The sequence below is a fragment of the Amycolatopsis sp. NPDC114484 genome (genome assembly GCF_055633755.1).
In genome coordinates this window covers 20664-78334 of sequence record NZ_JBVKDQ010000020.1, presented here as the reverse complement: position 1 = coordinate 78334, position 57671 = coordinate 20664, and the positions used below count along the sequence as shown (strand labels likewise).

Sequence of the window (57671 nt, the reverse complement as noted above, 5' to 3'; positions counted from 1 at the left end):
CGCACGGATCTCTTCGGTGCGTCCGGACACGACCACATTGTCCGGCCCGTTGACGGCGGCGATACTGGCATCCAGCCCCAGTTCCGCGAGAGCTTGGCGGATCTCCGCCTCAGTGGCGTCAAGGGCCGCCATCGCGCCTTCGGCCCGGACCGATTCCATGAGCCGGGCTCGCGCGGACACCACGCGTACCGCATCCGGCAAGCTGAAGACTCCAGCGACGTGAGCCGCGACAAGCTCGCCGAGCGAGTGACCGAGCACCACGTGGGCGCGTACGCCCCAGGATTCGAGCAGGCGGAACAACGCGAGCTCAATGGCGAACAGGCCCGGTTGCGCCCACCTAGTGCGGGCGAGCAGCTGTTCGTCTCCGAAGACTACATCGCGCAGACTGCCCCCGGCATCGGCGTCGAACAGCGCGCATATCTCGTTGAAAACGCGGGCGAACTCGGGGAACTCGGCGTACAGCCCCTTGCCCATTCCGGGGTACTGGCTGCCTTGTCCGGAGAACAGCACCGCCAGCGGGGCGTCAACGGCCCGCCCGGCCCACACGCTTATCGCAGACGCCCCGCTGGCGACCGCGAACAGGCCGTCCGCCAGCGCTGACGCCGAATCGCCGACAGCGACGGCGCGCCAGGGAAAACTCGCCCGCCGTCCCATCTGGCGGCACACTTGCCGGAGTGCGGGACGTTCGGAGCCGCGCAGGTACGCGGCGAGCTGTCCCGCTTGCGCGTGCAGCGCGGCCTCGGTTTTCGCGGACAGGGGGAGGGCGAGCCAGCTGTCCGGTTCCTCGGCTTCCCGCGTTTTCTGAGCCAGCGGGGCTTCCTCCACGAGCACATGCGCGTTGGTGCCGCTGATGCCGAACGCTGAGACACCGGCTCGACGCGGCCGTTCGCCGCGCGGCCACGGTGCGGGTTCGGTCAGCAGCGCGATCCGATCGGGATCCCACCGCACCTGCGGGGTCGGCTCGTCGACGTGCAGCGTTTTGGGCAAGGTCTCGTGCTGCAACGACAGGATCGTCTTGATGACGCCGACGACCCCCGCCGCGGTCTGGAGATGCCCGAGGTTGGACTTGGCTGATCCGAGCAGGAGCGGCCGATGCGCGGGGCGGTCCTGGCCGTAGGTCGCGAGCAACGCCCGCGCCTCGACAGGATCGCCGAGCCGGGTGCCGGTCCCGTGTGCTTCGACCGCATCCACCTCGGCCGGATCAAGGCTGGCATCGGCCAACGCCGCCCGGATGACATCCTGTTGCGCGAGGCCGTTCGGCGCGGTCAGGCCGTTCGAGGCACCGTCGGAATTCACCGCGCTGCCTCGCACGAGTGCGAGCACCGGATGCCTGTGGCGGCGAGCGTCCGACAGCCGTTCCAGTACCAGAACGCCCGCACCTTCGCCCCAACCGGTACCGTCGGCATTGGCGGCGAACGCCTTGCACCGCCCGTCTGGGGCCAGCCCGCGTTGCCGCGCGAAGGACACGAACATACCGGGGGTCGCCAGTACGGCGGCCCCGCCTGCCAGCGCCAGCGAGCATTCCCCGCTCCGCAGCGCCCTGCCCGCCAAGTGGAGCGCGACCAGGGACGCCGAACAGGCGGTGTCCACGGTGAGCGCCGGGCCGTGCAAATCCAACGCGTAGGCCACACGGCCGGACAGCACGCTCGGAGTCGTGCCGGTGAGCAAGAATCCGTCGAGCACTCCCGCCGATTCTTCGAGCGCCGGGCCGTACGGCTGAGCGGTCGCGCCCAAATAGACACCGGTCGCGCTGCCGCGCAGGGACGCGGGGTCGATTCCCGCGCGTTCGAGGGCCTCCCAGCAGATTTCCAGCATGATCCGCTGCTGGGGGTCCATCGCCCGCGCTTCGTGCTCCGAGATTCCGAAGAACTCGGCGTCGAACAACGCGGCTTCGGTCAGGAATCCGCCGGCCGCGGCGTAAGTCTTGCCCGGCCGGTCCGGATCCGGGTCGTACAGATCCGCGGCCCAGTTCCGATCTGCGGGGAAGGGACCCACCGCGTCCCGGCCGGCGAGCAGCGCCTGCCAGAACTGTTCGGGAGAGGCCAGCCCGCCCGGCAGCCGGCAGCCCATGCCCACGACAGCTATCGGGTCATCGCCCGAATCGGGAAGCGCCGATCGGACGGTGCGGCGGACGGGAAGTCCCCTGAGATGGGAGATGAGTGCGGCCGGGGTGCTGTGGTCGAACAGCACTGTCGGCAGCAGCTCGGTCCCAGCGTCGCGCGCGATCCGCGCACACAGCTCGACGGCCGCGGCCGAATCGAAGCCCAGTTCGTGAAAGCTGCGGTTCGGGTCGAAATCGTCCGGGGAGCGCAAACCCAGCACACCCGCTGTGTGTGCGCGGACGACCTCGGCCAGATCTTCGGCTGGTTCCGGCGGACAGAAATCGGTGCCGCGCACATGCAACTGGGCAGTCGCAGTGGCGATAGAGCCGGCCACCGGCCGGCTTTTGCGCAGGAGCGGGACCGTCTCGACGGCGTGTTCGCCAGCCAGGCAATCCCACACGATCGGGCTCAGCACGGCGTCCGGGCCGACCTCCACAAAAGTCCGCACACCTTGCTCGTACAGCCAGGCGATACCGTCGGAGAAGCGCACCGGCTCGCGCATGCTGCGCGCCCAGTAACCGGCCGTGGCCACCGTGTCGTCGGCTGTTCCGGTGATTCCCGAGACGAGCGGTACCTCCGGGGTACGGAATTGGAGGCCTCTGACGCTCTGCTGGAGGTCGGCCAGAATGGGATCGACGCGGGCAGAATGCACAGCGACGTCGATCGGGAGCCGTTTGACCGCTCGTCCTTGCTTCGCGAAATAGTCGGCGACAGCTGCGACCGCTTCGGCATCGCCCGATGCCACGGTTGCCCGCGGGCCGTTGACGGCAGCGATCGACAATGTGCCAGGAAAGTCCCTGCGAACCGCCTGGACCTCGGATTCCGCTGCCTGCAGCGAAACCATCGCGCCGCCGTCGGCGAGGGTGCGCATCAGATTCGCCCGCGTGACCAGGAGCCGGACCGCGTCGTCGAAGACCAGGGCGCCGGCCAGGTACGCGGCGGCCAGATCCCCGGCCGAATGACCGAAGACATAGTCGGGAAGCACGCCGCGAGCGCGCAGCACGGCGAAGAGACCGGCTTGGACCACGAACAACGCGATCTGCGCGTAGTCGATCCGGGTGAGCAGCGCGGCTTCCGCCGCCCCCGCTTCGGCCAGCAGGACTTGCCGCGGCGAATGCTGCATGCTCGGCGACGCGATCCCGTCCAGCCGGTCCAGGACGGCGTTGGCCTCGGGGAACTCCGTGCACAACGCGGCGACCATGCCGGTCCACTCCGCGCCCGCGCCGGTGACCAGGAATGCCGTTGGCGACGGGACCGCAGTTCCGGTGAAGACCCCGGGGTAGGTGCGGCCCTCGGCGAGGGCGCGCAGGCCCTCCGCCAGGTCCACGCCACTGGCCGCGACGAGAGCCGCACGGTGTGCGGATCCAGGGCGGTGCGGGCCCGCCAGATCGACGATCTCGCTCGGGCCCAAGCCCGGATCCTGGTTCAACCGCGCGCCGAGCTGTCGAGCTTGGTCCCGGATGCCGTTCGGATCGGCTGCGGACAATAGCAAGGGAACAGCGCGCGCGTCGTTCATGGTCGGACCGTTCGGTCGAGGTGGGAGGTCAAGCCGGCGGTGCTTCGCCGAAAGCCCGGTTTGCCTGGTGCACCATGGGATTTGCGGGGAACGTCGGACCTGTTCCCGGCGACGGCGGCCAGAATGCCGGCGGACGCGGCACCCTGGCGAATCGAATGACCCTGGGTTGGTGCCTCCCGTCTGACGTGGCCTGGCGAACGGCGGTACGCCGTCGCCCGTTAGGGGGTCAGATGATGTCACCGAATGTGCGGGAATCGAGGAACGGTCGACCAGGGCGAGGTGCGATCGGCCAAGGCGGAGAGACGAACGGGCCACGACGGATTCGGCCGGCCAGGAACGGTTCCGGATCCGCTGTTGTCGTGCGCGGCGTGCGTGCTGGTCTTGCCGATCGGGCAGACGAAGGACTTCCGCACGGTGCTATCCCGGGCAACAGCCGGATTCGGTGTGCTTCACCGACGGGACACTTCGGGCCGGCAAGCTCCGATGGCCGTCTGCACGCGGGAGAGCTGGCGGTCGAGCTCCGGCAGGTATCGCCGCACCGCGGTCACGATCTCGGTCCAGGCAAGTGTCTGCAGGACCTTGAACTGGGCCGCTTCGGCTTCCGCGCGGGATTCGGCGTCCTTGCCCCGCGCCGCGTAGGCCAGTGCCCGGACCATCCGGCCGAGCGCGACTTCGGTTCCTGGTGTCGCGCGGTCGGTCAAGTCGGCCAGTTCCAGCACATCGAGCGCGACCGGCCGGCCCGTTCCGCGGCGGGTGCCCAGGAGCGGAGCCAGTTGCTGGTGGATCGTGTCCAGCCGGGTCCGGTGTCGGATCTCCTCGAGGTAACGGAAACCGATCTCGGCGTGCCCTCGCTTGGCGAGTCCGAGCAACGCGGTGCCCGCTGTTAGCCGGTCGTCGTCGATGTGGCGCCTTCTCAGCATCGGTGCCAAGACTTCCGGATCCGCCAGCAGCACCTCCGGATGCCGGCGCAGAATTTCGCGCGCCGCGGTGAATCCCGGTTTGCTCGGGTGCCCGCGCAGCGCGGAGAACGGATGCGGCGGAAGCGCAGAGTAGAACTTCAGCGTGGCGTCGGCGGTTGCCGACGAGGAAATGTCGAACAGTTGCGGTGCGGGCGGCATTGCGATGCCCAGGTGGGCAGCGTCCTCCAGCTTCAGGTAGGCGACCAGTGCTCGTGACAGAGAATGTGAACGCTCACGTTATTCCCGGGGCCTGCGCTCAAGTAATTCCGCAGGTGGTGGGTCCTGGTGATGTTCTACTCGGTGGTCTGCTTCTTGTCGTCGGCGACACTCCGGGGCCGCTTGTTGGGTCGGTAGCTGGGGCCGTTCATGAACACCTGGTGACTGGTGTTGATCAGCCGGTCGGGCAGGGACTCGGCGACGACGGCGTTGGGGAACAGCGGATACCAGTCGACGGGTGACCGGTTGCTGGTCAGCACGAGCGAGCGACCGGCGCGTTCGCTGATCAGCTCGTAGAGGTCGTCGGCTTGGCGCGCGGTGAGTTCCCGCATGCCGAAGTCGTCGAGGATCAGCACCGGTGGCCGGGCGAGCTCGCGCAGCCGCCGGCCCCAGGTGCCGTCGGCGTGCCCGCCGGCGAGGTCGGCCAGGACCCGGCTGGTCTTGGCGAAGCGGACGTCCGCGCCGTGCCGGATCGCCATGTGCCCCAACGCTTGCGCGACGTGAGTCTTGCCAACCCCGACCGGGCCGTAGAGGATCACCGACTCCCCGGCGTGCAGCCACCGCAACGCGGCGAGATCGCGGATCTGCGCGGCGGGCAGCTTGGGGCTGGCGTGGAAGTCGAACTCCTCCAACGTGGTTTCGGTGTCGAAGTGCGCGCGGCGCAGCCGGCGGCCCATCGCGGTCAGCTCCCGGCGGCCGATCTCGTCGTGGCAGAGGGTTTGCAGGAATTCCAGGTGCCCGAGCTCCCCTCCGCGGGCCTGGGCAAGGCGGGCGTCGAGACTGTCGAGCATCCCGGACAGCTTGAGCGTGCGCAGGGCGTCGCGCAGCGCGGTGTCGACGACGGTCACGATGCTTCCTCACTGTCAGCGGCGGAACCAGGGCCTGCTTGGCGGGGCTCGGTAGGGGCAGGAGTGCTCCGGCCGCCGCGCTCGTCGTGGGCATCGGTGCCGTGATCGACGCTCGTGGTGACGTCGTCCGCGGCGGGCTGGATGTTCGAGGTGGGCAGGGCCACGACGTTCGCGAACAGCTGCGAAGGACCATGAAGGTGCGCCGCGGCACCCGCGTCGCCGGTCGGCTCCGGCGGCGGGTCGGCCTCGGTTCCGGCGGCCAGGATCCCTTTCACCGTGCGGTAAGTCGGGTCACCGACCTCGATCGCGCGGGCGCAGGCCTTCTCCAACCGGGCCGCGCCGTGCTTGCCGGCCAACCCGAGGACGCCTTGCGCCGCGCGCAGCCGGAACAGGGCGTTGACCTCCAGCAGCGCGGCGATCAACGCGACGCAGGCCGGGCCGATGTCGGCGGCCTGGCTGCGGCACCAGGTCGGAGTCCGCATCTTGAACGCGATCTTCTCCGGCGGATAGTGCGACAGGTCGGTCGACTTCCCCGCCGGTCGGCGACCATGAGTCGCGATCAGCTCCCCGTTGTCGAAGATCTGCACCACCGTCGGGGTCTCGCGGGCGTCGACCCGGCGGCCGAGATGCCGCCACGGCACCGAATACAACGACTTCCCCACCCGGACGTGGACGTCCGGCCCGATCGTGCCGGTGGACCAGGTGGCGAGCACGAACCGCTTGCGAGGCAAGGGAGTCAGCTCGCTGGCTTCGACCGCTTCGAACACCGACAGCGGTGCCGCGCCGCCGAGCGGGCGGCACTGCCGCCGCCCCGCGACGTCCTTGCACCACAGTGCGGCTTGTTCATGCATATGTTGCAGGGACACGAATTCCCGGCCGCGCCAGAACGAGTCCCGGACATAGGGCATCGGCCGTTCCACCCGCGGTTTGTCCTTCGGCTTCGCCGCCCGCGCCGGATCGACCAGGGTGCCGTAGTGCTCGGCGAGCTCGGCATACGAGCGGTTGATCTTCGGGTCGTAGAGGTCCGGCTTGTCCACCCCGGTCCTGAGGTTGTCCGGCACCAGCCGGGCCGGCACCCCGCCGAAGAAGTCGAACGCCGCGACATGGCACTCGGTCCACGCGCGTTGGTCCATTTCGTCCATCAGCACGGTGACCCGGTCGCGGCGGATCTCCTCGGGCAGGTTCGCCGCGACCCACCGTTTCACCGATGCCAGACTGGCCAGCAGGTCCCGTTCGTCGCGCAGCCGCTGCCAGATCGTGGCCTGGGTGACCCCGGCCTTGAGCATCGCCGCGATGTAGTCACGATGCGCCTCGATCTGCGGCCAGGTCGTCTGCCGCAGCCTCGTGTCGGCGACCGCCGGGAACCACTTGCTGGTCAACTCGGCCCAGTCCGCGGTGGTCATCACCGGCCCACCAGGGACGATGCCGGCCTCGATCGCCGGGGTCACGTACTTCTTGATCGTCTTGCGGTCCACGCCCAGGCTGGTCGCGACTTCGCTCTGCGAGCGACCCGCATACCAGTGGACCAGGATCTCGGTCACATCCGTCACGTCGAACGTTCTCCTCGCCACATTGCGCTCCCCGGCCACCTGATGTGAACCGGTCAAGCCTGTTCCGATGCGAGGACCCAGCACGGGCGACGCGCTCACCGTCCCGGTGGGGAATTACGTGAGCGACACCCCGCGGAATTACGTGAGCGAAAACCCCTCAGACCTGCGGAATTCCATGAGCGCTGACAAGAAGCTCGAGCGGGCCGGTCGTTCAGGGTTCGCAGCGCGCTGCCCAGGCCGTCCCATGCCGCTAGCAACTCGGCAGGCCGGACAGATCCGGCAGCCGGGTTCGGCGGTAGATCGCGGATCGAGCGTCGCACTGTGCGATCTTGTTCGGCGTGCCAGAGCTGTAGGCGCTGCGCGGCCGCTTTCAGCCGTCGGGGCCTTGCCGATTTCAGCGTTTCGGCCGGGCCTCGATCTCCGTCAGCGCCGGTTAGCGGCTCCGAAGCCTGCTGCCTGCGGTACGCACTGGGTCCGACCGGAAGCATCCAGTCGTTGGCCGCGTTACCGCGAGCGGCCCCCACCGCCGCCCCGATCTGTCGGCCCGACCTGTCCAGAATGCTCGGCGGAGGGCCAGCGTTCGGGCCCGAGACGGCCGTCGGCTGAAGGTTCGACGGCAACGCGGTAAACAACCTGTCCAGTCCGGAGACCTCGCTCGAACTGATGATCGGCCAGATCAGCGACTCTGCGCGACCCTGTCCGCAACCGTCGGGACACCCAGAACACGAACTCCGCCACCGGTTTTCGGGATCTCTACCGCCCGCACGGGCGGCGGAAAGTACGTCCCCGACAACATCCGATTCCGGACCTTGTAGAGATTATTCCGCAGATCTGTTTCGAATTTTTCGATCGACATACCGTCGACCCCGACGGCGCCCTTATTGGCCCTTACCCTGCTAAACGCTTCCGCAAAAACCCATTTCGAAATTTCGAACGGCTTCATCGACAACCCTGGTCGACTCATCCGGCTCCTCCCGGCCGTCGCCGGTTGACCGCATCAGCGACCCGAATGGTCCGGCCCCTTCGCTCCACACCATTACAGATGCTTCACCACTACTACGAACCGGTCCGCCAGCACGCCCCGCATCGGTACTCAACGCCTTACAGTTTTCGCTGCTTGGCGCACTCCCTCTCACCGCCGAAGCAGCCGTATCGGGGCATGCCTTCCCACGCTCCATGCGAACGCCGCAGATCAGGCTCACGTCGCCCCCATGCCGGACACCGCCTGGCCAGAAATCGGGACACCTGCCAGATTCATCCCGGCGCCAAAAGTCGCTCCGGTTTCGATGTCATCTGTTTCCATTTCGACACGTCATCAGCGATTCACTCGCGTTCGTCTTCCTGATCCCCACCTGACGCCCTCCAACGAGCGCCTTTTCCTCATCGCTCACCACGACGGTCATCAACCAACGCAGCATGAGGCGGTTTGGAGTCTCCCGCCCGACAGGCGACTCCAAAGGGCCACAAATCCTTCATCATCCGCACAGCACCACGCTCAGCTACCTGACTTACTTCACGCAGCCTCCCGTGTTCGTGGCACACCTTTTACCAGGAACGCATTGTCCTTCTCCAGCTCGGCGACCTGCCCGCGCAGCCGCAGCAGCTCCGCCCGCTCGGCCGTCCCCGGGGGTGTGTCCCCGTGGACCTCGGCCGCGGTGATCCGGCGTCGTTCGTCTTTGGCCCAGACGCTCGACATGCCCGCGTCGATCCCCAGCTCACGGGCAGCCTCGGCGATCGTCCGCCCGGAATCGATCACGCGATGAGCAGCCTCGACCTTCGGCCGGGTACGACCGGCGCTTGCGAGCAGGTATGAAGACATCCTTCCAGCAGGACAACGCGACCTGCCAACTCGGTGTCCGCTACCCTGGGTGAACCTCAGACGCCCTAGGCGACACACACCCCGCCCCGCCCTACTGAGAAAACCTCACTGTGACGTCGATACCGTAGGGCGAAGGTCCCGTCATCTGCCCAATTCCTCTCCGGACCGCCGACGTGCACGAAGCTGCTCGGCCAGCCGTACCAGCGCGGAGTGCGCCTCAGCGGAAGGGTCCCCGGTCTCGGCGGCGCGCAGGATGTCCGGGTAGCGGTCTTCGGGCCCGGCGGCATCTGCCAATTCCCCGGCGCAGCGAACCAGTTCGGCGAACCCGGCCGGTCGCGCGGCGGGAAGCAGCAGCCTCGACAACGCAGCCGAGGCGATCCGCCACGCGCATCCGTTCGCCCCGAGGACCGCCAGCCGGCGCAACCCAGCCGCCACCTCGGTCAACGGCATCGAATGCTCAGTCAACGCCAGCTCGGCGATCTCTTCGCCGACGAGGCTCGCGTCGAGGTCGCCGCGTTCATCAAGGCGCCGCAGTGCGTCGACCGCCTCCTCGCGGTCAACCGGATCCGAGCTCCCGAGGCCGTACCCCAGAATTAGGCGGGAGGAAGCGCCGATCGGCCCCTCGATGTCCGCGAGCGCATGCACTACCGGCCCCCGCGGCGCCCCGCCCGCGACCGCCGGGCCGAAGGCCGGCAGCAGAGTCCGCGCGACCAACTCTCGCGCGGACGGCAGCACGGCCGGCCAGCAGCACATGAATTCCGGGCATCGGCCAAATCCGCCGCTTCGGCCGCGGATCGCCGGCAACAGCTTCAGCGTCCTCATTTCCCGGTCGCCGGCCAACCATCGGGCAAGTTCCCGCCCGGCCGCCGTGTCCGCTGCCCGCGCGCGTTTCGCCAAGGCGTCCTCCCGCCCTCCGGGCAATCGCAACAGCCCTTGCCGAAAGTCGTGCGGCCACGGCTGCCAGCCTTCACGCGCGGCGCGGCGCACTCGATCCACCAGCACCCCCGGGTCGACCAAGCCGTTCGCTTCGCTGGGCGTCGCCATCAGGAACGGACGCGGAGCATGCGCCAGCCCGACGACCATCTCGTGCAACCGAAGCAGCACCATTCCCGGACGCGAACCGGAATCGGCCGAGCCCGGTTCTTCGCATTGCCGGATCTTCTGCCGCCAGGGATCGCCCGCAGCCAGCGTTCCCGAGTCCGGAAACGGCGCGCCTTTCGGCGCCGAGCCCGCCGCGTGCACGACGACGGTCACTGCGAACCCGAGTTCGGAGAACTCGTCTCGTTCGGACGCGAGCACCTCGCGCCAGCTGGCCGGCGACGCGACCGGCAGGTCTGAACTGGCGAAAGCAGCACGCACCGCCTCCGGGTCGGCACAAGCGGAACCGACCAGACCAGCCAGCACCCGTTCGAAGAGAGCCGGGCGAACCGTGCCGCCCCTAGCGTCCAGAACAGCGGCGACTTCGCCGACAAGGTCCAATGCTGACGCGCGAGAGACAGACTCCTTCCGCAACCCTCGTCCTCCGGAGCGCGGCACGGAACTTTCGCCGTCACAGCCAGCGATCGCGTGCGGTTGAAAGACCTCGCCGGTCAGGCACCGCCGGACCCCCGCCGACACGGACTTCAGATGCCGCGCGATCAGCCTCGCCGCAGAGGCCGCGACAGCCTGATCGCGGTCACCCGTCAAAGCCCGGACCGGATGCAGCAGCGAGCCGGCAGCCTCCGGCTGGCGATCGAGTGCCGCATCCAGCCACTCCAGCTGAAGAATCGTCAGCTTCCGCTCGCTTCGGGCGAAGATCCCGTCGGCCACCTCCGGCAGCCAATCCGCACCGAGCAATCCAGCTTCGTCGATCCGCCAAAGCTCCCCGAGTGCCGTCTGGGCAACCGGCTCGTACCCGCGAGCCGTCAAGTACGCGAGCCCCGCTGTCCGTTCCGCGGCCTCTTCGGCGGTGACAGCGAGGCGCGAGTAGATCGTCAGGCACCCGCGAACGTCGGCGGCCGACCCGCGGCGGCCCAGGGCGGCCAGGCATCTGTCGATGATCTCCTCGCGGCCGAGGCGATCTCCGGACGTCGCAGCGAGCAGCAGCTCGCCTAGCCGTTCTCCGTTGCTCCCGGCGTAATGCCAAGCGGCACCGGGCACCTCGACGACGCGAAGCACGACCGAGTCCCACTCAGGGCCGCCCGGCGGCCGGGGCGCGCGTACCCAGCCAAGCACGGCCTGGTCGGTCGGCGGGACCAGGACACCGGTTTCCCGGGCGAGCGTCCCGATCAGCCAGATCTGGTCGGCGCTGATCGTCGGCAGCCGGGAAAGCCGCTCGACCAGCCAGCTCAGCGACTCCGGACCCCACTGCCTCAGCAATCGCAGGAGCAACTGCCGTACCGGAAGCCCGGAACGGCCGCCAGGATTCTTCCCGTACACCCCGATCCAGCGGGCGACGAGGTCCGCCTGCCGAAGCAGACCAGCAGCGGCCAGCACCAACGAGTCCGCCTGACCGCCAGTCGTGATGCCGCCCATGATCCGGCGCGCCCGCTCGAACCCGCGCAGCTGATTGCCGAGCCCTACCCGCACGCCCTCCGGGAGATCAGTGACGAAATCACCTACTTGCGCGGCGTCTCCCTGCTCAAGCAGTCTTTTCAAGCGGGCCCAGTCGCTCATGCGATTTCGGATTTTGTGGCCGCGCTTCCGACCGGACTCGACAGGTTGCCCCCGCCCATGCCGATCGGCCAACCACCCGGCCTTCGCCGAACCTGCTTCGTTTCGCGAATGGGCTCCAATCGCGCATACCAAATCGGCGTAACAGCTAGCACCCTCGCCACGAAACTCCCGTTCAAGACGGCTCAGCAACACCGAGCCTTGTCAAAAAGCACAGATTTTCCTTTTTATCAGGACTGGAACACCCGGATCCATCATCGCCGCCCGCACCGTGACGAATGCACAAGCACAGTGCCTCAACGACATCCGGCGGCTACCGGTGATTCGATAATGAATCATTTTCGCGACATCGCCGGGCATCGGCCACACCGGTCGGGACATTCGGGCAGACCTCTCCGCCGAATCCCCGCCCGGCCCGCCGCACAGTGGGCAAGCCAGCGTACGGCTGTTAGATTTCACCGCCGTGACCAGCCTTCCGGAAACGACCGCCAACACCACGGGCATCACCCTGACTCCCGCAGCCGTCGAAAAGGTCAAAGTCCTGCTGTCCCAGGAGGGGCGCAGCGACCTGCGGCTTCGGATCGCCGTTCAGCCAGGCGGCTGCGCCGGCTTGCGCTACCAACTCTTCTTCGACGACCGACTGTTCGAGACCGACCAGGTCACCGCCTTTGACGAACCCGCCGACGCGGGCAAGGGCAGCGAGAACGGAGCAGCCAATGGCTGAGAACCGCGATTGTCAGACCGCCGAACCCGGCGTCGTCCGTTTCGAACTCGTCGTCGATCAGAAAAGCGCCCCATACCTCGAAGGTGCAGTGATCGACTTCGTCGACACCATCGAGAAACAGGGGTTCGTCATCGACAATCCCCAGGCCGGCGGATCCTGCGCATGCGGCGATTCTTTCCGCTGACGTGTCCGCGACTTCCGGCACCGACGTCCCGATTCTGTGGTTCTCCCTGGAACACCGGGCAGAGGCCCTCATCACGAGCACCTACGGCCAGGTGTCCCGGGCGACATTCCATTATCGAGCCGCACGCGACGTGCTCGCGCTGTCGTTTCTGGCCGGAGGTCATCCGGCTGGCTGCGCACCCGAATTCCAGCTTCGTACCGCCGCGACTCATCTCGCGGACGGTACCCGATGGCTTGCCTGGTGCTCGGCCCAGCTGACCCGGCTGCTGGCGGAACTGTCCACACCGGACCGGAATCTGGCCGGGTACGCGTGGCGATGGCTGACGGGCACCCGGCTCCTCGTCGACTCCATGTCGCCAATCCGCGCCGACCTCGGCCGGGACAGTGGATTCCAGGTCGGGGTCATGCACGCCCGGCATATCGTGCACTCCGCTCTCCCTGCCGAATAGTCCTGCCGCTCACGTGCCAGGTCCCGTCCTCGACATCGGGCCTCCCCGACCGCCACCCGGTCGTCGGGAGTCGCTTACGCTGCCGAAGGTCGGCAGGCTGCCCGGCCAGCGCTGGCCGGGGGCCGGTTTACCGGCGCCGGGCGGTCAGCAGCCACGCCGGTTCGACGATCCGGCCTTTGCTGTCAGTCTCCGGCTTGGAGACAAGAGCCGCGCTCGACGCGTACGGGGTGGCTGCGACGGTGTATCGGACTTTCACGAGCCGGGTGATCTGCCAGCCTCCGGTGACGGTCTCGCGGAGGTTTTGCTCGGTGATCCGGTTCGGTCCGGGACCGGCGACGAAGCCTTGGTCGGCGAAGCACAAGAGGTTCAGCGTCCCTCCGGACATCGCCGCCTGGCCGAGTGCCGCCAGGTACCGATGGCGCGTCGGCTCGTCGAAAGTGTGGTAGAGCGCGCTGTCCAGGATGGTGCCGAACCGGCCCCGGTAGTCGCGAAGGCGGGTCGCGTCCGCCTCCGCGAAGGTGACCGGCGCCCGGACCGCTGCGGCGCGGGCGCGGGCGGCAGCGAGTACCTCCGGGGAGTTGTCGACGCCGGTCACCCGGTAGCCGCGCGAAGCGAGGTAGATCGCGTTCTCGCCGTAGCCGCAGCCGGCGTCGAGCACTTCGCCACGAAAACCGCCTTCCGCTTCGAGGCGGACGATCGCCGGCTGCGGCTCGCCGATGTCCCAGGCAGTCCTCGGCGGAGCCGCCGCGGGGCGTTGCTGGTCCTGCCCGGAGTTCATGTCGCGCTCCTCGCGATGGCCGGTGTGCGGCTGTCACGCTATCGAGGCGAGCGACTACCCGCACTCCACGAGTGCTATCTGTCCAACAGGAGCTGCACGGAATGCTCTGGCCAGCTGGCCGCGTCGGCCGAGGAGGCGCGGCGGTCGCAGGCCTCACGCCCACCCGAGCGCGGGAACGCACGCCGGATCGAAGTGCGGTGTGAGAGTCCAGGGCGCAGAGGTCCGATGCCGGCCACCGGAGGCAACGCCCGCGGCCCGGATCGATTCCTGCATTTGCGGGTCACGGCGATCGCGAGGCACGCGTCCGCCACCACGGCTTTCCCGCTTGGCATGACACTGGTGCGCGACCGGCTCAGCAAGAACCGGCGCGCTCCGGGAACGCGATCCTGCTCGACGCGCCGCGCTCCCGCGCGTCGGCTTGCGTCGCGGTTCCCTTCCGCCTCTCCTCCTCAGCGCTGCCACGAACCACTCAGCTGTCATCCGGCTCGAAACTGGGGACGCCGCGCCTGCTACGACCGCCAGAGAGCCGAAGGCAAGAAGCACAACGCCGCCTCATCTGCCTCGCCCGCCGACGGTGCGACGTGCTCTTCGCAATGCTCCGCAACCGAGCCCTCTACCACCATCCGAGCCGCCGAACGCCTGACAACCACCATAGGGACACCCCCCCCCGGCGGCGCGCGCCGTCGCGTTCGCCCGCAAGCAGTTGGGCAAGCCGTACGGGTGGGGCGTCGAGGGGCCGGACGCGTTCGACTGCTCGGGCCTCACCGGTCAGGCATACCCGGCGGCTGGCATTTCGTTGCCCAGGACGTCTCGTGCTCAGGCGACGACCGGCCATAGCATCCCCGCATCGGCGGGCCCGGGTGCGCTTCGGCCGGGCGACCTGGTGTTCTGGGCTTACGATGCCCGTGATCTGCCAACCGTGCACCACGTGGCGATCTATCTGGGTGGCGGGAAGGTCGTCCAGAGCCCCGAATCCGGGGATGTCCTGAAGATCAGCCCGATGTGGACGACCGGTTACGCGGGAGCGGTGCGCCTTGGCTGAGCAGTGCGGGGACAAGAGCGTGGCCGCCGACGTGGCCCGGATGGAATCAAATGAACGGCACCAAGGGATCAAGTCCACACAGGACCCTGCCGTGGAGTTCGGAGTTGGTGCTGTGGAGGAGGAAGGAGTGCAGGGCGAGTGCTTCGCTGTCGGCGGTGATGCGGGACAACGGGTCACGGTGGTGCAGGGCGCTGGCACCGGAGCCTCGGGCGACCTCATCGATGCTTTCCCGACAGAGCTTGGTGGCCCAGGCCGCGTCGGCGCGGCAGCGGACCCGCAGTGCGACGTTGGCCGGATCCGCGGCCACCTCCGCGACCGTCGCGACCGAACGCTCGGCGTGGAACCTGGCCTCCGCCAGCTTCATCACCGCCGTGTCCATGCGCAGGTGGGTGACGGCGGCCTCGGCTTGGCTCACGTACTGGGTGTAGGTGATCCCACGCTGGTGCACCCGTTGGGCGAACAAGTCCACGGCGGCGCTTGCGAGGCCCAGTGGCGTGCCGGTGGCGCCGGTCACGAACAACGGGATGAAAGGCATCGCGTAGTAGGGGTCGGCGGCGAGGGCAACCGAGCGCGTATTGACCGCGGTGGGGTCGGCGAACGGAAGCGCCCGGTGCTCCGGGACGAAGACGTCCTCGACCGTCAACGTGTTCGACCCGGTGCCCGACAGCCCGCTGACCTGCCAGTCGTCGGCGCTCACGCAGTCGGCCCGTGGCACCAGGAACTGCGCTGGCTGAGGCGGGGCGTCCTCGGTCATGACGATCGAGGACAGCAGCGCCCAGTCCGCGTGGTGCTGTCCTGAGCAGAACCGCCACGTCCCGGTTAACTGGTAGCCACCGGGAACCGGTATCGCGATGCCTTCCGGGCTGAACGCGGCCACGCTCTTGGGATGGGCGGCTGAGAAGACCTCGTCTTGAGCCTCGTCCGGGAACGAACAGATCATGTAGAGAGCGGCGGCGTACACACCTGACACCCAGGACGTTGAGCCACAGCCACGGGCGAGTTCCTCCTGGACTCGGACGAACGTGCCCAGAGATGCCTGAGCGCCGCCTCTGCTCCTGGGAGCCAGGAGAGTAAGGAGTCCTGCGTCTGCGATCCCGGCCACGACGTCGTCGGTCAACCGGCCGAGCGAGCGCGCCTCGTCGGCCCTCGACTGCAGGAGTGGCACCAGGTCTGTGGCCGCGCGCACCAACGGGTCCGAGGCCGGTTCAGTCTGCGATCCGGACACCGTTGATCACCTCCTGTGCGTTTTCGTGTGGTTCAACCGTGACGGGAACGGCATCGAGGTTCAGCGTCGGCGCCAACACCGGTCTGGGGAGCTGGTCCGACGCGGGCGCCAGACGCCATCGCCTGCTGATCGTGGCGGTCGCGATCATCGCTTCCTGCCAGGCGATCTGGTCGCCGACACAGATGTGCGCGCCGGACCCGAAAGGCATGAAGGAGCCGCGCCGCAGTGTGCCCGCGCGTTCTGGCAGCCAGCGGTCGGGATCGAAGACGTCGGGGTCCGCGAACAGATCGGTGCGACGGTGCAGGAGGTACGGGCAGAAGAATATGGGTGAACCCGCGCGGATCTGATGGCCGCCGAGGGTGAGATCCACGATGGCCCGCCGGGACATGAGCGCGCCGGGAGGGAACATGCGCAGGATCTCGGTGACCACCCTCTTCGTGAACGTCAGCGCGGGTAGTCGCTCCTCGAAGTCGGTGGGGTCAGCGATGTGTTCTCGAGCTTCGGCCCGCAGTTTTGCCGCGAGGGCTTGGTCCTGCGCCATGATGCTGCATGCGTGCGTCAGCACGCCCGCGACGGTTTCCGACCCCGCCGACATCATGACCATGGCCTCGTTGCGGATCTCGTCGGCGCCCAGCGGCTCACCGGTCCGAGGGTCCTTGGCGTCGGTGAGCGCCGCCAGCACGCCGCCGTCGCCTCCGCCTCGGCGGTATTCGCCCAGCACGTCCTCGACGATCTCCTTGAGCCGCGACAGGGCGTCGTTGATCCGCCGGTTGTCCCGAGTCGGCAGGTGTTTGAGCATCCCGGTGGGGTCGGCCATGAATTTGGCGATGCCGGTCAGGGCGATGGGAAGCAGTTCGACGAACTCGGCTTCGGTCCTGGCGGTCACCGCACCGCCGAGCAACGTCCTGGCCATGACCATGAACGAGTAGCGACGCATCTCCGTGGCCATGTCGTAGATCTGTCCGGGTCGCCACGACGAGACGACCTCGGCCGCGGTGTTCGCCATGACACGGGGACTCGGTGCGTAGGCCGGTGTGACGATCCGGCGGCGGACCCGGTGTTCGTGACCGATCATGGTGCCGATGCTGACGCCGATCAGCGCGGCGAGGTTCTCGTAGAGCGGACCCTTGTCGAGGTTGCGGTCCTCGGCGGTGAGCAACTGATGGATCAGCTCCGGGTGGCTGATCACATAGGCGGGCTTCGGCCCCAACCAGAGCACGGCGATGTCGCAGTCCCTGGCGGAATCCATGACCGTGAAGGCGTCGGCGCGCATCTTCAGCGCATGGCCGACCAGCCACCGCCGGCCTGGAGGCGATCCGATGGTCGCCTGAGTCATGGTGCCTCCATGGACATGACGGAAGTGGACCTCGGTCCGGGCAGACCGCGGATGAGCCGGCCGGCGGCGCGTTCGCCTGACGTCAGGCTGTTCTCCACCGTCGTGATCGCGAAGTAGTCACCCGCGAGCTGGATGCGTGCGGTGGGATCAAGGCGCTCGTTGAAGTCGGCGAGCGCACGAAACCCGCCAACCGGCCGCGCCACGGTGCACGGGTCCCATCGCCACACATGACCGCTGACCACCCGGCCCTCGATGTCGGGCAGCACCTGCCGCACGGAGGCGATCGCCTTCGGCAGGACCTCGTCGTCGGCCAGGTCCCAATGGGCGGCCGCCCAACCCCGGTGCCAGTAGACGGTCGCCATGCCCGCACCTGCCGGGCACCTGCCGGGGGCCTTGTTGTGGTCCAGGATCACCACGTTGACGTCTGGGTGCGTGTGGTCCGGAACCGTGAGCCACATTGACTGTTCGGCGGTTCGGTGGGTGAGGGTGAGCGTCACGACCATGCTCCTGGCGTAGGGCACGGTTTTCAGGAACTCCCGTTGGCCCGCGTCGAGTTGCGGCAGCATCCCGTGGGCGTGCACCGCGGGTACCGCGATCACGGCGGCGTCGGCGTGGTCGGTCTGTTCCGCCGCGCCCGGCCGATCCCAGGTCACGGTGACACCCGCGGCGTTCTCTTCGACGCTTGTCACCGTCGCCGACAGTTCGACGGGCAGGTTCCTCGCCAGGCCCTCCGGCAGGAACCGCACGCCACGGAAGGAGTTGACGAAACCGGCCCCCACCATTGTCTTGAGGAGGAGGAACAGGTTCAGGACGGACAGTTCCCCGGTTGGCGTCAGGTAGAAGTCACCCGCCAATGGCTGAACGAAGTAGTCGAGCGCGTCGGTGCTCAGGACGCGTTGGGCGTACTCGTCTATCGACTCCACGTCTACGCTGTCCACAGCTCGCGACCCCGGTTCCGCGACCGCGGCGCGGTGACGGAACACGTCGACGAGAGCCCTGGCCAGAGTTGCTTTCGACGGCACGTCGAGCAGCCTGGTCTTCAGCAGGTCGAGGGGTTTGCTCGCGTGAATGCGGTGGATCCGTTCGGGTCGGGCGATACCCAGCAGATCGGAGGTCGGCAGCACATCCGGGGCGAGACCCGCGTCGCCGATGAGTCGCATCGTCCGCCGGTACGTCGTCGGCAATACGCTGGCGGCCGCGTCGATCAGATAGCCGTCCTGCTCGACCGTCGTCATTCGCCCGCCGACCCGTTGGTTCCGCTCCAGCACCAGCACGTCGAACCCGGCCTGGCGTAGGCGGAACGCGGAGGCCAAGCCGGCGATCCCGGCACCTACGACAATGACCTTGCCACGGGAATTCTCCCCGGATGAGCTCTTCATATGATCTGCGCGTCCTACATCGTAGGTTCTTCGGCGAGGAGGTCGTCGAGGTACTCCGGTTGTGCTGGCGATTGATCGAACTCGAGGTACCGCGCCGTTTTTCGGCCCCAGTCAACGTGCCCGCGCATCCACGCACGCAGCATAGCGACGCAGTTCGACGTGTTCGCCCTCAACTCCTCAGAGGCGTTCAGCGAGTCCATCGTGTGAGATAGCCGGGCCTCGACTGCCAGGAATCGTTCGACCTGTTTCCCGGTGCGTATCATTACTTCAGAAGCCGCCCGCTCCAGGGATACACCTGCCGCCTGGCCAATGACTACCACCAGATTCTGATGGTCCCCGCGGACGAGTTCCTTGTCCAAGGTCATCAGGTCGTTGGTCCAGCAGACGACGTCGGCGGCGGTAACCAGTAACCGCTGATAGGAGGCCCCGTAGTACAAACTCGCCGGTAACGCCTCCGACCCAACGAACTCAATGAGGTCGAACGAAGGCATGATGGCGCCCGCGTCGCGTCGCATCCGAGGAAACACGTCCAGGTCAGGGATCGCGGACTCGCGCCGGTGCGCGGACTGCCATACGTTGGCGGTGAAGTAGTCGATGACGTGGTGCAGGAACCGGTGCAGCCACGACCGCGGCATCCGATCGCTCAACCGCCGGACGATGTCGCTGAAGGCGGCTTCGAGCGGGTTCTTCGCCTCGGTGTCGCCGATGGAGGCGAAAATATTTGTCAATGCCTTCTCGAGCGACTCGGGATGCCGGCCGTAGCTGCCTTCGTCGTTATGGTCGTCGAGGATGAAGAGCCATGTCATCCAGTCGGCCAGCAAATACAGATCGTCAAGTCCGGCAATCGGGTAACAATGCGCTGCGAGCATTCCTGGGGAGGTCGCGGCAAGTCGCCGTTCTGCCTCGTCCGTGCGCACCAGGCCCAGTTCGCGCGCTCGTTGGACGGCGTGCCGATTTGCCTGTTCGCCAAATTGGCTAACTGGCGTGACTATTTCGTTCAGTTGCCACGGAATGGAAGCGTCCATAAACACCTCGGAGGCGCTGGGCGGGCGGGAAATTTTTCGCAAATCAATTCTTGGTCGACAGGGTCGAGGTTACCGTTCCGTGAACCATTCGACAACTTCGGTGCGACATCCGTTCCGGCACGTGGAACGTGGCTGATTCGACGTGCTGACGCCGCTTGCCGGGAGACGTGCTTCGTGGCTTGATGGTCCGGCGGTTGCCAGCTAGGCGCGGCGGACGATCTGGTGATGGGCCGGCGCGCGAAGCGCTCGATTGCGCAACAGCACGATGCGGCGAGCCTCGGACCAATCGTCACACGGCCAGCCTGCGTCGGTGTACCTCCCGGCCGAGAGCAACAACTGCATCACTGGATCGCGCTCCGGCAGCGCTCTCCCGTCCACACTCGACGAAGCTGGTCAGTCGGTCGACTGCCGTCAGATCCGCGGACTCCGGTCGAGGTCGGCCAGGACCTCGCCCAGAGTCTCAGCACATCGCAGCAAGTCGATGTACCGGAGGGTGAGCGAGTGAAGGCCGAACCGGAGGACATCGGGCGGCCGGGAAGTCATCCGCACGCCACGTTCCCCCAGCCGCGTCGCGATCGCGGGCGCGGCCGGGTGACGCAAGCTGACCTGGGCGCCGCGGTCTCGAGCACGTCGCGGCGACGCGAGCGTACCTCCGTGTTTGTCGCAAATCTCGGCGAACAGCGCGGTCAGCAGGTCGCCCATGAGGGCGCTCTTCGCGAAAGCCGCTTTCTGGTCGACGGCACTCCACACGTCCAGCGCGGCTTCGAGCGGCGCCAACCCGATCAACGCGGGCGTACCGGACAGGAAACGTTCGATGCCGCGAGCCGGACGGTAGCCGGTATCGAAATCGAATGGCGACTCGTGGCCCATCCAGCCCACGGGTGTCGGCGACAGATCTGCCTGAAGGCGCTCGGCCGCGAAGACGTATGCCGGACTGCCCGGACCACCGCACAGGAACTTGTTCCCGGAGCCGACCGCGAGGTCGACCCGCCCGGCCCGCACGTCGACCTCGACCGCCCCGGCGCTGTGCGAAAGGTCCCAGACGGCAAGCGCTCCCGAGTCATGGGCGGCCGCGGTGACGGCGTTCAGGTCAAGAGCGTCCCCGATCCGGTAGTCGACATGGCTGGCTACCACCGCAGCGACATCCTGGTCGAGGGCACGGAAAAGGTCGTGCCGCGGGGCCACCCGTACTTCGGCGAGGCCTTGCCGGGCGAAGTCGTCCACCACGTAGCGGTCGGTCGGGAAGATCGAGTCCTCGACGACGAGGACTCGCCGCGGCCGGCAGAGCGTGAGCGCGGCGGACAGAACCTTGTGCAGATTGACGGAGACCGACTCGGCGACGACGACCTCCGACGGCGCGGCACCGATCATCTCGGCGATCTTCCCGCCGATCCGAACCGGCACCTCAAGCCACTGTTCGTCATCCCAACCCCGGAGACCGCCGCGGCCCCAGCCTGACCCGACCAGATCGGATACCGCCGTCGCAGCGGAACGCGGCATGGCACCCAACGAGTTCGCATCGAACCACAGTTCGCGGGCGGGCAACTCAAACATCTGCCGTGCCTCAGACAGCGGATCGTTCCGGTCCAGGTCCAGCAAGAGCTCCTCGGAAGGATGGTCAAACGCAGGGTTCATCGGATGCCTCATTCCCCGTGCTTCAGATTCGCGCGCCGGGTCAGCACGCTGCGCACTTCCCACAAATCGGGATAGAGACGACGGTCAACGATCCGGACTAGGACATCGACCGGGGTGCCTCCGGTACCGACTGCTTCCGATCCGATGGTTCTCTCCACGATCTTGAGGTGCCTCCTCCGCCACGTGACAAGCCGCATGTCGAGGTCCAGCAACGCCTCCGCGAGCTGATGCAAGGCCTCGAATCGATCAGCGTGGACGTACATTTCCTCAAGATCGACGCCATTCTGCCGCAAGACCAGCTGGAACGTGTTTCCCAGCGGGATGGCGGCGGCCTTGAGCCGCCGCCATCCCGGCGAAGAGAACCCCGAGCCGCTGCCCAGCTTCAGCCTGATCCGCTGGTACTGCCAGGGCGATATGGACTCCAGCATTTCCAGCTGAGCCGTCATGTACTCGACGCACAGGACAGCCCTGCGCAGCAATGGCAGCGCGGGCAGAAGGTCCGCCAGCTCCAGCAGCTGCGTCGCGTCGTCCAGCTCGTGCGCGCACAGTTTCAGCCAGAGTTCAGTCGACTGGTGGACAGTCAAGAACAGCAGCTCGTCTCGGCCAGCCGATCCGTCCGCAGCAGACTGAAGAGAAAGCAGCTCGCCAGTCCGGACATAACGCTCGTAATCCGAAAGGCCCGCGTCAGCTCCCTCTTCTCCCTCTTCGACATTCGCACACCCCTCGTCGTAAGCCATGGTCATGGCTACCTCCTGGCCAGCGGGGTGTTGAACGTGAGCGAAAGCTACTGTGGCCGCATGCGCTCGGGCAAGGAGCCGGACACCGCACTGCCCTTTGGTCCCGATCCGTTGGCTATTCACTCAAGACCCTTGCTGCGGACCTTGCGGGAGCGGGCGGGGTCGCCGCCCTGCGCCTACCGAGCCCGGCATCTCGGCTTCGTGCGCGATAACGCGTCGGCTCCTGGTAAGCCGCCGACGATTTCCATTCGTGAGTCGCAATCCTTGCCTGGGCCGACGGGGACGTCTAGCCTCATTTCATGCGGGCCCCAGATGATCTTCTTTCCGACTGGACCGAACTCCTGTCAGCGGCTAACGAGAACCTGCGGGGTCTATTTTCGGCCCAGACCGACCCAACCCTCGTTCCCGTCTTCAGCGACAACTCCAGAGTTCGGGAAAAAATGCTTGACCCGCTGCCTCTTCCGGTCGACGGGCAAGAACTATCCCTGATTCTTCGCGAGTTGCAAGACTTCGTGACTGACGGCTACCTCAACGGTGCACACCCGCAGCATTTCGGCTACTTTCATCCGCGCCCGCTCCCGATCAGCGTGCTCGGCGACGCTATCGCGGCGATGCTTAACCAAAGTCCTGCGGCTTGGCGAGCCGGGCCGGCGGCCACCGCACTGGAAATGGAGACCCTTCACTGGCTCGCCTCCTTTATCGGATATCCGCGCAACTCAGGCGGGCAACGCCCGGGCGTATTCACGTCCGGAGGGTCCAGCGCAAACCTGGCAGCACTAAAACTGGCACGCGACCGCGCCTCGAATCGTCTCGGAATAAATACAGCCGCAACAACCCACAGTTTTAAGGTATATGTTTCCAGCGAGAGCCATTATTCCATCCCGCAAGCCGTTGACACGCTCGGCATTGGTCGCAGTTCACTGCGACTGGTGCCTACGGACGAGCAAGGCCGCGTATCACTTCCAGCGCTGCGCAAAGCTATTGACGAGGATATCGCACAGGACGACCAGCCCATCGCCATAGTGGGACTTGCCTGCGCTACCGCCACCGGCGCGGTAGACCCGATCGACGACCTCGCGGAGATAGCCGAAGAATGTGACATGTGGCTTCACATCGACGGCGCGGCAGGTGCACCTTACGCTGGCGTTCCCGCGACTCGTCCACTGTTCGACGGGCTCTCTCGAGCGGACTCGCTGACCGTGGACCCACACAAGTGGCTGTTCATGCCCTACGGAATCGGCTGCCTGCTCGTCCAGGACAGCTCCGCACTCGCCCGCAGCTTCCACGGCGAAGCGCATTATTGGGCGCCGGCAGACGATGCGAACATCGATACGGTTTTCCTGCAAGTCGAAGGGGCACGCCCGTGGAAGTCGCTTGGATTGTGGCTTGCGATGCGTCAGCTCGGCAGCAGCGGTTACGCCAAACTGCTGACCCGGAACCTTGAGGTCGCTCGACATCTCGCGGCGACCGTCCGCGCCACAGACGGATTCGAGCTGCTGGAAGAGCCCACCCTCCCGGTATGCTGTTTTCGAGCACATCCGCCGAACGAGAATGACGACATTGACGCATTCAATGAGCAGCTTCAGCAAAACCTGATCGAGAGCGGAAACTTCTATATCACGACTTGCCGACCCAAGCGCAACGTGTACCTTCGAGCAGCTATAAACAATTTCACGACAGATAAAACGCACATCGATGCGCTGATGACCGCATTGCGTACGGCGCGAATCGGGAGCAATCCAGGGCTCCGCACGTGAGCTACGACGCCTGCCCGCCGTTCACGGATGTGCGCAACGCCAACTTGGCGAACAGTCGGACAGCATTCCGGGTAAATACTGAAAACAACGAGTCCTGCACGAAATAATCACCTTCGGCCGCACTAATGGATCCACTCTCGGCACCCTTCCCATTTTCGCTACGAAACCTGCATCGAATCGAGAGAGCGAGCGAAGCCAAAAGGGTGTCTCGCGTGGTGCCGTTACCGGCGTGCTCGGCGGTACTTGTCACCCCCACCATCTGACACACGCTCTAAATAACTCTGCCATGCCGCCGGACCAAACTTGTGACGCAGCGTGATGGAATCGGGCTTCGCATCGGTTGTCCACGTTCGAATTGGGATAGTTTCGCCGAACCCGGTTCCGCCCAGTGCCGTGACGTTGTCCCCGCGCCGCACAAAGAGGTCTCCGGAATTCGGATCTTCTTGGTCGTTGATAGATCAACCGGAGGCCTCGTCTATTCGATCAACGACACGTCGACTCGGCCTCACGTCAGGTCCCGCTTGAAAACATGCGGTCCAGCGTCGAGAAGCCATTGCATCAGAACTGCCCCGGCTGTTGAACAATCGGGCCTCCCGGATGGGATGGCTCACCAGGAACTACGCCTTGCCGGCGACACGCTGCCCTTGCCCCTCGCCCGCCGCGCGGCGGCCAGTTCGTCCAAGACCTCTTTCCTTCAGGCTCCCGTCGCCGACGATCCGCCCTTGTCCGCGTCGGCCGCCGACTCGGCCTGCCGGGTGAGCCCCGCACCAGCCGTGGCCTGACCTGCACGTCTGCCCGGTCGGCGACAGCCTGCGGCTACCCGGCATCGCCCGTCATCAGCGGGCGAATGGCGTCGATCAGGGTCGCGGTCCGGGTACCTGAGCACGGTCCGGAGGGATAGGGCCGCGGTAGGAGGAGAGGCCGGAACAGCACTCCTCGCTGGGCAGCAGATCAGTGTCGATTCGAACGACGCGCACTGGCCGGCCGGTTCTCGTTTCGTAGAATGTCAAGGCGTAGGTCGCAGGATAAATGTCGGCCTTCGTGCAGGTCCAGGCACAGCTGCCGATGGCAGCCCCCGCGCTGGCGGATGTCCGACACGCACACCGGCAGTTGGCTCGACTGCGAATTCCACGGCTCGTGCCGGCCTGCGGAGGCGAGCCACCCGACAGGCAGGACCGCGTAGTCGAAAGGATTGCCCTGCAGCGAATACCGGGAAGCGATCAGGTAACCGACGCCGCGCGGATGCGGGACGGGCCCTCGGCAAGAAGTGCGGCGGGGTTCGACATCGCAGGCCTGGCCAGGAATGGAGACTCGGCTGGCGCTTCGGTCGTCGATTGCGGGCGGCCAGCGAGGGCGCTTCGGACCCGCGCCCGGCCGAATTGGCCAGCACTGCTGCGGGGAGGACCGAACTCCCTGCCCGTACCGCACCTACGCTGCCGATTCCCGCACGGCATCTTATGCGACACGCTTTATGCGACACGCTGCCCGCCGACAGCTATCGGAGCCTCGCGACCTGGCCGAGGTGTGCCGGTACAAACCGCCCTCACCGGCGCGGAGCGAGCGCAAGCGTTCGAGCGACCTCGACGAACCGACGAACCACGTCCCTGCGGCGGTCGCCAGTTTCCTGGGCGAATTGGCGTCCGCCCCGTTGCTCACGCCCCAGCCTGCCAGCATCGCAGACCGCGGGCCGCGGGAGCGGCCTCGACTCCCCTGCCCTGCACGACCGCTCTCCCCCAGTCGCGCCGCCCGGTCTCCGCATCACTTCGCCGAGAACTGTTCCAGCCGACCGTAACGAACACCCGGCCGCCGCGAGAGGTCCATCCCCGAACCAGGGGAACGATGCCCATCGCCTCTGCCTCGACGACCAGCGGGATCAGCTGGCACGGTGCCGATCGCCACCGCCCGTCAGCACCCCGCATCAGCGCCCGCGGAGGGCATCAGCGCACACCGCGCCTGCCCGGAGGAGCATGCTTTCGGGCAGAGTTTTTTGGCTGACGACACAATCGCCGCAGATCGCGCCGCATTCGCCCAGGCCGCGACTGTGGTCGGTGCCGACAAAGCCGGAACAATGGCGCCGAATGGGCTCGCCTGAACGGCGTTGCGGGAGGAGGGGGTTGTCCATGATCACGGCACGCGGACTCGAGCGGCGGTTCCGCCGCAAGGGCCGAGCCGGTGGCGAAGTGCACGCGGTGAAGGGGGTCGATCTCGACGTCGAGGCGGGCGAGCTCGTGGGGTTCCTCGGCCCGAACGGGGCGGGCAAGACCACCACGCTGCGCATGCTCACCACCCTGCTGAAACCCACCGCGGGCACGGCGACCGTGGGCGGGCACGACCTGCTCGCCGACGCGGCGGGGGTGCGCCGCAACATCGGATACGTCGCACAGGGCGGAGGCACCTCGCCCGAAGCTCGCGTGGACGAGGAGCTGGAACTGCAGGGCAGGCTGTACCGGATGAGCAAGGCCGACGCGATCGCGCGCGGCAAGGTGCTCACCGAGCAGCTCGATCTGGCCGGGCTTGAGCAGCGGGCCACGAAGACGCTGTCCGGGGGTCAGCGGCGGCGGCTCGACATCGCGATGGGGCTGATCCATTCGCCGGGGCTGGTCTTTCTCGACGAGCCGTCCACCGGGCTCGACCCGCAGAGCCGCGCGAACCTGTGGGAACACATCCGGCGACTTCGCGCCGAACAAGGCGTGACGATCTTCCTGACGACGCACTACCTCGACGAGGCGGACGCGCTGGCCGACCGGCTGATCGTCATCGACGACGGCCGGATCGTCGCCGAGGGCCATCCGGACACGCTGAAAGCCCAGGTCTCCGGCGACGGCGTGACGATCGAAGTGGATCCCGAATCCACCGCGGCCGCCGCGGACCTGGCCCGGCAACTGCCCGGCGCGCACGAGTTCGCGGTGTCCGAAGGGTCGATCCGGTTCCGGGTGCCGCGCGGCGACACCGCGATGCCGGAACTGCTGCGCGCGCTCGACGCCAAGGACATCTCGACGACCGCCATGCAGGTCACGCGGCCGACCCTGGACGACGTATTCCTTACTCTCACCGGCCGGTCGCTGCGCGAAGCCGAGCAGCCCGCGCCGGCGGAACCGGAGGTATCCGGTGTTGCATGACACCTGGCTGATTTTCCGCCGCGAGGTAACCGCAGCGCTGCGGAACCCCTTATGGCTGCTGATCAATCTCGCTCAGCCGCTGATGTACCTGTTCTTCTTCGGCCCGCTGCTGGTGAACGCCCTCGGCGCAAAAGGACTGTCCGAAGCGGCCGGCTGGCTGGTTCTCGCCCCGGCGCTGATGGTGCAGCTGACCATGTTCGGCAGTTCGTTCGTCGGCTTCGGGCTGCTCGCCGACTACCGCGCGGGCCTGATCGAGCGGCTGCGGGTCACGCCGGCCAGCCGTACCGCGCTGTTGCTCGGGAGGGTGCTGGCCAACGCGTTGCAAGCGGTAGTGCAGTCGGTGCTCATCATCGCGCTCTCCTACCTCGTATTCGGCCTGAACGCGCCGTTCGGCGGGGTGCTGCTGAGCCTGCTGATCGTGTTCCTGCTCTCCGTCACGCTGGCGTCGTGCTCCTACGCGCTGGCGCTCACGCTCAAGAGCGAGGAGGCGTTCCCGGCACTGCTCAACGCGGTGCTCATGCCGTTGCTGCTGCTGTCCGGGATCCTCATCCCGATCACGTCCGGGCTGGCACCGAAGTGGCTGTACACGATCTCGCAGATCAACCCGTTCCGGCACGTGGTCGACCTGGAACGCAACAGCTTCCGCGGCGACTTCTCGGGCGGCAGCCTCTTCACCGGAAGCGTGCTCATGCTGGCCATGGCAGCGCTGGCCTTGTGGTGGGGAACCCGGGCTCTCCATCGGGACGACGCCTGAGCGCGCTTGGGGAAGGCTCCCTGAACGACGAAGGCCGATGTCCTGCCCGACAACGGTTCTGCCCGTTGGCCTCTGGGTCCGCGATTGCGAACTCGGTAGCGTCGGCTGCGTCATTGTCCGCGATTTCAGGAGTCGTACACATGGAGACCACGACGTATTTCGACCTCGACATCGAGGAATTCGCCGCGTGCTCGCAGCCCGGCACGGAACTGGCGGAAATGCAGGCCAAGCCCACCGCCACCTGTTCGATCACCCAGGTCGGTTGTGGCTGATCTCGCCGCTTTGCAACCGGGCCAGCTGGCGCTGGCCCGGTTGCAAGACGACCGGCTGATCGGCCACTGGCTGGCGCAAGACCAGCGCTACCGTTACGCCACAACGGGATTGGCAGCCGGCCCGCCGGGGATCGCGCTGTTGTTCGGTCAGGCCGGGCGGGAGGACGAGCAACTGCGGCGGAAGGCCCACCAGTGGCTGACGGCAGCGCTTTCCGCGCCGGACGCGCTGGCCGGGCGAGGCCTGTACTCCGGGATCGCCTCGATCGCGTTCGCCGCGGCCGGCGCGGCGGTCGACGAACGAGACTACCCCGCGCTTCTGCACAGTGCGGACGTCCTGATCCGCGGCCAGGCCGACGCGCTTGCCGAGGCCGACCTCCAGCGCACCGGCAACCAGACACCAGGTGCGGAAAGCGCCTGCTACGACGTAATTTCCGGGACCGCAGGTCTCGGACGCTATCTGCTGAGCCGGCGCGGTGCCGACGCGCGGAACGACCACACGCTGCGCCGGATCCTCTCTCACCTGGTCGCGTTGACGCGAGAGGTGGAAGTGCACGGCGGCGTTGTCCCCGGCTGGTGGTCTCCAGGACCATTGCGCGGCAGAAAGTTCCCGCTCGGGCACCTCCCGTTGGGCATGGCGCACGGCATTTCCGGGCCACTCGCACTGCTTTCGCTGGCGCTGGCACAGGATGTCCGGGTGCCCGGGCAAGAAGATGCCGTGCACCGCGTCGTCAGCTGGCTGCTGACGCGCAGCCGGCGCGACGATTACGGGCGCTACTGGCCGGACGTTGTGTCCTGCGAAGAAGAAACCGGCAACCGCGTGCCGGAGGAACCGGCTGGGCGGAATTCCTGGTGTTACGGCACGCCGGGGATCGCGCGAGCGATACAGCTCGCCGGTATCGCGCTGGACGAAACGCAGTGGCGAGACTTCGCGGTACAGACGGTGATCGCGGCGCTACGCCGGCCCGGCTGTGTCGAGCAGTTGCCCGAACCCGGCTTGTGCCACGGTGCCGCCGGGTTGCTGCACATGGCGTCGCTGGTCGCGGCGGACAGCGGGAACGCGGAACTCGCCGCGTGCCTGCCCCTCCTCGCCGGCGGTCTCGCCGCGCACGCCGACCTTGCCTTGCCGTTCGTCTACGGCCCCCGGCGGCCTGCCCGCAATCCGGCGCCGGCCAGCCAACCCGGGTTCCTGGACGGCGCGGCGGGCGTGGTGCTCGCGCTCGAGCACGCACGTCGCCCGGAAACGCCGAGGGGAGAGCTGCCGTGGGACGCGGCCCTGCTGCTGCGCTGACCGCTCACCGGACGGAGTTCAGGAGAAGGGAGAGCCGGTGCAAGTGCGCGTCCACGGCCGCGGCGTCGTACGCCGAAGGATTCGCGACCACCGCGAGCGTGATGCCGTCGTCGGGTCGGCCGACCCGGAAGGTCAGGCTGATGTCGTCTTCCGGTCCGGACGAAAGATAGTGCAGAGCGGCTTCCGCACTGCCGAAGTCGATGTTCGCCGACCACGGAGCGATATTGACCACCGGGCCGTAGACATGGTGCAGCTGCAAGTCCTCGAACAGTGTGTCGTAGCGCTGGTGGGCCAGCACGGCACGCGCTTCGCGCCCCACCTCCGCAGTGCACTCAGGCAACGAAGCGGCGGGGTCGGCGTTCACCCGCAACGGAACCACGTTCGCCAGGGAAGCCGGCACGTTCCGAACCGCAGCTCCGCGCCTGCCGGTGACGGCGAGACCCAGCACCACTTCGCGCTCGCCGGTCACTTCCTGGGTGTAGCGCGCGGCGCAAGCCAGCAGTACCGCGGGGAACCCGCTGCGCGCTGCCCGTGCCGCCGCGCGCAGCCTGGCCGTCGTATCGGCGGAAATGTCGAGGCTGCGCTGGACGGTGCTGCGGGACAACGCAGCCCGTGTCTTCGCCAGCGTCTTCACCGATGGGTAGCCGGCGGTACGGGCAGCCCAGAATTCCCGGTCCGCTTGCCGCGTCGCCGAGCTGCGGTACGCGGTGTCCGCGGCCACCACATCGGCCATACCTCCATTGCGGTAAGGGGGAACGGGCTGGCCAGTCGCCAGCGCACCGTAAATCTCGGCCATGCGCCCCAGCACGACCGCGCACCCGTAACCGTCCATCACGATGTGGTGCGCGCGAAGGTACAGCAGCGCGCGGTTGCCCGAGATCCGCAGAATCCCGCACGTCGCCGGCTGTCCCCCGGCCAGGTCCGCAGGCTGGCAGGTCGTGCGGCGCATCCATTCCCGTGCGGCTTTGTCCGGATCGGAGTCGCCGCGGAAATCGACCGACACCACGGCGGAATCGGCCAACGGGCCGACGACCTGGCACACCTGACCGTCGCGTTCCTCGAACCGGACCCGGACGGTGTCGACGTCCTCCGCGGCTTGCCGCACGGCCGCGTCGAGCAGCGCGACGTCGAGCTCGCCGCGAATGTCTGCGTACATGGCGCAATTGAACGTGGAGTTTCCCGGGTCGAGCCGCTGGCCGAGCCAGAACTGCTGCTGCATGAAGGTAAGCGGCAACGCTGCGGTCATCGCGTGAGACTACCACCCGCCCAACGCGGCACGGTTTGCCGAAACACCTTCGAAGAAACGGGGACACATGTCTGAGCGCGGTCCGGTGTTTTCCTGCGGAGACAGGGCTTTGCTGCGCGCGCCGCTGTTGCCCCGCACCGGAATCCAGCGCACCTGGAACGACGAGGCGGACCGTGCCCCGCAGCGACTGGTTCGCCGGTTGCTGAGCGACGACCGGTTCGCCGAAGCGGTCTCGGTGGCGAGCCCGTCCCTGCACGCCGCCGCGACCAGCCTGGCCGCCGGGCAGTCCCCAGACCTCCGTACCGCACAACGGATCGCGCGTTCGCTGGTCCGGTACTTCCTGCGCGCTTCTTCGCGGGCCACTCCGTTCGGGTTGATGGCGGGCGTCGCCGTCGCCCGGTTTTCCGACGCTCCGGCGATGCGGCTCGGGGACGACCACCGCAAGCTCGTCCGACCGGAGCGTTCGTGGCTGCGCCGGCACGTCCGCGACGAACTGTCGGCCGTTCCGCTCGGCCAATTCCGAGTAGTGGCCAACAACCTTTGCTTCGCACGGGGCGATCGCGTCGCATTGCGGTTCGCGCTCTCGGCAGACGACGCGGTGGTGGAACGAAGCCTGCGCCGCACCGAGGCAGTAGCGGCCGCATTGCGATATGCGGCCACACCGATCGTCGCCGCCGAACTGGCCGGCCTCCTTGCCGAGAAATTCCCGGCCGCACCCGGTGCGGCGGCAGCGGGCTTGGTGCGGCAGCTCGTCGCAGCCGATTTCCTGTGCACCGAACGGTTCCCGGCGCTCAACGCGACGCGCGCAGCGGAGATCGAGAACGTCTCGAACGCCGTTCGCGCCTACCAGGACCAGCCGGTCGGGCTCGGCGCATCGACCCTCGCCGCCGTGCGTGCGGCGGCCGGCAGCGAAGCGCCGGTGCACGTCGACCTTGCACTGGACGCGGACGTGCGGCTGCCGCACGCGGTCGCCCGAGAGCTGGAACGGGCCGCGACCACCTTGTGGCGGCTGAGTTTTCCGCACCACAGCGAACATGCCCTCGCCGGCTACCACGCGGAATTCCTCGACCGATACGGCGCTCAGTGCCTGGTGCCGGCAACGGAAGTGCTGGACCCGGACAGCGGTCTCGGCCCGCCGGGCGGATACCACCTGCCCGCTGGATGGCGACTGGCGCCTCGGCAATCCGCGTTCTCGCCCCGTCGACAGCGATTGCTGCTGGAGATGGCGATGGCCGCGGCCCGGGACGGTTCCCGGGAGGTGGAACTGACCCCGGCCGCCGTCGCCGAGCTGGCTTCGGACGCCGTGCCGCCGCCCGAGGCCGCGGAGATCGCGGTACGGCTGACCGCGCCATCGGCGAACGCGCTGCGGGACGGGGACTTCTCGCTGGCGGTGGTCGGCTTCGGCAGCTCGGAGGGGACGAGCATCGGTCGATTCGCCCCCGTGCTCGGCGAGGATGCCGATCTCACGGCGCATGTGCGATCCGCGACCGCGGAAGGTCCGCTCCGCGTCCAGCTCGCGCATCCCGTCGCGCGCGAGCGTTTCGGCAATGTCGCACAGGTGCCCCCGCTGCTGGACCGTCAGCTCGTGCTGGGCAGCTTCTCCGACCCGGACGCCGCGGGCGTCCTCGCCCTGGACGACATCTTCGTGGCGGCGGACGCGCAGCGCCTGCGGGTGTACTCCCGTTCGATGGCGCGCGAGATCCGGCCGGTGTTCGGGCACGCCCTGCGCGCCGAGGCCGCCGTGCCGAACATCGCCCGGTTCCTCGTCGAGGCCGGGAACATGGGCGGCCGCCGGGTCTGCACCTGGAACTGGGGTCCGGCAAGCGGCGCGCCGTTCCTCCCCGCAGTACGCAGCGGGCGAACCGTGCTCGCACCCGCGACCTGGTCGCCGCCCGCGGACCTGACCGACGACGCGGCCCTGCTGAGCTGGTGCGAACGCTGGGGGGTGCCGACGATGGTGGAGTGCGGAGCCGACGACACCTACCTGCCGCTGAACTTCTCCTTCCGCGCCCACCGCGACCTGTTCCGCGCGGAACTCGCCAAACAGCCCGGAACCGTGTTGCGAGAGCCGCCCTGGCAGGACGTGCACGACGGCTGGCTGACCGGCCCGCGGGGCAACCACGATGCCGAGCTGATCATGCCCCTGCGAGGTCTCGCGCCCGCAGCCGGCCCAGCAACGGCAATGCCCGCACCGGCCCGTCCGCGCGATACCGCCGGCCTGCCGGGCGGAGGCGAGTGGCTCTACGCGAAGATCCGATGTTCACCCGACCGACAGAACGAGGTGCTCGCCCGCTGCCTCGCACCCGAACTGGCCGGCCGCGATTGGTACTTTCTCCGCTATCTCGATCCCGCTCCGCACCTGCGGTTGCGGGTGCACGGCGTGGAGAAGCAGGTGTGGGGCGAGGTTCTCCCGTCCTTGCGGCGAGCGGTGGCCGGCCTGGTCGAGAACGGCCTGGCGCACGGAATGGAGCTGGACTGCTACCGGCCGGAGGCGGAGCGGTACGGCGGACCGGAAGCGATCGGTCTCGCGGAGCGGTTCTTCTGCTCCGACACCGAATTCGTGCTGTCCCGGCTGTCGGAGCCGCCCCAGAAGACCGCGACTGCCGGGGATGTGCTCGAACTCGCGCGGCACTTCGCCGGGCCACGCTGGCGGGAGGAACTGCTGGCCGCGTTCGGCCGCGACGACGAAGTGCACCGTGCGGTCTCCGCGGAACGCAGGCAGCTGCTGCGGGACCAGCCGGGGGCGAATGCGGGGCCCGAACGCTGGCGGGACCGGCTCGCCGAATACGGGGCGCGGCTTGATCCCCGCATCCGGCCAAGGGTGCTCGCGTCGCTGCTGCACCTGCACTGCAACCGCCGGCTCGGCATCGATCCCGCGGCGGAGAGCCGGACGCTCGCGATCGCGCACGGGGTCGCGGCCGCTCAACTCGAACGGATCCGCGTCAGAGCGACCTGAACGACCTGCCAGACCACCGGCAGGTCGCTCCCCGGCCGTATTGTGCGCGATCCCGCTTTCCGCCGCCGCCAGCCGATGCCCCCGAGGTCAGGAATCGCAGGGCGCAAGGGCACCGCGTCCACGTCGAGGGAGTGCGGTGCAGACATCTGCCCAAGCAGAGCATCGACGGTGACGCCGAGCGCGGCCGCGAGGCACCGCAATGACACCGCACGGCGCTGAGTGCCTCCCTGCTCGTTCTCGGTCCTCCACAAGGCGCGGCCGCGGCGCTCGATGACAGTCCCTCGGTGGGGGCGCAGGGCGGCCAGTCAGTTGCAGCCACACCATCAGCAGGCCATTGAAAGCCACACCCTGCACCCTGGGACGCCCGACCCGACGCCGGCCCGGCAACTTCCCGCGACCAAGGCAAGGACCATTGACAATCGAGCCCGCTCCAGCTGCGCCCATGCCCGCACCAACTCCGGGCTGGCCCGACACAGCTCCCTGTCGATCGACTCCCGAGCGGCAACCTCCCGCCACCGAAGGACGCAGCCGATGCGATCGCCACGACCGCGACAACGGCGAGAATCGTGAGCGCCCACCATGCGGTGCCCGCCACCGCGGCACCTCCGAGCGAAGACACTGCAGCAATTGCTGTCGCCGCCCGACTACCGGATGTGACCAGTACTCGCCGTACATCAACCACGGCGACCGCCCGCCTCGTCGGAACGGTGGTCATGTGCGGTCAGACGGAGACGGCGTCGCGAATATCCCGGCATCGGCTATCCCCGCCCGTGCACGCGCAGGGCGGCCTCACGAGGCAGACGCGGCAGTCGGGACCCTCACCCGAAACCGTGACGCCGGCGATCCCCACGAAAGGATCCGACAGCGAGGCCACCACGTCCGCGGCGAACGGATTCCCTTCCCAGGTCAACTCCCACTGATCCAATGCGCACCACAGCCTGCGCGACCGCCCGCGTCGGGGCAGCGACAACGCAGGCTCCCGGTACAACGGATTCCGCCACCACATGCCCAGTGACCAACGCCGATCACATCCTTCGCAGTGATCCGCGTGAACAGCCCACCGATCAGCGTCATCATCGCCGGCGTAGCCAGAGGAATGATCGACACGGCGGCCTTCTCCTGGTCGGCCACAGGCCGCTCGGCGGCGACCCGGCAATCCAGTCGCGGACGGCCGGTCCGGCGGCAGCGAGCCGCTTCATCGCGGTTGGTGATCGTCATCCGCGCGCCCGTCGGCAGACGCAGCAGGCAGAACGTTCCGATGTTGGGGTGCTCCTCCAGGCGCATGCCGGGAAAGCCGGCACCATCCCCGTGATCGCCGACAAACCGGCCGGTCACGTTGTCGGGTGCATCGGCAAACAGGACTAGCTCGTCGTGGCGGGGAGAATCTCAATGGCGACACGGTCCATGCAGGCCTGCACCCTTGGCACCAGGCTCTGCCCGCCGCCGCTGAGCGGGACTTGGCCCCAGGGATTCGGGGCGCTCCCGAGGTATTCCCACGTCATGACAGGCGAAGGCTCTCGAGTACGAATGATTCGATGATCGTGTCCACGCCGCAGGAGTCACCGCTCGAGAGCGGTTCGCTACACAGCGAATGAGGCCTAAGCGCATTGTCCCCGGACGGCGAACCATCAGTGACATCGCCGACCTCCCAGCGCTGCCCCCTCCAATCACGGAGACCCAGCGCCCGCTGTTCACACTGATCGAACCGACCGCGACGCGTCACACAGACCGCACAACAGTGGGCCAGAGGACGACCGTCAAAATCGACACTAAATCGCCCCTACTTACGGGTAGCAAAAAAGCCCAGGTCGCTGACCTAGACTTTGCTCCTCCGCTTGGACTCGAACCAAGAACCCTCCGGTTATTTGATTCGAGTCGATGCGCGGCGGGCTCCGTCGATTTGGCGATCGTGCTGACCGCCTTGGATTGACTCGCACCTGTGCCGCACAGCCGCTCCGGTCAGTACAAGGAGCACGTGGCCATCATGTTCACCCACGGCCGTTCAACGCAGGAATGTCCGCCGCTGCAGGAGACGAGAATGCACTGCACTTGCTTACATAATCCTCCGGTAGGCGAGGGCGATTCATGCGGTACGCCGCACCACTCGATCCCGCAGCACAAGCCGAGCCAATCTGGCTACCTGCGCTCGCTGTATCGCGACGTCGACATCAAGCGGATCCTCCTCCAGATCGACGCCCAACTCCCCCACCCGAGCGCTGGTAGCCGCACTGGGCGAACGACGCGGCGTGACTACCGCGGAGCGCAGCTCCACGGCGTCGAGAAACTCGTCCCGGTCCCGCGGTCCAAGCCCCACGGCATCCGCGACCAACGCTGCCCGCTCGCGCACCCGGCCGCAGTTCTGCTGCCGGGCAAGGAGCAGCGCATCGTAGATGTCGATGATCTCTCGCCCCGGCACGCCGCCTGCGGCCAGCCGATCTGGCATCGTCCGCCTGATCGGCTCGACGTAGCGCCACAATCTCCGGACTCTCATGGTCTCCAGTCCCCTACGGAAATCAGCGATGAGGTCCGCGGCTTCGGCATACCACGAACCGGTGGCGATGAGCACGCCGCCGAGGCTCTGCACCAGCAGGCCGCGCCAGACGCTGCCTCCGCTCAGGTCCAGCCCTCCGGCCGCGGTCACCAGACTCGCCGTAACCCCAGCCACGCAGGTTGTGCTGCCGACAACCGTGAGGATGCCCGCAGCTCGCACACGCGATGGAGACTGCTGGATAATTTTCACGAATCGCACAGTGAAAACCGCGAAGGCGAGTCCCGGGAAGCCACCGCTGACCCAGACGACCGAACCCAGCGGCTCAGGCTTGTCAGGGGACAGCGATCCGTCGAAGGCAAGCCATGCAAGCACACCGGTTCCGACGGCGACAGCGGCAACGACGTATCTCAGCCGCAGCCAGGTCCATCCGCTGAGTCCGAGCAGGCCAAGCGGCCCGGCCACTGTTCCCAGCGAGCACGCCCCGCGCACAAAACTCGTCAGGTTCGGCACTCCGGTCGCCTCGGTCACGAGCGCAGTCACCTCAGGTGCCCGGAGCGCCAGCGACACGCCGAACAACGTCAGCATCGTTCCGAGGTACGCCTTGCCCCGCGCATCACGATGCCGGGCGAATACGCCCAGCGTCCGGCCCCCTTCCGCCGCGACCAACGCCCCCGCCGCCAACGCGACCAATCCGTAGGGTTCACACATTCAGGCCGCGCAAGTCCGTCGCCGCTGCGAAGGTCTTGCCCAGCGCGGTGACCGCGCGGGTCTCGCTGCCGGAACTGCCGCGCAGGCAGTGCGCATCGATCCGCTCGGCCAGTTGATGGGCGAACTCCTCCGCCATCAGCTCGTCGGCCTCACGAGAACAAGGGTCCGCCTGCGGCAGGCACGGCCCGGCGGCTTCAGCGTCTTCCAGGAGGATGTGTCCGAGTTCGTGGAAGTGGATGTGGCGGGCATGCCCGCGCTGGGCGGCGCGGATCACGACGATGTAATCCGCGACCTCGGTTCTGAGCAGCAAGCCGGTCGGCATCGTTCCGCTCAGATCGCCGCGCATCAGGCGGATGGGTTTGTCCCGAAGCCGGTTCAACCGGCCGATCAAGCCGTTCATGCTGAACGGCCGAGCAATCGGGACTTCCCCGACCAGTCTCGCGACGACCGCGGCCATGCTCGGCTCCAGCCTTGGCTCTTCCGCTCGATTCGCGCGCATTCCCCACCTCGTGAACTCGGCCCGGCTTCACGGGCGGGCCGCCCTCTTGACCGCTGGCGAGGCTTGGGCGTGCGGCCTGCTCCTGGCCTCAGCCCAAGCCCCGCGCTTGTGTGCGGCGCCAGGCGGTCAATCCCGGCTGCGGCATGCCTACCAAGCAATCTGCCGACTCAGGCAAGAGAAAGGCGTCGACTCACGCAGGGGTGTTCCGGGCCGCAATCACTCGTTCGGCCCACGCGGCACTCGATCTACCAGTCAGCGAGACAGCACTCTGCGGATGGTGTTAGCTGAGGACGTGTCGAGCCAGAACATGTCGTACCAAAAGACCTTCGAGTCGGCGGTCGAGATGCTCCGAGGGCGGTGGATGATCGTCGTGCTCGCCGCGCTCTCCACCGAGGACAAGCTCCAGTACCGCGACATTCGCGACCGCGTGAACGAAGGCGAAGTACGACCGGACAACGGCGAGGACGCCAGCCCGCTCTCGGACCAGAGCCTCACCAAAACGCTCAAGCGAGCACAAGACCACGGTCTCGTCCGCCTGTACGCCGACGAAGGCCACTTCAAGCCGACCTGGTACGAGCTCACCAGGAAGGGTGCGGAAGCGTTGCGCGCCGTTCGCCCTCTGATCGAGTGGATGCACCGCTACGAAACAGCGCCTAGCCAGTAGCCGAAGATCTCAGCGGGCTTGCCTCGTGTAGCCGGCGTTGATCCGATCGCGCCCCTGCCCTTTGGCGAAGAACAACCGGTTGTCCGCAGCAAGCAGCAGCTGGCTCAGGTCGACATCGTCGTCGCTGTACCCGTCGTCGCACGCCACGCCCGCGGTGATGCGCACCGGTACGGTCGGCGAAGTGCCGCCTGTGCCGGGAGCGATCTCGAGCGCCGCGACGGCGCTGCGGATCCGCTCAGCGATCTCCGTCGCCCGGACGAGATCCGCGTCGGAGAGGAAGACCACGAACTCCTCGCCGCCGAAGCGACCCACAAGATCGGTCCGGCGAACCTCGCTGCCGATCACGTGCGCCACTGCGCGCAGGACGTCGTCGCCGAAGAGGTGGCCGTGTGTGTCGTTGATGCGCTTGAAGAAGTCCAGGTCCAGCATCACAACTGCGACCGGCACGTGGTGCCGGCGTGCCTTCTTCAGGCCGGCTTCGGCCAGGCAGCGCCAGGTTTCCATGTTGAGCAGGCCGGTTTTGCGGTCGGTGCTAGCCGCAGTTTCGAGGTGTTTGACGGAGTCGCTACGGTGAAGAACGTAGATCAACGGCAGCAGGAAGAGCGTGAGCCACGGCCGCAACTGGATGACTACCGCAGTGATCGCGCCGAGGAACAGCGTCACGATCTCCAAGGCGTTCGCGCTCCAGCCGCCGACGAGGCCCGCGATCGAACGCAGCTTCTCCGCAGCTGCGATGGCGGCACCGACTGCGAGCGTATTGACGAGCCAGAACGTCGCGATCGCAGCAAAGAGCACCGGCGCGCTGGTCTCGCTCGGCGCGCTCAGCACTCCCCCAGGTGTCAGCGCTTGCACGACGCCGTAGGAAGCGCACGCCGAGACGATCATCGCGCTGGTGTTGAACACCGCGCGGTACGGATCGATCCCGCTGGTCCATCGCGACGCCCTCCACCAGAGATGCAGGTAGAGGATCGCAGCCGCCGTCGATCCCGCGACCGGTCCGGACACCAGCGTGACCGCCAGGATCGCTACCGAGCTCATGTTGACGTGCGGCGTGTCGGACAGCTGCCGACGCTGCCGTTCGAGACGCCAGGTCAGTTCCGCGCTCAACAGTCCGCCCGAGACGATGAGCACCGATCGGCCAATGTTCGCGAGCGCTGACGGTCCGGTCCACAGCCACCACAGCACCAGTGCGACGGCGAGTAAGTCGACCAGGATAACCGTCACGAAAACCGATCTAGACGCGTCTTTCAGCTTCGAATTTCTATCAGAAGACCGTCTGAGTAGGGCGTTTTCCGCAGTGTCTGGCTCCTTCGGTTGGCTACCCGCCATACTGACTCCCGTGTGTTGCCGACCGGGTCGGTGACGTTTCTCCGCGTGCGGCCCGGTCGGTCAGGCGGTCCTGGTCCCGGGGGGAGGTGCCGAACGTGCGCGGCAAGGAATGGTGATCACGGTCCCGATCCGCTGAAGCCGGCTCGCTCCTGGTTGCTCCCCGGGAGCGAGCCAGCCACCACCCCGCGCCAACGACCACCGCCAGCATCGCAGCGCTCGCTCCGGCAGCAGCGGTCGCCAGGAAAGGGCCGGCCCGGTCGGCGACGGCTCCGCCGATCACGATCATGAGGCCCTGCGAGCAGTACATGACCGTTCCCATCCGGCCCATCACGCTGCCCAGCCTCCGGTTCGGCACCACTGCGACCACCAGCGCCTGAGTCTTGATCAAGTACAGCTGCCCGATCGCACCGGCAGCTGCCCACAGAGCCAACGTCAAGCCAAGGTTCGGCCTCGCCGCGCAGGCGGTCAGCGGCAGCCCGGCGGCCACGGCCAAGACAACGATCGCCGGCAGCGTCGTCGGCAGCCGCACCAGCGTCGAGACCCAGGCACCGATCGCGCTGCCGATCGGATCCGCCGCCATCAGCAGGCCGATCCCGATCGCACCGGCGCCGAGCTCGCGCCCGTACGGTGCGGCCAGCCCTTCGGGAACGATGTACAAACCGAGCAGCACCACCAGCCCGAACAACGTCACAACGACAGCGCGTCCATCACTAGGATCTCGCTCGGCTGGCTCCGAAGGATCTGGATTGTCCTCGGCACGCGCCGCTGGCCGCCGACTGACTCCGCGGAGCACCAGGATGGTGCTCACGACGAACGTGCCAGCGTTGAGCACCATGGCGACGTGCGGGTCCAGCCACGCCAGCAGCAGCCCTCCGCCGGCGAACCCGACGAGTTGCGCGATCTGCGTGGTGAACTGCCGCAACGCTAGCCCCGCTTCGTAGCGTTCGCCGCGGCCGAGTACCTCGGGCAGCAACGACATCTGCGCGGCTTTGAACGGCCCTGCGGCAAAACTCAAGAGACCGACACAGCCCCACAGCACCGGAAGGGGCAGTCCGGGTACCGCCATCGCCGCCGCGAGCAGCGCACGCGCGGCATCCGTCGCGACCATGACGCTGCGTCGAGGAAGCCGGTCGGCCAGGCCCGACAGCAACAACCCGCCCAGCAAGCTCGGAACCAATGTCAAGCCGTACGTCAGCGCGGTAAGCAACGCCGACGCCGTCTGCGCGTACACCACCAAGGCAAGCGCCACCCGCGCGAGCTGGTCGCCGACAACGGAACTCAGCTCGGCAAGCCAAAGAGCCCGGAATTCGCTGTTCCGCAATGGTTCGACGAAGCCGAGCTTGCGTCCTGCAGACATTCATCCCCCGCGACGGTCATGCGCCTCCGGGACCGGCGGACGTCCAGCCGACCAGACTCTTCTCATCCAGGTCCCGCAGCGCGGATCACATGTCGCGGTCGCGACGCCTGCTTCCCTGCGCACGCCGACACAAGCCCGCCGATGTTCGGCGCACCACAACGAGATTCATATGGCCTCCCCTGCCGATATGACGTTTGGAGGCGACTCCACCCACCGCCTCCAAGCGGATCAACGTATACCGCTGAGTGCGCGGGTGTATGCAGAACGCAACACTTCACTCAGATGGCTCAGTGCTTTTGCCCCAGCCGCTCTGCCTGCCGACGGCCGGCTAAACCACAAGAACTGGTCGCTCACGACTTCAGGCAGAGTCAAAACGCACCCGGTCGCCCAGGAGGCGGCGCCCTCCCCGACAACCGCCTCCTGGGCCGGACCGCGGCTTCCACTGAGGGGGAAAGGGTAGAGCCACCGCCCGGAAGGCGCAGTCGCAGCCACTCCGGTCCGGACTGACGACTGACCACCTTCTGTGTTTCACTTTGCCGACACATCTCAAATTTGTCAACAGGTGAAGTCACTCGACGATGGGTTTCTGCGAGGGTCACGAAAGCCAGTTGCAGTTCCGTCGCGCCGGGACGACCCCAGCCACTCAAGCATCCGCACTGCGGGGCGCAAGCCCGGATCAAACAAGCCCTCGCACCGCCCGCTGGTCGAGGGCTTGCACGCCCGCAACGCGCGGCTGCTGTGAGGCGGGGTCCGTCCTCCGGCACGAAGGAACCTGTCATGCATCGAAACCGAACCGGCTCGGTGTCTCCCGCCATCCCCGGTCGCACCGGCAGCAAAACCTCAGCACGGGCGGAGGGCTCGCGTTCCAAGCGGGTTCTTGTCTGCCGCGCCGACACCGACGCTGCGGAACAGAAGCATCTAGCGGAAAGCTCACCGCAAGATTCGGTCACCTTCGTCCGCTCCGCTGAAGGCCTCAAACAGTTGAGGGAGACTCGCCAGCGCCCGTTCGACGCCGTGATCCTCCATCAGGTGCTCGAACCCAACTGGGCCGAGCCTGTTCTTCTGGCCCGGTCCCTGCTTCGCGACGACGGGAACCTTCTGGCTGTTGTCCCGCGGGATTGGGACCGCGACACAAGCCAGCACGCCCGTGCCGCACAGACGGTGATCACCCAGTTCGGTCGGCGCCGCCAGCCCTCTCGCAAGGCCCGTCGAGCCGGGATTCCCCCGCATCTCTTCATCGCTGCGTGCACGAAACCAGATCCCAGAAAACCCTCCTGGTCGCGGCGTGCATTGCGGTGGATGCGATGAGCCGCCGACCGGTGCTGAGCGCACGCGAGGTTCAGATGCTCACGCACGTCGCGCGCGGACTGTCCAACTTCCAAATCGCGCAAATCGAGTACGTCAGCGCTGAAACGGTGAAAACCCATCTGTACAACGCCTTCCGCAAGCTCCGCGCCGTCAACCGGGCGCACGCAGTCGCGATCGCTTACCACATAGGCATCTTCGCCCCTGGAACCTCACTCGATCATGCGGTATCGCCGCTGAGCCCGAGCCAGCTGTCGCCGACACCTCCGCCGCCGTCCCAGAGTCGGTCAGTCAACCAAAAACCCGTCCGATAAATAGGATCGAGGACGGACTCGCGTACCGCTCTCCTCGCCTGATCCCGTGGAGGGTCAATGAAGTTGGTGCGCCAGAACAGCGGCCTGAAGCAGCTCGGCGTCCGGCGATGCGCGCAACGGAACCAACCGGATCCACGACTCCGGCAACTTCTTCCCGCACGACCACCAATCGGCGTGCCTACGCGTCGCCGTCTTCGGGCCCGCGGTCGGCATCACTGCCAACAACATCACCCGCTACAAAGCGCTCCAGGCAGGACGCCGGCGGAGTCGTTCGGAGCCCGCAGTCAACGCTGCTCGCCGCGACCGATCGAACGAGCCTCGCACGACAAGAGGAAACTTCCTAATGAATCCCGATCGCCCTCCCGTTCCCGTCTGGCTGTCCGGGGGTCCACTCGCCGGCGGCCTGATAGTGCCTTGGACAACACCGAAACTGCCGGGCGGCGGCTACGTTTTCGGCAGTATCGAGCAAACCTACGCTGAAAACGCCCTCGTGTATCGGTTGTGCGGCGTATGCGGGCACCGTCTCGCCCCTCAACCCGCCGTGCTTCTCCTGCGCGCCTCCGACCTTCCTCGGCAGTGCACCAGCGAACCCGCGCTGCATCCACAGTGCGCGGCCTACACCGCGCTCGCGTGCCCCATGGTCAACGGAACACTTGATACCTACCGCACCGCACCGGTGCCGGGTCTGCCGCTGACAGCCGATTCCGCGGCTCGCCGCGGAGCGTCCGCCGAAAAGTGGTTCTCGGTGTGGCTGAAGGACTACCACATCGTCGTCGACCACGGTCACCTCGCTGCTTCGTATCGCGGCGAAGAGCCGCTCCGCATCCGCCCGATCACTCCGCTCATGCAGTGATGCACCCGACGAATTCGCTCCGCTTCGACGAAACGTTTGACCACCACCCAGGAGCACCGATGAGCTTGCAATCCAACGACGATCCGGCGACCAACATAAATCAGGTCCGCGCACGAGCTAACGAGGCCGAATGGCTTGCGGCGGTACGTAGCGCCAGCCTCAAAGTGATGCCGACTACGCCCGGGACCTGCGCTGCCAGATCCCCGATCTCGCAGACGACGCGCACACCCTGTTCAAGACGAAACCGTACCCGGCGATGGGGCTGCGCTACGTCACCGAACGCACGAACCGCCTCGCGGACACGTTGACCCGCACCGCCACCGGCTACGCCAACGCACGCGCGGAGGACATGCAATACCCAAACATTCTCGAGGATCTCGCGGCACATGGATGGATTGCACGCCCTGATCTCGAACTCGACGGCACTCTGCCACCGCTGCATCCCGCTGAACTCGGCGACGCACGCGGGTACCGGCGTGGATTCGCACGAGGCGCTCGAACGCTCACGTTGTGGTTCACCGGACCGAATTGCCTCGCCTATGCCCACTCCAATGCCCGCGGCCGCCTTCACACGGCCGCTGAGGTCCGCTCCGTGATCAACGGTCGATCTGACTTCGATTCCTGACCCGGCAGCAAGCCCGCCCTGCCTCCCGAACTAGCGCCTTCGTCTGGAGGAAGCGCACATGCCGACTCTCCCTGAACTGCACGCCCGGCTCTACCTGCTCCGCGCCGCCGAACCACCAGCCCCCGCGGTCCATCTCTACGTCACCGACGTCGGACCAGTCGACGCCGCCGACCAGATCAGACGTGGCACAGCCCCTCCCGCCGTACTCAACGAGGTCACCCGCCCCGACGCCGTGATCAACGAGGACCTGTGTGCCCTCGACAACGGCACGGCGAGCCTGCTCACCCCAGAAGACGACGACTGGCCGATCGTCCGGCTCACCGGCCTGGCCGGCCACGGCGTCCCGCTTGCGCTTTGGGCGCGCGGCGACGGCAGGCTCACCGATCTGACCAGGACGGCCGTGACGATCACGGGTTCCCGCCTCTCAACGGAATATGGCAATCATGTCGCCGCCGACTTCAGCTGCGAACTCGCCCGCCGCGGCACGACCGTAGTAAGCGGAGGAAGCTTCGGGACGGACCAAGCCGCGCACCGTGGCGCGCTGACTGCCGACGGCACAACGGTCGTCGTGCTCGCCAACGGCGTCGACCAGACCTGTCCACAACAGCACGCGCCGCTCTTCCAGAGCGTGGTCGACCAAGGCGGACTGCTCGTCAGCGAATACTCCGTCGGAACGCGTCCAACCCGTACCCGGTTCCACGCGCGATGCTGGTTGCTGGCAGCCCTCTCTTCGGCGACCGTGATCGTCGAAGCCGGTCGGCGCGGCAGCGCGCTGACCGTCGCGCACGCAGCCCGCGAACTTGGCCGCCGGGTTTACGGGGTGCCCGGCTCGATCCACTCGGCCGCGTCAGTGGGTGTCAATGAATTGCTCCGCATGCGAACCGCCGACGTAGCCACCTCCGCCGAAGACATCGCCGTCTCGAAGCCTGGTTACGCACGGCTCTAGTGCTTTCGCGGGTTGCCATTCGCGACTCGCCGAAGTACGGCCGCTTGAGCTGAAAAGGCCGTTCTGACCTGTGGCTTGACGCGGTGGGAAGCCCCTGCCGCCACGTGCACGGCAGGGGCTTCCCCGTGATGGCGGTAGGCTAGGAGTTGATTCCGGTAATGAGGGATGCCCGTGTCCGCACCGATCGGCACCGTGCTGCGCGACCTTCGCAAGTCGCGCGGCAAGTCCCTCGCGGTCGTCGCCGGGCTGGCGGGGATCTCGATTTCGTACCTGTCGCGGCTGGAAACCGGGGATCGCCAGCTCGACAGCCGCGCTCTGCTCGTCCGGCTCGCCGCGGCGCTCCAGGTCGCGCCGAGCGAGATCACTGGAGAGGTGCTGTCCCACCCCGGGGGACCCGCCGACGACCAGGCACTCGCAGCGGTCCGGCTCGCACTCCTCGCGGTCAGCGTGGAAGCTCCGCAGGGCGAGGTGTTGCCTGCCGATGCGCTCCATGCACGGGTCTTACGGTTGCTCGCCGAAATCAACGATGCGCGTTCCGACCTCGTCGGTGCGGCGCTGCCAGGCCTGATCAGGGATCTGCACACCAGCCTCCAGACAGGCCGGGACGAACGGAATCTGCTCCGGCTGGCGACCCTCATGCACATGCAGGGCACCCAAGCGTGGCTCGCCATGGTCGGAGCCCCGATCGACCTGGCGTGGCAGGCGGCAGAGCTGGCGAGAGAAGCAGCCGAGCGACTGGCCGAGCCCGTGCCGCTCGCGGTGAGCGCCTACGGCACGTCTCTCGGCCTGCTCTCCGCGGGCGCGTTGGACCTCGCAACGGATCGACTCAACGCTGTTGAGCTGCCGCGGACGACCACGGAAGAGCTGCAGCTGAACGGATCCCTTGCCCTCGTGACGTCGCTGATCGCCTCTGCCCGCCGAGACGGTGCCCAGCGCGCCGCCGCGCTCGACCACGCCGCTGAGCTGGCCGAGCGGACAGGTGAAACCAACCTGCTCGGGTTCGGGTTCGGCCCGTCGAACGTGGGCGTGTGGCGGATGCAAGGTGCGCTCGAGGCCGGCGAGCACGCCGAAGCAGCGGCCATCGCCGAGAACATCGAGCCCGCAGCACTCACGGTGCGCGCCCGGCAGGCTGTGTATTGGCGCGACCGGGCGCGGGCGCTCGCGGCGCTGCCCCGACAGCGGCACCGGGTGGTCCCTATGCTCCGGCAAGCCGAGGAGATCTCTCCCTCGCACGTGCTGCGCCACCCCTTTACTGTGTCCCTGATCAGCGACCTGGTGGGCAAGGCCAGGCGCGACGCAGACGGACGCGAATTGCGCGGCATCGCTTACCGCGCCGGTCTGCACGTTTAGACCCATTCGGGTGTTTGCCTCCATGGCAAACTCCGCGCCCTGATCGGTTTTAGCGTTGCTGCCATGACCGCCGCGCTGATCTACATCGACCCAGCGGGAATACGTCCCGTAATCGACGGCGTGTGGCATCTGGCCAGCCTGGCGGAGATCCCCGTTCCGGGGGAAGAAATCAGGATGCTGTGCGGCGCCACGGCACCGGCCGGGTTTGTGCCGCTGTCCGAACGAACCCGTCACTGCGTGCCGACGCAGTGCCCAGCCTGCGACGTACTGCACCGCCAGCGCTTCGGCTACGAGATCCCGCCGAATCATCCGGGCTTACGCACGCAGACCAAGTCAGGGAGGCCGTGATGGGCCACTGGATCCAGCATGACGGCACCGAAATCGTCACGGACCCCGACACCGGCGAAGTCATCACCGACGAGACCGAAGAGCAGGAAACGACGAGTGAGCACCCGCAACCCGGCGCCACAGCCGAATCTGCTGCCGGAGATGCTGGGCAGCGCACTTCGCGGTGCCCGCAAGTCCCGGAAGTGGGGCGTCCGCGAGCTTGCCCGGCGAATCGGCGTCTCTCCGGGCCTCATCCCCGGGTGGGAACAGGGACAGCGCACTCCTAGCCCGCTGATAGTCGCGCTCATCCTCGGCGCGCTCGGCGTGGTGGGCGACGAGCAGGAACGGATCTTGAACCTGGCGATCCTCCACCGGCTCGGCAAGGTCACCTCCGCCTATCCGCTTTGCATTTGCGGGACCTGCCACGACGACTCCGTCAGCTGAAACTCCCGGCCACCGTGCCTGTTCCTCCCTGAGCACGGCGGCCGGGCTCCAACCACCTCCGGGCGGGGTGGACGACCCCCGGCGTCTTTTCTGACACCGGGGGTCTCTTTATGTCTCCGGCGGCGAGCATGAGCAGGTTGAGATCACGCACCGCGATGCCAACTGACGTAGGCCGCACCAACGGTAGCGCGGGCGGCGCGCAGCGGGCTCCTCCCAACCATTCGTCGGCGGGGCAACGAGGCCCGCTGCCCACCGTCCGCGCTCATCGGGACGCGGCCCACGCCCGTGGGCCGCCGGCAACCGCCGGCCCACGCCTCCTGCCGCCGCCGCGCAGATGACGAGCGGATGGAAGGTGGCTCGCGCCCGAGGAGTCACGATTGGCTACCACAAGCCAAGACGAGGACTTTTGCGTCCATTGCAATCACGAGGTCGTCCCTGAGCTCGCTCACACCAATGTCGACGACGAACTCGTCTGCGACAACTGCGTGTACTTGCGTTATCGCCAATGTGAAGACTGTAGCCGCATTTTCCGCACATTGCTCGTCGTCGAGGAAGACGGCGAGGAGCTCTGCGAAGACTGCGCCGCAGCATCCGGGTACCACGAGTGCATCGACTGTACGTATCTCGTGCACGGCCGTGCCAGGTGCGGCCAGTGCCTAGACCAGCAGGATTGCTGGGACGAGCATGTCTATTCCTCCGACTACCGGCCACAGCTGGAGTTCCGCGGTACCGGCCCGCTGTTTCTCGGCATGGAGTTGGAGATCAACACTCCCGACCATGACATAGAGCTCTGTCGGCTGTGCGAAGACCGACTCGGGGATCTGGCGTATCTCAAAGAAGACGGCTCGATCACGGTCGGGTTCGAGCTTGTCACCCACCCGATGTCGCTGGCCTGGGCGCAGGAGAACTTTCCCTGGCGGCTGCTTGAGGAACTGGCGGGCCGCGGCTGTCACGGGACCGACGCCGGTCTCCACGTCCACGTCAGCCGCGAGGCGTTTACCGGCTCCAGCCACGTCTTTCGGTGGATGAAGTTCATCTACCGAAACGCCGCGGAGGTACAGCAGCTCGCCCGTCGGCGCGACTCGAGCTGGGCTCAGTTCTCCCGGACCGAACGCGCTGACGTCAAGGAAATCTGCAAGGGCGACCGTGAGCGGCCTCGCTACTCGGCGATCAATGTGCAGAACGTCGACACGTTCGAACTGCGCATGTTCGCGAGCAGCGTCAAACCGCAGGAGGTGCAAGCCGCGCTCGCGTTCGCGGATGCCAGCGTCCGCTACACCCAGCAGCTGACTCTCGGAGCCATCCTCCGCGACAGCGGCTGGTCTTGGGACGCCTTCCTTTCCTGGGCCGGTGCCCGCCCGGAGTACGACGCCCTCTCGCGCGAATGCGAGGCGCTCGCATGTGCATGCTGACCTACTTTCCGGAGGGAGCACTGCCTGACGCGGCGGCGCTGGCCAACGGAGCCGAACTGAACCCGCACGGCCACGGCTACGCCGTTGCCACCGCGCACGGCATCGTCGTCGGAAAGTCCTTCGATTTCGAGGAATCGCTCGAGAAGTTCACTCGCCTCCGCCACGAGCACCCGAGCGGCCCCGCGTTGTTCCACAGCCGGTTCCGCACCCACGGAAAGACCTCGGAGGCAAACATCCATCCGTTCGAGGTCAACAGTCGGCCCGACACCGTGCTGGCACACAACGGAATCCTGCCGGCGAGTGTCCAACCCGGCCGTCGTCAGGCGAAGTCCGACACCCGGGTCCTCGCAGAGGACTGCCTCGGCAAGTCGATCCCCGCGCAATTCGACGACGAGGGCATTCGGCTAGCTCTCGAATGCTGGCTTGGACCGTGGAACAAAGTCGTCGTTCTCACCGTCGCCCCGCAGTACGCCAAGCAGTCCTACCTGTTCAACGAGAACGCCGGGATCTGGTACGACGGCATCTGGTACTCCAATTCGGACTTCCAGCCTCTCGTTTACTCCGCTCGCAGCGGGTACAGCGGTGTGTGCATCGCATGCGAGAGCTTGGACACCGCTGATCCGGACGGGATTTGCGCGGTCTGCGGCAGCTGCGTCGAGTGCGCCTCTCTTCCCGGTTCCTGTGCGCGCTGGTGTCCCCGCATCTGGGCAATTCCTCTCTGCGGGGAGTGCGCATTGCCAGCCGACGAGTGCGAGTGCGCTCTCTTCTCGACCGCTGCGACGCGCACGGACGAAAAGATCCCGTTCACTACGACGCCGTAACGCGGTCGACGTCTCGGTCGTCCCGACGGGACTTCGCACGTTAGCGCAGCCGCTCTAGACCCGCGCCGGACCGTGTCCCCCCGCACCAAACCGCGTGGAACCCGCCTCCTCTCCTCGTACGGAGACGCGCTCCGGAGGGTTCCACGCGGTTGGGCGAGCACGGTCCGGCCCGCGCCCGCGGCTGCGCTCGGCCCCGTGCGTCCCGCCGGGACACCCGCGCCGCCCGCCGCGGACGGTGCCGCAATCCCTTCTCAAGGAGAATGAATGACTACCACCGAACTCGCCGAACCTGCCGAGAGCTCTGCGGAGCCCGAATCGGCACAGCCCACGGCCGCCGGTCCCGCTTCAGCGGAAGAACTCGCGGCGTGGAAATCCCAGTGGGGCCACGAAGTCGACACCATCGTGCACGCCGACCCGAACGAGATCGTGCTGGAAAACAACGTGCGGTCGACCGAGGTGAAAACCCGTGCGGCAACGGTGCGCAATTACCGCCAGGCCGGCGTCACTACCGCAGCGAACGGCTACCGGTTGATGGACGGCACGATCATCGTCCGCTCCGGCCAGCGGCGCGTGCTGCACGCGCGCGAAGCGGGTACGACCGTGCCGGTCTGGATGCACCTGCCGCCGCGGGGCGACGAGCAAGATCGTGAAATCGACCGTGTCCTCGAGCAACTCGACGAGAACGACCACCGCGAGCCGCTCACGCACCAGGAGAATACTCAGGCGTACCAGTACCTTCTCGAACTGGGCTTGTCGCCGACCAAGATCGCCCGGCGACGCGGCCAGCAGCGCAAGACGGTGCAGGAAACGCTCGAAGCGGGGGCCAGCGAGCTGGCTACCAAGGCCGGTGACCGCTACGGACTTGCCCTCCCCCAGCTCGCCGAAATCGCGTGGTTCGACCAGCAAGGGATGACCGACCAGGCGAAGGAACTGATCGTCACGGCCAACGAGCGGCCGAGGAACTTCGAGATGCTGGCGCAGAAGTTCCGCAACGACCTCCGGGAAGCCGAGATCCGGCAGGAGCTCGCTGATGCCGTCACCGCCGAACTCGACGCAGCGGGCATTCCTGTCCTCACCGACGCCAGCGACGAATCCGCACTGCCGCTGGCCGACCTGCGCCCGGACGCGGACACAGCCCGCGGGAGCGAACTCACGGAGGAGGAGCATGCCTCCTGCCCGGGGCACTGCGCGCGGGTGGGACTCAGGTATCTGCGCAACGACGAAGAAGATCCGCGTGGCATCGGATACGTCATGATTGCCCGCTACGCGTGCCGCGACTTCCGCGCGCACGGGCATGCTCTCCGCTGGGCGCCGGACGGGCGCGCTGACAACGACACGGCGTCGCCCGATACCGGTCACCAGGATGCCTCGGCGCAGTGGAATCGTGCGCGTAACCGCTGGGTCCGGGAGAGCAACAAACTGTGGGACGCCGCGAAACCCAAGCGACTGGACTGGCTGAAGTCCTTCGCGAGTCGTCGCCAGGTCCCGACCGGTCTGCAGAACTGGCTCGCGATCCAGAAAGCAAACGGGGACAAGCCGGTGGTCCGTGCGATGGAACGCAGCCACACTCTGGCACGGGCCTTGCTCGGGCAGGACGACCTCGCGGCTTACGCGGCGCGGCTGAGCGCCAAGCAGGCGACGGTCTTCGACGCGTTCCTCACCCTTGCCGCCCACGAAGAGGCGCTTCAGCGCGACCGCAGCCCCTGGCGCAAGCCGACGCAGCTGCAGCAGAAATACCTTCAGATGATCCAGGACTTCGGTCACACGTTGTCCGACATCGAGCTGAAAGTCCTTACACCGGACGACGAGACCGACGCTGTCACTCAGCTTCTCGACGAGCCCGCCGACGAAGACATCCTCGACGACCCGGGTGAGCCCGCTGACGAACAGACAGCCGACCACGACTGATCTCGTCTAGCAGCGCGGGGGCGGAGCACTCACCCGCCCCCGCGTTCCGCGGCCTCGCTTCCCCACGGGAGCCGGACATGCACCATTCACGAATTCAACTGACCTCGACCGACCGACCAGGCGTGCCCTTCACCACGATCAGCGGTCCCCGGCGATTCCTGGCCTCCGCACTCTGGTGCGTCGAGCAGGGTTGGGCCGTGCTCCCCCTCAGAGCCGGACGCAAGACTCCGGCGGTCGAAGGCTGGCAGAAGTGGGCCACCTCCGACATCGCCGCCATCGTCGGCTGGTGGCGCCGCCATCCCGCCGACAACGTCGGCGTCGCCTGCGGCCCTTCCGACCTTCTCATCCTCGATCTCGACGCACCGCGCGGCCGACAATCCCAGTCGGTCCCGCACGGACGCCAGGTCCTGGCCGACCTCTCCTCCCAGCTCGGCCAGCCCGATCCGGTCGAGACGTTCACAGTCGCGACACCAGGCGGCCGAGGAAACGAGCACCGTTTCTTCCGGCAGCCACCCGGACATCTCCTCCGCAACTCGGTCGGAACTGCGAAGCGCGGATTGGGACGAGGCGTGGACACCCGCGGCCACGGCGGGCTCGTCGTCGCGCCCGGATCGCTCCTCGACCTCGACGGCACGCCGGTGGCCTACACGGTGATCCGAGATCTGCCGGTCGCGCCGCTCCCGGAGTGGCTCGCCGAACGGCTCGCACCGCCAACACCGATGCCCGTCCCGCGACAGCGCATACCCGACCCCGCGGACGCGCGCGTTGCCGCGTACGTCCACGCGGCGGTGGCCGGCGAGACGCAGCGGGTGCGCACTGCCGAGGTCGGCGGACGCCACGACGCAGTGCTTGCTGCCGCAAGGTCGCTCGGCCAACTCGCGGCCAACGGCTGGATCAGCGACACCGCCATCACCCAGCACCTCGTCGACGCGGCACGTCGACACCTTGGCGTCGACGACTTCACCTGGAACGAATTGACCACCGCGATCCGCGACGGAATCGCGTACGGCCGCCAACTGCCCCGCGTGATCCTTGTTCGGTGACGACGCGCGTCGTCTAGCCACTCCGCTGGCCGCTGATCGCCGCACCGGAGATCTCAGCACACCCGCCCGGGCCCGGCCCCGTCCACACGGTCCCATCGCCCAGCGGATCCGGGCCCGAGCGGGCGCGCTCCGACGACCTCGTCCAGCGATCGACGCCCAACGCGGCCTGCCGAGCCGGACTTGACCCGGCACCGGCCACAGGCCAAAACCATTTCCCTGGAGGAAAACGATGCCCTCCCCAAATGCCGTCGCCAAGTTCCTCGCGTCCGTCCCGGCAGTGTGCGGGTTTTACCCCGAGGAGTCGCTCATCGTCATTCATCTGAAGCCCCGCGACGACGGTCGCGAACGCGTCGGGCTCACGATGAGGCTCGACCTCAGTCGCTTTGTCGACGACCCGGACGCCTGCAGCGATATTGTCACCAACCCGCTGCGTACCCAGCCCGCCGGAGGTGTTGTGGCAATCGCCGTGTCCAAACAGGACGAGTTCGGTGCCGACCTGCCGTGGCGCGAGGAAATCGAGACCCTCACATCCTCGATCACCGCCGTCGGCCACACGGTCAGGGCAGTCTACTTCCTGCCGGAGTTCCGCGAAGGCGTCCGGTATCGCTGCTACTGCCCTTTGCCGGACTGCGGAGGCCTACTGCCCGACCCGGCCACTTCACCCGTCGCGGTCGCCGCTGTGGCGAACGGGTTCGCCATCCAGGTGAGCCGCGAGGCGATCGAGGACTTGTTCGCGCCCGCATCCCCTGCCGAACGAGAGCCCGTCGGCGCAGCGACACGGCAGGTCATGGAGCGGATGAAAGACGCGCCGCGGCCGCTCGCCGACAAGCTTGCCGCCTTCGACAGCGCTGTCGCAGCATCCGGAGAAGGCTTGCTTCCCCACGACCGCGAACAGGTCGCGCACCTGATTGCCAGCTTCTGCTCACCGCTGTTCCGCGACGCGTGTGTCGTGCCAGCAAGCAGTTCGGAACCGGAACTCGAACGGCTCAACCTGCTGCTGCACCTCTACCGCCTCGCGACGCCAGAGCTGCGCCCGGAGATCGGCACCGCACTCGCCGCCGCGCATTGCCTGATCGGTGAGTACCTGTACGCATCGCTGGCCGCCGAGTCTGTTCAACCTCCCACTCCGCTCGCCGACCTCATCGCTTACCGCGTCAACCGAGGAACCGACCCTTACGCTCCCGGCGACGGGTTCTCCGGCTTCTTCCGTTCTGCGCGTGACTGCGCCACCGCGGTCACCAGGACCTTCGGCACGGAGACCGATCCCCGTCCGAAATGGCGCAAGCTGGCAGCAGAGAAAGTCCTCCAGATCGAGGCCGAACGCAATCGCCTCGGCGAGCGGCAGGCGCTGCAAGCCCGGCTCCGCCAGATCGACGCCGCGGTCGCAGCGTGGGCAAGCGGCCGTCGTCCCACCACCGACGAAGAACTCGCCGACCTGATAGCCGGCATGAGTTCGCCGCGGGTCCGCGACGCGGCCCTCCTCCCGCCAGCCGGGAGCCGCCTCGAGCGCGCAGGAGTTGCGTTGTTCCGCCATCTGCTGCGAGTCGCTCCGATCGAGTGCGCGACCTATCTCGCCGGGGTTGTCGCGTTCGGCGAACTCGCCCAGGGCAACATCAACGCGGCAAGGACCGCTGCCGTCTCCATCGACCCGCCCTCAGACCTGTCCGACGCGGTCCGCTTGGCGACCTTGGCACCGAACACGGCGGTTCCGGCCGATGCGATTACAGCCATCGCACGTGAGGAACGTCGTTCGCTTGAACGCGACGCGACGAACTGAATTCTTGGTGTCGGGTGCGGCCGGTACGCCGGGCGCACCCGACAACGCGCCGGTAGCTGTTGCCGCATAACAAACGTCGTGTTCCTCGTCCGTACAGTTGGCATGCACCCGGCGTGGCGGACCACGTGTAATTTCGGCAAATTGAGTTGGCTCCGGTCCGGCGTGCCGAAAGTCGAAAAACACCGAAGGGGCACGCCCACGACCGGTTCGCGCTTCCTGACGGAGGTCTGTCCGCAGGGCCCATTCCGCTCGTGCAGTCCAGCGACATTACATACCGTCGAACACCAGGGCGAACCGCGATGCCTGGCCAGGTCTGCGGACTCCAGCGTGCGCGGGCCATGCCCGTGCCGGCGGCAGAAGCCGGTTCACCCAATCGGGAATCGGGGCCGTCGATAGTGTCGGCTGGTGCTGGAAACGCGGGCTCGCAAGATCATCGAGCAGGTCGTCAGCGTAGGCATGGGCCCGCGCAACCGGATCATCGGCAACGGCCGCCGAAAGTGGCTCGCGAGCGTCGCCGACAGACGGACCGTGTTGAGCTTCGACGGCCCTGCCTGGGATCCGGCGCGTCGGGCACAGGCCAGCGGGGAGATCCATCAGGCCGCGGTATTCCACCGCTGGGACAGCGCCCGCATCACTTACGCTGTCCACCCGGATCTTGTCGCCGCCGTCTCCGGAATGACTTCCGACGAGGTGCCGGACCAGTGTGGCAACGGCTGCCCGATCCGGACCCGCTGGTCGTCTTCGCCGACCCACCCTCGATAGCGCTGCCCGGCGACGAGACCGGTCGCCTGCTGGGCTTCCTGGTCCACGGACGCCGTCCGGACACCTCCCTGTGCTCGATCCACGATCCTGCCCGGACCGCGGTGGGCTTGTGGTTCTCGACCCGGCTGCCCGGCGGCGATTTCGACGCAATCCCCACCCACATCGACCCCACCGCGTCATTGACCATCGACAGCATGGTCGACAACGGCCTGGCACAATTCGAGGCGACCGACGCAGACTCGGTCAGCACCGCCGAACGCGGCCCCTAGCTGCGAACACTGGTTGACCTCGCAGTGAGCTGCTGCCTATACGCAGGTGCGGACGGAGCCGACCTCACCGTGCTGCCCCAGTCATCAGCACGGCACATCCGGCACAAGCCGAAGCGCGGCACACGGAGGGCATTGGGCTGGAACCTGGCCGCCGACAACTCGCACGCGCCCGGGGAGCCGCTCGTCCCAGGGCATCTGGAGACCTACTGGCCCTCCGACGACTCGTCGAACTGCCCACGCCTGGAATACCACGCTCGCCAAACCCTCCAACGACGCCTGTCCGCCCTCACCGGCCAACTCCGGGATGCCCGGCGCGACCTGCACGCCGAACGCACCACAACCGAAGGCCTGCGCGCGCAACTCATCACCGCCCGCACCCAGCACCTGCAGTTCGAAGCCTCGACCGCACGCGCCAACGCCTCCCGCCGCAGACTCATCCAGGCCGTGCTGCGCTACCGAGCCGAAGCCAGCCGCGTCGGCAGCCCGGACCACCTGCAGGCCCTCCAGCGCCGACTCGACCACCACCAGCAGCCCCTGGCTGACGCGAACGCCGTCATCGCCGACCTGACCACCGAGCTGCAACACGCACGCGACCAGCTGGAGCAACGGCACCGGCCTGCCCGGCAACCCGCCGAACCCGCCTCCGCGGCCATCCAGCCGGACACGCCCGCCGAGCCCGCCTTCCGGACCTGGCACGACCTGATCGCCGCCGCTTCCCAGCTCCCTCGCCTGTGGCTGGCACCCGATCTGCTTGACGACGCCAAGAAATTGCCGGCCCGGCGCGACTGGCTGGCTTCGACCTGGCGGGCGCTGCGCGCGTTCTCCGGCTACGCCTCCGCCAAGATCGCCGCCCGCACGGACGGCGGCACGCCCGTCCGGACTTTCGTCACCTACCCCGACTCCGCCGCGACCGACAGCAAGATCGCCCGCACCCAGTACGCACCAACCGAATCCGAAACCGTCCTGAACAACGAGCGCTTCCTCAGACATCGCCGCCGGTCGGCACCGCTTGAGGTCGATCTTTCCGGAACGGCCCTGTATCTCGCACACGTACGAGTCGGGCAGACAGCTCCGTACGCGCCTGCATGTGCTCGACGCCGTCGATACCGCCGCAGCATGCGTATGCGTCGGATACCTCGGCGCGCACCTTCCCGCTCCGAGCAGCTGACCAACGCTCACTTATCCGGGCAAGCCGCATCGGCTCCCTCCCGGCATTCCGAAGTCACCCAGGAGGCCGGGTCACAGGACCGGACGGCACTCTGATCAGCCCCACCCGGCAGAAACGTCCTTCCTGGTGAAGCGCCAATGACCTGACCGCGCACCGGCCGCGCCCTCGGCGAGCGGCAGGTGTGGACCGCACCCAGCCCAGCACACCCCCGCGCGGAGCTGTGAACGCCGCGGAGCCCCGGTCCCGGCCGCCCGGGCGAACCGGCTGTGCAACCCGCCAGCAACATCCCGTTCCGTACAGCCGGTCCACCCCGGCCGGACGAGCCGGTCCGCGTCGTACCGGCCCCGCCCGGGGCGCGCTCCAGGCACATCGCGTTCCACACCATCCACCCTCACAGGAGGACGCCATGGCCGGCGACACTGTCATCACCATCATCGGCAACCTCACCGCCGACCCCGATCTGCGGTTCACCGCGAACGGCACATCCGTCGCGAACTTCACCATCGCGTCGACGCCCCGCACCTTCAACAAGCAGACCAGCGAGTGGGAAGACAGCGAGGCACTGTTCATGCGTTGCACGGCCTGGAAGCACCTCGCCGAACACATCGCGGAGTCGCTGAAGCGGGGAGCCGGGGTAATCGCCCAGGGTCGGCTGCGCCAGCGCACCTTCGAGACCCGCGAAGGCGAGAACCGCACGGTCATCGAACTCACCGTCGACGACATCGGCCCCTCGCTCCGCTACGCCACCGCGAAGGTCGCCAAAGCCACCCGCACGACCTCTGCCCGCCCTGCGGAGTCCGACCCCTGGAGCGACGCTCCCGCTTCCGCCGACGAGTTCGCCGGCGCGGGTGCTGGTTCTGACGCTCCGCCGTTCTGATCTGGCCCCGACGCCACCGGCGGGGGTGGGAGCGGCGACGCCGCTCCCACCCCCGGTTTTTCTCGTACGCCCGCCGACCGAGGGAGGTGCGCCATGCCCGGATCGCAGGTGCGTCCGTCCCGCCGTCGACCCGTTTCGGGTCCAATCCACCGCGATCGAACGTGCCGCGCCGACCCGCGTCTGTCAGCGGGCGTCGCGGCGAGGCGACGTGCATCGAGCCGACCGCGAACCCCGCTTCCCCGGCGGCGAATCTCCCCCAACAGGGGCGAAATCTCGCCCTACCCTGAAGTGATGGCTCGAATCGCTCCTGGGCTGTCGGCACGCGAACTATCCCTCTCCGGTGCCTTCGGCCTTTATGTCACGGCTGCGCCGTTAGGCACCGTCGCGCTCGTCGCCGCACCCACGGCCGTCGACGCGGTGCGCCTCCCGATCTACGCCGCGATCGGCATGCTCGTCGGGTTTCTCGGCGATCGCCGGTCGCGACGGCACGCGACTGCACCGGGCTGGCTCAGCAGACGCGAGTGCGTTGTCGCGCATGCGCTCGCGCTGCCTTGTGCACTGTCGTTCGCAAAGTTTCACGATCTCGGCTGGGATGATCCGCGGCTCGGCGGTGTCCTGTTCATCGGGGGCGGCCTCAGCGTGCTGTGGCGGGTGATCGCGCACCGCCGCGTCGCCCGTCCGCGAGCCGCTGCTGCCGCCAAAACAATGAACGCCGTCCCGGCACGTCCTCGGTAACAGCAAGCCCGTACTCCGGCCAATGTGGGGTGGGGGGGAAAGGGGGGGATCTGCCCCCCCCCCACCTCTTTCCACCCCCCCACGGGGCTCTCCTTTTGCGTCGCCTGTTGTTTTCTTTCG

General features: G+C 67.3%; 44 protein-coding genes and 2 pseudogenes (1 of these 46 only partly in view). 27 read left to right on the top strand and 19 right to left on the bottom strand.

Annotated elements, in window-relative coordinates:
* From ACZ7SW_RS35855 to ACZ7SW_RS35830, 6 genes are all read right to left on the bottom strand, one after another.
* Positions 1 to 3618 carry the beginning of an SDR family NAD(P)-dependent oxidoreductase gene (locus ACZ7SW_RS35855; protein WP_470234807.1) on the bottom strand. Its footprint begins 5226 nt before the window's first position, so the window shows 3618 of its 8844 coding nt (coding positions 1-3618); it begins with the start codon at positions 3616 to 3618; the stop codon falls past the left edge of the window.
* A gap of 449 nt (positions 3619 to 4067) precedes the next feature.
* Positions 4068 to 4736 carry a hypothetical protein gene (locus ACZ7SW_RS35850; protein ID WP_470234806.1) on the bottom strand — a complete coding sequence of 223 codons (669 nt, stop codon included), beginning with the start codon at positions 4734 to 4736 and terminating at the stop codon, positions 4068 to 4070.
* 134 nt (positions 4737 to 4870) lie between these two features.
* Positions 4871 to 5641 carry an IS21-like element helper ATPase IstB gene (gene istB / locus ACZ7SW_RS35845; RefSeq protein WP_470234805.1) on the bottom strand — a complete coding sequence of 257 codons (771 nt, stop codon included), beginning with the start codon at positions 5639 to 5641 and terminating at the stop codon, positions 4871 to 4873.
* On the bottom strand, positions 5638 to 7191 hold the full coding sequence (locus ACZ7SW_RS35840; protein WP_470234804.1) for an IS21/IS408/IS1162 family transposase: 1554 nt from the start codon (positions 7189 to 7191) through the stop codon (positions 5638 to 5640). Before ACZ7SW_RS35840 ends, istB begins: the two co-directional genes overlap by 4 nt.
* Before the next feature lie 1513 nt (positions 7192 to 8704).
* Positions 8705 to 9010, bottom strand: coding sequence for a hypothetical protein (locus tag ACZ7SW_RS35835; protein WP_470234803.1), 306 nt, complete (start codon positions 9008 to 9010; stop codon positions 8705 to 8707).
* 141 nt (positions 9011 to 9151) lie between these two features.
* Positions 9152 to 11665 (bottom strand): hypothetical protein, encoded by a 2514-nt coding sequence (locus ACZ7SW_RS35830; RefSeq protein WP_470234802.1) that lies wholly within the window; start codon positions 11663 to 11665, stop codon positions 9152 to 9154.
* A gap of 442 nt (positions 11666 to 12107) precedes the next feature.
* On the opposite strand from ACZ7SW_RS35830, the pseudogene ACZ7SW_RS35825 reads away from it, so the two are divergent.
* Positions 12108 to 12570 (top strand): annotated as a pseudogene (locus ACZ7SW_RS35825) (HesB/IscA family protein).
* 1 nt (position 12571) lies between these two features.
* The gene (locus ACZ7SW_RS35820) at positions 12572 to 13018 is read left to right on the top strand and encodes a hypothetical protein (RefSeq protein WP_470234801.1); all 447 of its coding nucleotides are present in this window, start codon (positions 12572 to 12574) and stop codon (positions 13016 to 13018) included.
* A gap of 127 nt (positions 13019 to 13145) precedes the next feature.
* Here the strand turns inward: ACZ7SW_RS35820 and ACZ7SW_RS35815 are convergent, their stop codons facing one another.
* Positions 13146 to 13796, bottom strand: a complete 651-nt coding sequence (locus tag ACZ7SW_RS35815; protein WP_470234800.1) for a class I SAM-dependent methyltransferase — start codon at positions 13794 to 13796, stop codon at positions 13146 to 13148.
* Between the two features lie 501 nt (positions 13797 to 14297).
* Here ACZ7SW_RS35815 and ACZ7SW_RS35810 point away from each other — a divergent pair.
* Both ACZ7SW_RS35810 and ACZ7SW_RS35805 read left to right on the top strand, forming a co-directional pair.
* Positions 14298 to 14439 (top strand): annotated as a pseudogene (locus ACZ7SW_RS35810) (IS110 family transposase); the annotation flags it as partial.
* A 60-nt stretch (positions 14440 to 14499) separates the two neighbouring features.
* Positions 14500 to 14838, top strand: coding sequence for a C40 family peptidase (locus ACZ7SW_RS35805; protein ID WP_470234799.1), 339 nt, complete (start codon positions 14500 to 14502; stop codon positions 14836 to 14838).
* A 46-nt stretch (positions 14839 to 14884) separates the two neighbouring features.
* Here ACZ7SW_RS35805 and ACZ7SW_RS35800 read toward each other — a convergent pair whose 3' ends face one another.
* The 6 genes from ACZ7SW_RS35800 to ACZ7SW_RS35775 all read right to left on the bottom strand — a co-directional run bounded on the left by ACZ7SW_RS35800 (position 14885) and on the right by ACZ7SW_RS35775 (position 22181).
* Entirely contained in the window at positions 14885 to 16003 is a 1119-nt protein-coding gene (locus tag ACZ7SW_RS35800; RefSeq protein WP_470234859.1) for an acyl-CoA dehydrogenase family protein, read from the bottom strand.
* 40 nt (positions 16004 to 16043) lie between these two features.
* Complete coding sequence (locus tag ACZ7SW_RS35795) at positions 16044 to 17399, bottom strand: cytochrome P450 (RefSeq protein ID WP_470234798.1); 1356 nt, start codon at positions 17397 to 17399, stop codon at positions 16044 to 16046.
* Complete coding sequence (locus ACZ7SW_RS35790; RefSeq protein ID WP_470234797.1) at positions 17396 to 18778, bottom strand: protoporphyrinogen/coproporphyrinogen oxidase; 1383 nt, start codon at positions 18776 to 18778, stop codon at positions 17396 to 17398. Before ACZ7SW_RS35790 ends, ACZ7SW_RS35795 begins: the two co-directional genes overlap by 4 nt.
* A gap of 14 nt (positions 18779 to 18792) precedes the next feature.
* Positions 18793 to 19803, bottom strand: coding sequence for a terpene synthase family protein (locus tag ACZ7SW_RS35785; protein WP_470234796.1), 1011 nt, complete (start codon positions 19801 to 19803; stop codon positions 18793 to 18795).
* Positions 19804 to 20214: 411 nt separating this feature from the next.
* Positions 20215 to 21207 (bottom strand): aminotransferase class V-fold PLP-dependent enzyme, encoded by a 993-nt coding sequence (locus ACZ7SW_RS35780; RefSeq protein WP_470234795.1) that lies wholly within the window; start codon positions 21205 to 21207, stop codon positions 20215 to 20217.
* 239 nt (positions 21208 to 21446) lie between these two features.
* Positions 21447 to 22181: a tryptophan 2,3-dioxygenase family protein gene (locus tag ACZ7SW_RS35775; RefSeq protein ID WP_470234794.1), complete on the bottom strand. Its 735-nt coding sequence runs from the start codon at positions 22179 to 22181 to the stop codon at positions 21447 to 21449.
* 293 nt (positions 22182 to 22474) lie between these two features.
* Here ACZ7SW_RS35775 and ACZ7SW_RS35770 point away from each other — a divergent pair, with 293 nt between their 5' ends.
* The 5 genes from ACZ7SW_RS35770 (at position 22475) to ACZ7SW_RS35750 (ending at position 29365) form a co-directional block, all read left to right on the top strand.
* Positions 22475 to 23932 (top strand): pyridoxal phosphate-dependent decarboxylase family protein, encoded by a 1458-nt coding sequence (locus ACZ7SW_RS35770; RefSeq protein WP_470234793.1) that lies wholly within the window; start codon positions 22475 to 22477, stop codon positions 23930 to 23932.
* Positions 23933 to 26052: 2120 nt separating this feature from the next.
* Positions 26053 to 27051, top strand: coding sequence for an ATP-binding cassette domain-containing protein (locus tag ACZ7SW_RS35765; RefSeq protein WP_470234792.1), 999 nt, complete (start codon positions 26053 to 26055; stop codon positions 27049 to 27051).
* Positions 27041 to 27805: an ABC transporter permease gene (locus ACZ7SW_RS35760; RefSeq protein WP_470234791.1), complete on the top strand. Its 765-nt coding sequence runs from the start codon at positions 27041 to 27043 to the stop codon at positions 27803 to 27805. Before ACZ7SW_RS35765 ends, ACZ7SW_RS35760 begins: the two co-directional genes overlap by 11 nt.
* Before the next feature lie 140 nt (positions 27806 to 27945).
* A complete protein-coding gene (locus tag ACZ7SW_RS35755) occupies positions 27946 to 28077 on the top strand; it encodes a hypothetical protein (RefSeq protein ID WP_470234790.1) in 132 nt (43 codons plus the stop codon).
* A complete protein-coding gene (locus ACZ7SW_RS35750; protein WP_470234789.1) occupies positions 28070 to 29365 on the top strand; it encodes a lanthionine synthetase C family protein in 1296 nt (431 codons plus the stop codon). Before ACZ7SW_RS35755 ends, ACZ7SW_RS35750 begins: the two co-directional genes overlap by 8 nt.
* A 4-nt stretch (positions 29366 to 29369) precedes the next feature.
* On the opposite strand, the gene ACZ7SW_RS35745 is transcribed toward ACZ7SW_RS35750, so the two are convergent.
* On the bottom strand, positions 29370 to 30611 hold the full coding sequence (locus ACZ7SW_RS35745) for a condensation domain-containing protein (protein ID WP_470234788.1): 1242 nt from the start codon (positions 30609 to 30611) through the stop codon (positions 29370 to 29372).
* A 67-nt stretch (positions 30612 to 30678) separates the two neighbouring features.
* On the opposite strand from ACZ7SW_RS35745, the gene ACZ7SW_RS35740 reads away from it, so the two are divergent.
* Entirely contained in the window at positions 30679 to 33567 is a 2889-nt protein-coding gene (locus ACZ7SW_RS35740; RefSeq protein ID WP_470234787.1) for a lantibiotic dehydratase, read from the top strand.
* Between the two features lie 906 nt (positions 33568 to 34473).
* Here the strand turns inward: ACZ7SW_RS35740 and ACZ7SW_RS35735 are convergent.
* The 3 genes from ACZ7SW_RS35735 to ACZ7SW_RS35725 form a co-directional block, all read right to left on the bottom strand.
* The gene (locus ACZ7SW_RS35735; protein ID WP_470234786.1) at positions 34474 to 34902 is read right to left on the bottom strand and encodes a hypothetical protein; all 429 of its coding nucleotides are present in this window, start codon (positions 34900 to 34902) and stop codon (positions 34474 to 34476) included.
* A gap of 748 nt (positions 34903 to 35650) precedes the next feature.
* Positions 35651 to 36643 (bottom strand): hypothetical protein, encoded by a 993-nt coding sequence (locus ACZ7SW_RS35730; protein WP_470234785.1) that lies wholly within the window; start codon positions 36641 to 36643, stop codon positions 35651 to 35653.
* A gap of 115 nt (positions 36644 to 36758) precedes the next feature.
* Positions 36759 to 37223 carry a hypothetical protein gene (locus tag ACZ7SW_RS35725; RefSeq protein WP_470234784.1) on the bottom strand — a complete coding sequence of 155 codons (465 nt, stop codon included), beginning with the start codon at positions 37221 to 37223 and terminating at the stop codon, positions 36759 to 36761.
* A 316-nt stretch (positions 37224 to 37539) separates the two neighbouring features.
* Here ACZ7SW_RS35725 and ACZ7SW_RS35720 point away from each other — a divergent pair, with 316 nt between their 5' ends.
* Positions 37540 to 37929, top strand: a complete 390-nt coding sequence (locus tag ACZ7SW_RS35720) for a winged helix-turn-helix transcriptional regulator (protein WP_470234783.1) — start codon at positions 37540 to 37542, stop codon at positions 37927 to 37929.
* A gap of 9 nt (positions 37930 to 37938) precedes the next feature.
* Here ACZ7SW_RS35720 and ACZ7SW_RS35715 read toward each other — a convergent pair whose 3' ends face one another.
* Positions 37939 to 39258, bottom strand: a complete 1320-nt coding sequence (locus ACZ7SW_RS35715) for a GGDEF domain-containing protein (RefSeq protein WP_470234782.1) — start codon at positions 39256 to 39258, stop codon at positions 37939 to 37941.
* Complete coding sequence (locus tag ACZ7SW_RS35710) at positions 39248 to 40615, bottom strand: MFS transporter (protein ID WP_470234781.1); 1368 nt, start codon at positions 40613 to 40615, stop codon at positions 39248 to 39250. Before ACZ7SW_RS35710 ends, ACZ7SW_RS35715 begins: the two co-directional genes overlap by 11 nt.
* Before the next feature lie 1244 nt (positions 40616 to 41859).
* Between ACZ7SW_RS35710 and ACZ7SW_RS35705 the strand changes: the two genes are divergently transcribed.
* From ACZ7SW_RS35705 to ACZ7SW_RS35630, 16 genes are all read left to right on the top strand, one after another.
* The gene (locus tag ACZ7SW_RS35705; protein ID WP_470234780.1) at positions 41860 to 42234 is read left to right on the top strand and encodes a response regulator transcription factor; all 375 of its coding nucleotides are present in this window, start codon (positions 41860 to 41862) and stop codon (positions 42232 to 42234) included.
* Positions 42235 to 42775: 541 nt separating this feature from the next.
* Positions 42776 to 43087, top strand: coding sequence for a hypothetical protein (locus ACZ7SW_RS35700; protein ID WP_470234779.1), 312 nt, complete (start codon positions 42776 to 42778; stop codon positions 43085 to 43087).
* Between the two features lie 256 nt (positions 43088 to 43343).
* On the top strand, positions 43344 to 43712 hold the full coding sequence (locus ACZ7SW_RS35695) for a hypothetical protein (protein ID WP_470234778.1): 369 nt from the start codon (positions 43344 to 43346) through the stop codon (positions 43710 to 43712).
* 58 nt (positions 43713 to 43770) lie between these two features.
* Entirely contained in the window at positions 43771 to 44658 is an 888-nt protein-coding gene (locus tag ACZ7SW_RS35690; RefSeq protein WP_470234777.1) for a DNA-processing protein DprA, read from the top strand.
* Between the two features lie 171 nt (positions 44659 to 44829).
* Complete coding sequence (locus ACZ7SW_RS35685) at positions 44830 to 46008, top strand: helix-turn-helix domain-containing protein (RefSeq protein WP_470234776.1); 1179 nt, start codon at positions 44830 to 44832, stop codon at positions 46006 to 46008.
* Positions 46009 to 46071: 63 nt separating this feature from the next.
* Positions 46072 to 46356: a hypothetical protein gene (locus ACZ7SW_RS35680; protein WP_470234775.1), complete on the top strand. Its 285-nt coding sequence runs from the start codon at positions 46072 to 46074 to the stop codon at positions 46354 to 46356.
* 96 nt (positions 46357 to 46452) lie between these two features.
* Entirely contained in the window at positions 46453 to 46779 is a 327-nt protein-coding gene (locus ACZ7SW_RS35675; RefSeq protein ID WP_470234774.1) for a helix-turn-helix domain-containing protein, read from the top strand.
* A 377-nt stretch (positions 46780 to 47156) separates the two neighbouring features.
* On the top strand, positions 47157 to 48191 hold the full coding sequence (locus ACZ7SW_RS35670) for a hypothetical protein (RefSeq protein ID WP_470234773.1): 1035 nt from the start codon (positions 47157 to 47159) through the stop codon (positions 48189 to 48191).
* Entirely contained in the window at positions 48179 to 49012 is an 834-nt protein-coding gene (locus tag ACZ7SW_RS35665; protein ID WP_470234772.1) for a hypothetical protein, read from the top strand. Before ACZ7SW_RS35670 ends, ACZ7SW_RS35665 begins: the two co-directional genes overlap by 13 nt.
* A 264-nt stretch (positions 49013 to 49276) precedes the next feature.
* Positions 49277 to 50920 (top strand): ParB/RepB/Spo0J family partition protein, encoded by a 1644-nt coding sequence (locus tag ACZ7SW_RS35660; protein ID WP_470234771.1) that lies wholly within the window; start codon positions 49277 to 49279, stop codon positions 50918 to 50920.
* Between the two features lie 77 nt (positions 50921 to 50997).
* Complete coding sequence (locus ACZ7SW_RS35655; protein ID WP_470234770.1) at positions 50998 to 51963, top strand: bifunctional DNA primase/polymerase; 966 nt, start codon at positions 50998 to 51000, stop codon at positions 51961 to 51963.
* Between the two features lie 229 nt (positions 51964 to 52192).
* On the top strand, positions 52193 to 53740 hold the full coding sequence (locus ACZ7SW_RS35650) for a DUF4192 domain-containing protein (RefSeq protein ID WP_470234769.1): 1548 nt from the start codon (positions 52193 to 52195) through the stop codon (positions 53738 to 53740).
* 701 nt (positions 53741 to 54441) lie between these two features.
* Positions 54442 to 54771, top strand: coding sequence for a hypothetical protein (locus ACZ7SW_RS35645; RefSeq protein WP_470234768.1), 330 nt, complete (start codon positions 54442 to 54444; stop codon positions 54769 to 54771).
* 132 nt (positions 54772 to 54903) lie between these two features.
* The gene (locus ACZ7SW_RS35640; protein WP_470234767.1) at positions 54904 to 56034 is read left to right on the top strand and encodes a zinc ribbon domain-containing protein; all 1131 of its coding nucleotides are present in this window, start codon (positions 54904 to 54906) and stop codon (positions 56032 to 56034) included.
* 311 nt (positions 56035 to 56345) lie between these two features.
* Positions 56346 to 56816, top strand: coding sequence for a single-stranded DNA-binding protein (locus tag ACZ7SW_RS35635; protein ID WP_470234766.1), 471 nt, complete (start codon positions 56346 to 56348; stop codon positions 56814 to 56816).
* A 291-nt stretch (positions 56817 to 57107) separates the two neighbouring features.
* A complete protein-coding gene (locus ACZ7SW_RS35630) occupies positions 57108 to 57551 on the top strand; it encodes a hypothetical protein (protein WP_470234765.1) in 444 nt (147 codons plus the stop codon).
* Positions 57552 to 57671: the final 120 nt, after the last annotated feature.

Excerpts from the sequence above, each read along its gene's own strand:
- ACZ7SW_RS35660 (WP_470234771.1), top strand. The coding sequence starts at position 49,277 with ATGACTACCACCGAACTCGCCGAACCTGCCGAGAGCTCTGCGGAGCCC.
- ACZ7SW_RS35650 (WP_470234769.1), top strand. The coding sequence starts at position 52,193 with ATGCCCTCCCCAAATGCCGTCGCCAAGTTCCTCGCGTCCGTCCCGGCA.
- ACZ7SW_RS35835 (WP_470234803.1), bottom strand. The coding sequence starts at position 9,010 with ATGTCTTCATACCTGCTCGCAAGCGCCGGTCGTACCCGGCCGAAGGTC.
- ACZ7SW_RS35755 (WP_470234790.1), top strand. The coding sequence starts at position 27,946 with ATGGAGACCACGACGTATTTCGACCTCGACATCGAGGAATTCGCCGCG.
- ACZ7SW_RS35775 (WP_470234794.1), bottom strand. The coding sequence starts at position 22,181 with ATGACCATGGCTTACGACGAGGGGTGTGCGAATGTCGAAGAGGGAGAA.
- ACZ7SW_RS35630 (WP_470234765.1), top strand. The coding sequence starts at position 57,108 with ATGGCTCGAATCGCTCCTGGGCTGTCGGCACGCGAACTATCCCTCTCC.
- ACZ7SW_RS35710 (WP_470234781.1), bottom strand. The coding sequence starts at position 40,615 with ATGTCTGCAGGACGCAAGCTCGGCTTCGTCGAACCATTGCGGAACAGC.
- ACZ7SW_RS35795 (WP_470234798.1), bottom strand. The coding sequence starts at position 17,399 with ATGACTCAGGCGACCATCGGATCGCCTCCAGGCCGGCGGTGGCTGGTC.
- ACZ7SW_RS35765 (WP_470234792.1), top strand. The coding sequence starts at position 26,053 with ATGATCACGGCACGCGGACTCGAGCGGCGGTTCCGCCGCAAGGGCCGA.
- ACZ7SW_RS35785 (WP_470234796.1), bottom strand. The coding sequence starts at position 19,803 with ATGGACGCTTCCATTCCGTGGCAACTGAACGAAATAGTCACGCCAGTT.
- ACZ7SW_RS35850 (WP_470234806.1), bottom strand. The coding sequence starts at position 4,736 with ATGCCGCCCGCACCGCAACTGTTCGACATTTCCTCGTCGGCAACCGCC.
- ACZ7SW_RS35740 (WP_470234787.1), top strand. The coding sequence starts at position 30,679 with ATGTCTGAGCGCGGTCCGGTGTTTTCCTGCGGAGACAGGGCTTTGCTG.
- ACZ7SW_RS35635 (WP_470234766.1), top strand. The coding sequence starts at position 56,346 with ATGGCCGGCGACACTGTCATCACCATCATCGGCAACCTCACCGCCGAC.
- ACZ7SW_RS35745 (WP_470234788.1), bottom strand. The coding sequence starts at position 30,611 with ATGACCGCAGCGTTGCCGCTTACCTTCATGCAGCAGCAGTTCTGGCTC.
- ACZ7SW_RS35790 (WP_470234797.1), bottom strand. The coding sequence starts at position 18,778 with ATGAAGAGCTCATCCGGGGAGAATTCCCGTGGCAAGGTCATTGTCGTA.
- ACZ7SW_RS35695 (WP_470234778.1), top strand. The coding sequence starts at position 43,344 with ATGGGGCTGCGCTACGTCACCGAACGCACGAACCGCCTCGCGGACACG.
- ACZ7SW_RS35725 (WP_470234784.1), bottom strand. The coding sequence starts at position 37,223 with ATGGCCGCGGTCGTCGCGAGACTGGTCGGGGAAGTCCCGATTGCTCGG.
- ACZ7SW_RS35770 (WP_470234793.1), top strand. The coding sequence starts at position 22,475 with ATGCGGGCCCCAGATGATCTTCTTTCCGACTGGACCGAACTCCTGTCA.
- ACZ7SW_RS35680 (WP_470234775.1), top strand. The coding sequence starts at position 46,072 with ATGACCGCCGCGCTGATCTACATCGACCCAGCGGGAATACGTCCCGTA.
- ACZ7SW_RS35655 (WP_470234770.1), top strand. The coding sequence starts at position 50,998 with ATGCACCATTCACGAATTCAACTGACCTCGACCGACCGACCAGGCGTG.
- ACZ7SW_RS35730 (WP_470234785.1), bottom strand. The coding sequence starts at position 36,643 with ATGCTGACGTTGTTCGGCGTGTCGCTGGCGCTCCGGGCACCTGAGGTG.
- ACZ7SW_RS35715 (WP_470234782.1), bottom strand. The coding sequence starts at position 39,258 with ATGGCGGGTAGCCAACCGAAGGAGCCAGACACTGCGGAAAACGCCCTA.
- ACZ7SW_RS35665 (WP_470234772.1), top strand. The coding sequence starts at position 48,179 with ATGTGCATGCTGACCTACTTTCCGGAGGGAGCACTGCCTGACGCGGCG.
- ACZ7SW_RS35830 (WP_470234802.1), bottom strand. The coding sequence starts at position 11,665 with ATGAGCGACTGGGCCCGCTTGAAAAGACTGCTTGAGCAGGGAGACGCC.
- ACZ7SW_RS35720 (WP_470234783.1), top strand. The coding sequence starts at position 37,540 with ATGGTGTTAGCTGAGGACGTGTCGAGCCAGAACATGTCGTACCAAAAG.
- ACZ7SW_RS35815 (WP_470234800.1), bottom strand. The coding sequence starts at position 13,796 with ATGAACTCCGGGCAGGACCAGCAACGCCCCGCGGCGGCTCCGCCGAGG.
- ACZ7SW_RS35690 (WP_470234777.1), top strand. The coding sequence starts at position 43,771 with ATGCCGACTCTCCCTGAACTGCACGCCCGGCTCTACCTGCTCCGCGCC.